A 57,671-nucleotide genomic window follows, 5' to 3' on the forward strand; every position below is an offset into this window, starting at 1 on the left:
TGATCCGGCATCAAATGCCCTTCCAATATTCGGCTTTCTTTCTGGCTCGCTAACCTTCGAAACACCTCGCCCAAATGCTTGCGCAACGCCCTATACAGCGTTCGGCGACGGCACTTGGGAATAAACACAACGTGATATTTGCACTCCCATTTCGAGTGGCTTAAGCTTTCGTTCTCGTCCATCAGGTTCTCCTCTTGCGTTTGCTTGGCGGCTCACGCTCTCGAGTTTCCTGATGGACTCCTCTAAATGTCAAACTCCTGCTGTCTCCCCGGCTAAGCCGGGGGATTTCTCATTTTTGGTTAATGGGCGGTCGAACCATGCCTCACCAAGCCGTCGTTAGCACCGCCGGTTATGGGTATAGACTGCGGCGCCAACGATTTATCGAAGAAATAGCATCCGCGGGTGGGACGCTTAACGATAATTCGCTATTGCATTTGCTACTGCGTTACACGCAGGCGCTGATGACCCAGATAAACCAGGCGGCGGCCTGTAACCGGCATCATTCAATACACCAGCAACTCTGCCGTTGGCTGCTTCTGACTTTTGATAGACAGGCATCGAACGAGATGTTGGCGACCCACGAACATATCGCCAACATGCTCGGTGTTCGTCGAGAAAGCATCACCGATGCCGCCGGGAAATTACAACAAAAAGGCTTGATAAATTACAGTAGAGGCCGTCTCGTGGTATTAAGTCGAGCCGGCCTGGAGGAACAAGTCTGCGAATGCTACGACGTGATAAACGCCGAATTCACCAGATTAATACCCGCTTTCGTGAATAAACCCGCTTCGCGCGGATTGCCGCCGATTGCTTCCGCCAAAGCGACGAAACGCCCGGTGCACGACCTCGTTTTTGAATAAGCTCGAACGTCGGCCGACCAGACGAGGGCTGTGCGGCAGCGTACCGACTTCCAAACCGCTTTGTTATTAAATTTAGCGGCACTATCAACTGATCGGCAATGGCGTTAGCCACGCCGGCATCCATCGACTGGGAGTTTCGTTATGTCTGATATTCAATCCATCAATCGTTTGTTACAGAATGAATTGTCCGCGCTGGAAACCTATCAACAAGCCCTGGATAGATTCCGCAAGGACACCGCGCTGGGGGAATTCGATTTTTTAATGTTGACTTTTCAAGAGCATAAAGCTGCAGCTTGCAGTCTGCGGGGGAAAATCAAACAACTCGGCGGCACGCCAACCCAAGACTCGGGGCCTTGGGGAACTTGGGCAAAAATAATCATGGCTTGCGCTACTTTGTTGGGCAAGCAAGCCGCGCTAAAGGTTTTGCGCGAAGGCGAATTAACCGGCACGGAAGACTACGAAAAAGCCTTGCAGGATCATGGTCTACACCCCGATATTCGCGTCCTGATAGCAAACAGTCTATTGCCCGCTCAACAACGGCATATGCGCGCCTTGGACAGTCTATTGGAAGCGGCGATGGCTTAATTCTAACGTTACAAGAGCATGAATGCCTGGCCTGGATTTGGTCATCATGCTCTTACGGGGTCACTAGGTCGGTATCGAGTGTTTATTCGTCCGCAATCGGCATGCGTATCCGCCCTGAAACTCCCAAGGCGGCTTGCTCCGGCACCTGCTTTAGTTTCTTCCGCTCAGGCCCACGCAACGCCTTGGCCCAGCGCATTAAAAATGATAATGCGCGCCCAGGCCGAAATACTCCACCTTGTCTTTATAAAACTGGCCGCTAGGTGAATAGCCGTTGAAGTATTCGACCAATATTTGCAGCTTCCGCCCCAAGACCTTGGAATTATCGAATTCAACACCGGCTCTGGCGGAAATATCGGCACTCCAGTTGTTTTGATCGTAGTTCTTGATATCGGCGGCGATGATCGGGCGCATCGACGCAAAATCCAGTCGCCACGGACTTCTAAACTCGATACCGTATTGCGCGGACCATTTTTTTAGCTCGGAAGGCTCTCTATGGAACAAGCCTCCGCCGCCACCGTAGATCCGCACGCCGTAGGGCAGCTCATAGGACAGTTTTAAGTCCACGCCTTCGTAACTCAGGTTAACCCGTTCGAAGGTAGTGTTGACCTTGCGCAGCAAAAATTCATCACCCAGATGCGAACTCTGGTGGTACAACCGGCCGAACGCGGAAAACTGCCCGGCGCGCGCGCTGGAGTAAATCGACGCGATAAAATCGGTATTCACCAAATCGGACGACGAGGCATCCAGATTGAAGTCGCTGAACACGCCTGCCTGCAAGCCGGCTTCCCATTGCGCCGTGGAATTACCGATGTTGGCGCGATAAAACGGAATGGTTTCGCCGAAACTGACCGAGGCGATATCCCGGCCGTCGAAATTATTGGTTTGGTAATTGCGGTAAGCCGCGGAGAAATGCGCCCAGCGCGGGTCGGCTAATAAGCCTTTAAATAAATGTCCGGTCGGTAGCAGTCCTGTCGGCAACACCAAGCTCTCGGCTGTCGTCGACGTCGTTGAACCCGCGGCCAGCGCGGCTGCCTCTTTGGAATCTACTTCGCTGGTTTCGGCGATTTTGACGGCGCTGACGCCCGGAATCTCCGCGAGTGCCTTTGCGGCCTGGGCGCGATCCGCGCCCGACATTCCGGCGGCCGGCAAGGTGATGACCCCGTCTTTTACCGGCAGGGCCGGCGGTTCGAGCTGTAGTTTGTACTTCAACTCAGCGGCGGCATATCCGGCGATATAAGCGTCGTCGGCGTTCGTGGCGTTGGCGAATGGCGCGGTCAGCAGCCAACAGCCCGTGAATGTAACCAATCTACGCGTCGCCATCATGGCTTACCGAGTTCGCCGGCAGTCACCGCCAGTTGGCTTTGCACCGATTTGACGTGTTCCTGGCTATTGGCCAAGCCGATCGCTCTACCGACCATCTTCTCGTTATCCAAAACGCCGCTCAAGGTCACGCCGCCGTTGACGGTCGTCACTTCGATGCGCGCGTCTTTCAGTAATTCGTCGCTCATCAGCGCGGCCTTGATCTTCGCGGTGATGGCCGAGTCGTCCAGATAGACGCCGCCGGCTTTAGCGCTGTCCACTACCGACTCCTTGGCGGAGTCGATGCGTTTTTCAGAATTGCTGATGGCTTGATCGATTTGCTTGCTGGCTTTATCCAGCGCATCCTCGGACGATTGCGCGGATTTCTCGATGTAGGCGCCGGCTTTGTCCGCGCCTTGTTCCATCTTTTGACCGACGTTTTCCACCGCCTTATCGATTTTTTGCCCGGTCTTTTCCGCCTGCCCTTCCGGCTGGCATGCGCTGAGTCCGGCAACGGCGGGCAAACAAACCGTGGTCAATAAACGATTGAACCAGGGCCGATTGGAGTCTTTGAATAGAATGTTCATATGAGTTCCTGAAAAGAAGCCGAGTGACGGGCGACCTGGAAAGCCTATTGAGCTCTTGGGCGCGTGATGGACACTTCGCATCCGGTCGACACATCGAGGGATGGAAACAGCTTCGGATTCTAGGCAGGCAAGAGGGCGAGGTCTGTTCGTTGACGAACATAGAGGCTAAACAACGCTAGTTGTACCAGCTCATGACCTGGCGAAGACCTGACTGGCTTAACGGGAAACACCCCGGTGAAAGCCGAATCCTGGCGAGCTTGGAAAGGCGAAATCGGAACGGATTCGACCGCCCCGGCCGGTTTGAAATCGGTCGGAATCACAGGTAGGCGGTGCTAGGGATCGTCGGAATGACCATTCCAGCGCCCCAAGCCCGCAGAGAAAACCACACAACGTAACGATCCAGCGAGCGCTCAGCGATCTCTCCCCCTCTTTAAAAATGAGGGGGAAAATTGGATTTAGGCCGCTTGTGAAGCCAAATCTGATTAGTTACAACCAAACGACGCAAACGCCGGCCGCACCAGCCGGGTTTGCGGGTTCGAACCCTAAAAACTACGCTTGGCGCATTGCAGCTTTTTCAGGACGGCCGCCAAGCGGTCGATCTCTTCATAGGTGTTGTAAAACGCCAGGGACGGCCGCACCGTGGCTTCCAAGCCAAAGCGACGCAGGATGGGCTGCGCGCAATGATGGCCGGAGCGGACCGCGATGCCGGCTTCGTTCAGTGCCTTACCGACATCCTGGGTGGAGTGCCCCGCCATCACGAAGGACAGCACGCTGGTTTTGTCGGGCGCGGTGCCGATCAAACGCACACCGGGAATCCCGCGCAAAATGTGCATGCCGTATTCCAATAACTCGTGCTCGTAGCGGGCGACGTTTTCGATGCCGATCCGACTCAGATACTCCAATGCCGCACCCAAGCCCACCGCATCGGCGATATTCCCGGTGCCGGCTTCGAATTTGGCAGGCGCCGCTTGATACACGGTTTTCTCGAACGTAACGTCTTCGATCATGTTGCCGCCGCCTTGCCAGGGCTGGGTGACCGCCAGCAGCTCCGGCTTGCCGTACAACACGCCGATCCCGGTCGGGCCGAAAATCTTGTGCCCGGAAAACACCAACCAATCGCAATCCAGGCTTTGCACATCCACCCGCAGATGCGAGACCGATTGGGCGCCGTCCAACAACACCTTGGCGCCGGCCTGGTGAGCCAGCGCTATCATCTCCGCCGCCGGCGTCACGGTGCCCAAGGCATTGGAAACCTGGGTGAACGATACCAGCTTGGTTTTGGCATTCAGCAGTTTTTGGTACTCGGCCAGAATCACCTGACCGTCGTCGTCGACCGGAATCACCCGCAAGAGCGCCCCGGTTTCCCGGCACAACTGCTGCCAAGGCACGATGTTGGCGTGGTGTTCCAGCCAACTGATGACAATCTCATCGCCTTCGCCGATAAATTGCCGACCCCAACTTTGCGCGACCAAATTGATCGCCTCGGTCGAACCGCGCACGAACACGATATCGTCAGCCGACGACGCGTTAATGAACCCCGCCACGGTAGCGCGCGCGCCTTCGTAGGCGTCGGTGGCGCGCGCCGCCAGTTCGTGGGCGGCCCGGTGAATATTGGAGTTTTCATGGCGATAAAACTCGGATATCCGATCGATGACGCACTGCGGTTTTTGGGTGGTCGCGGCGTTGTCCAACCAGGCCAACGGATAGCCGTTGACCCGCTCCTCCAGAATCGGAAAGTCGCGACGTACCGCGTTCACGTCGAACGGCGGATGAGCCGTACCCAGGCCGGGAATTTGCGCGGCACGAGCTAGGCCGGACAGTTCATTGAGAAAATAAAACGCCGCGCTACCGGCACCGGCACCTGGCCCGGATGCCGGCCGGCCGGCGGTGTCCACCAAGCGTTGCAACCCCGACAAGCCCGGCAAGCCGGCGCCGGGTCCGGTCAGACCCGCGATGGCGCTGTCGTCGATACCCGGCCGATTCGCGAAACCGTTAGGCACCGCGTGATACGGCACCGAGCTCGCCGCCGAGGCCGGTACGTTGTCGATGGCTTGACCATCGCTGGTCGGCATATCGCTGTAGTACAGGTTGGCCAAGCGACTCAATTCGGCGGTATCGGGTAAGCCGGCCGGCACCGGACCGCCGTTCAACGCTTGTCGCGCGAGCCCGGCCAGATCCGGATTAGGCGTAGTCATAGTAATTGTCCACTTCGACGTTTTCGAGTACGCCGATCGCGTCGTCGGTCAGTATCGCCAGCGAGCAATACAACGAGACCAAATAGGAAGCGATCGCCTTGTGGTTGATGCCCATGAAACGCACCGACAGTCCCATGCTAAGTTCGTCGGTCAGGTTTGGTTGATACAAACCGACCACGCCTTGCCGGCTTTCACCGGTGCGTAGCAGTAGTATGTTGGTTTTGCCGTTGACGATTTTCAGCTTGTCGGTCGGGATCAAAGGCAATCCGCGCCAAGTGATGAATTGCGAACCGAACAAGGACAAGGTCGGCGGCGGCGTGCCGCGGCGGGTGGCTTCGCGGCCGAAGGCTGCAATCGCCCGCGGGTGGGCTAGGAAGAAGCCCGGCTCTTTCCAGACTCGGGCGATCAGTTCGTCCAAGTCGTCCGGCGTTGGCGAACCTTTGCGGGTCTTGACTTTTTGCGATTCGATGACGTTGTTCAGCAAACCGTATTCGGTATTGTTGATCAGCTCGCTTTCCTGACGCTCTTTGACGGTTTCGATGGTCAGCCGCAATTGCTCATGAATTTGGTTGTGCGGGCTGCTGTATAAGTCGGCGACGCGGGTATGTACGTCCAAGACGGTGTTGACCGCATTCAGGCGGTATTCGCGGCCCCATTCTTCGTAATCGACGAAGGTTTGCGGCAGCACTTTCTCGTCCAGGCTGGAGCAATCGACGGCGATGCTAGTTTCGCTTTTGACTTTGTTGACCCGGTAAATACCCGCTTCGACCGGGATCCAAGGCAGCAGATGAACCAGCCAACGCGGCGTGATCGTGCCCATCATCGGCACGGTTTTGGTCGCATTGGATAAAGTGCGCGCGGCGACGTCGCCTAACGCGGTATGGGCTTGATGAATGTCCGACATAAGTGTCCCTTGCAGTTCTGGTTGATGACTTGGAATGCGTCTATCGCTCGGGCCGTATTTCCATCGGGCATAAAAAAAGCCAATGGCTCTGACGAGCGCATTGGCTTCCGGCGATCCGGTCAGCGATTGACTTAGATTCAAGATACCGATAGCAGACTAAACCTGTCAATACCGGCATGTCGGCGGCGGAATTTGCTTATGTCTATTCGCGATATGAATATCTAAAAATATCGTATACCTCGATTCCAACGGCAACTCGGCAACAAAAGATCCAATCTAAGCCATTGTTACTAATCACTTATTTTTTAGCCGCGCCTACTCCGCGTTCTACGACATCGGGCTGTATGATATTTTTCGAAGAAAGTTTGGTTGGCGTATCGGCCGTTCTGACAACTCCCCGACCTAGACCGGGACAAGGTCAAAATATTTCACTGAAATTTCAAGGCGTTGAACGTATTCATTCAAATCCCTGCGCCGGACTCGTACATTTCGCTGCGTACTTGCGCCTGACTGACCTGACTACCGGGCGGAACGCTGTGCGTTAGCCAGACGTTGCCGCCTATCGTCGAACCCCGGCCTATCGTGATTCGACCCAAAATGGTCGCGCCGGCGTAAATCACCACATCGTCCTCGACGATAGGATGGCGGGCGTTACCCTTGACCAACAGGCCGTTTTCGTCCTTGGCAAAGCGCTTGGCCCCCAACGTGACGGCCTGGTACAAGCGCACGCGCCGACCGATGATCGCGGTTTCGCCAATCACGACGCCGGTACCGTGATCGATAAAAAAACTGTCGGCGATTCGCGCGCCGGGATGAATATCGATGCCGGTGGCCGAATGCGCGATTTCGCTGACGATACGCGCCACCAGCGGCAAGCCCAAGCCGTATAACAGGTGGGCCACCCGATGATGTATCACGGCGGTGATGCCGGGATAACAGGCCAGCACTTCGTCGGGACAACGGGCCGCCGGATCGCCTTCGTAAGCGGCCCGGATGTCGCTGTCGATCAGCAATCTGACTCCGGGCAGTTTGGCCGCAAACTCACGGGTCAGCTCGCTTGCCCGCCGCCAGACGTCGATGGTTTCGCCGTTTTGCTCGGCGACGAATTGCAGTTCCAACGCAATCTGCCGGCTTAAATCCCGTAGCAGGCTATCCAGGGTCTGACCGACGAAATAATCGATGCCTTCGTCGGTCAGGTCCGGGCGGCCGAGACGATTGGGGAACAAGACCGCCCCCAATTGTTCGACGATCTGCGCCAACACCTTACGGGCCGGCAATTTCGGCGGATGTTCGCGGCGATGGCGTTCCTCGAGCGAATGCAAGCGTATCGCCCGCAGTTCCGCGACCAGATCATCTATTCCCCAAAAGGGAGAGGCAATCGCCAACGCCGCTTCGTTCATAGCGCCGAGCCTTGGGCGTCGAACAAGCCTTCGAACAGTGCCGAACTCAGGTAGCGTTCACCGGAATCCGGCAATACCACCACAATGGTCTTGCCGACGTTTTCCGGCTGTTTGGCGACTCTAACCGCCGCCGCCACCGCCGCCCCGCAGGAAATACCGGCCAGGATGCCCTCTTCCCTGGCCAAGCGGCGCGCATAGTCGATAGCGTCGTCGTTGCTGACCAGTTCGATCTGATCCACCAACGATAAGTCCAGAACGTCCGGCACGAAACCGGCGCCTATACCCTGGATTTTGTGCGGTGCCGGTTGCAATTCCTGTCCGGCGCGGAATTGGGTCAGAATCGGACTGGCCTCAGGCTCGACCGCCACGGTATGGATGGGCTTGCCTTGCTTTAACTTGATGTAGCGCGATACGCCGGTGATCGTGCCGCCGGTGCCGACCCCGGACACGAAAATATCGATCGCGCCGTCGCTGTCGTTCCAGATTTCCGGGCCGGTGGTCAGTTCGTGAATTTCCGGATTGGCGGGGTTTTTAAACTGTTGCAACAGCACATAACGCTCAGGTTCGGACGCGGCGATTTCCTCCGCCTTGGCGATCGCGCCTTTCATGCCTTTGGCGCCTTCGGTCAAAATCAGTTTGGCGCCGTAGGCCACCAGCAATTTGCGGCGTTCCAAACTCATGGTTTCCGGCATCGTCAATGTCAACGGAATGCCGCGCGCCGCCGCGACGAAGGCCAGCGCGATACCGGTATTACCGCTGGTCGGTTCGATGATTTCCTTACCGGGTCCCAAAACGCCGCGGCGCTGAGCGTCGTTAATCATCGCCGCGCCGATCCGGCATTTTACCGAATACGCCGGGTTGCGCCCTTCCACCTTAGCCAGCAAAGTTACCGGCGCGCCGTCGGCGATGCGGTTCAAACGCACCAGGGGCGTGTTGCCGATGGACTGCGAGTTGTCGGGATACCAATGTGCCATGTTTAAATCCTTGAAATTTAGATACAAAAAAGCCAGCGGCCCCGTGCGGGACGCACTGGCTTCCGGCGGTCCGGTCAGCGTAACGTGACTTGCCGGTTAACTTAAGGCGGCGGGCGACAGATTGTCAAGAAAAATTGCTAATAAAAACCGTCGCTTATCTAATATTTCGATGATATGTTCTAATTTTGGCATGAACAAGGGCCGCGATTCTGCTAATTGCGAGTGTAGCGATGCTTGACGCCGGCCGGAAAATATTCGGGATCGGCGAAACGGTGCAAGGTCACCATCGGCGTTTGCCGTTCGGCCGGCGCGTAGTGAGCGAATTCGCTGTTGAGCCGCAATAGCTGGACTTTGATCGATTCGGCGACCCGCCCCGCATCAACGTGTTCGGGATCGACATCCGGCAAGACTTCCACCGCGACCTGCAACTCGCTGTCGCCGGCGACGTTTTCCCTGACTTGCAACACAAATTTGCCGGTCAACCAGCCGGTCAACTCCGGTTGTTCCAATCCTACCGTGACATTCTCCGGATAAATATTGGCGCCGTAATAGGACACCGTGAAATCCGCCCGGCCGAACACGAACACGAACGGCAGCTCGCGCGGTTTAAAATCGCTAGGCAAGCCCAGATCGGTCACCGTCTCGATACCGGCGGCACGCAAGCGCTCCCAGATTTGCCGATACGGGATGACGCCGCCTTTGTCGGCGATGTGGTAGCGCACCAGCGGCACGCTGTTCTCGCCCGATACCACCAAGGTATCGGCTTCGACTTCGAAGAAGCGGCTCGCCGGGTCGTATTGCACCAGCGTCGGCAAGCGTGACTCGCCGAACCATGCGCGGGCCTCGTCGGGATGACGGGCCAACCAACGCCGAATCGCGATGCTCAGCGGTGTTTCGTTGCCCAACACCCCGCCGTCGGCGGTACCGTACAGCGACGCCGAATCGAATGCCGCTCGCTCGGCACCGATGCGTTCGCCGACCAAGGCCCGCCATTCCTCGCTAAACACCTCGCCGGCAAACACCAATTTTGGGTTGAAGTCCGACCAAACGATGCCCTCGGCATTACCGGCATCGATAACATCCTTGATGAAGGGCGGATAACCCAATAACACGGTTTGCTCGAATTGCGGCGCCAGCTCGCGCACCACCCGAAAGATTTCGGCCTTGTTGTTACCCGGCGTCGCGACCATTAGTCGGTAGCCCTTGCGCGCCAAATGCCAGCAGCATGAGGTCGTGAATAAACCGCCAACCCAGTTGCCCAGCGCAAAACACACCACGGCCAGGGTCGTACGGCGATCGGCGGCGAAGCTGTCCTTGAAGACCTGCTCGAAACGCAGGGCCACATCCAATTCGTCAGCGGCGGAGCGCGGCCAGAACGTCGGCTGGCCGGTCGAACCGGAAGATACCGCGACCCGGTCGGCTCCGGCCAAACTGCCGCCGAAGCAACGTTGAGCCAGCGGGTAGGCCCGCATGTAATCTTGTTTGCTCATCAACGGTAAGCGGGAGTATTCGGCATAGTCGACCACTTGCTCGGGGCTGACGCCGCGCTCGGCCAGAAACTGGCGGTAGGCCGGCACTTCGGCGGCGCAACGCCGAAACAGCGCCAGCAATTTCTCCTCGGGCTTGACGTCTTGCCCGCCCAACAAATCATCCAGCGGCGTAGTCAGGAAACGTTGAAAAACGGCATTTAAGTCGGTCATCGTCGGATTGCTCAATTCGTGGGTGATCATGTCGGGTATCGGTTTACGACAGCACTGGTCACTTCCCGTGCTGCTCGTCGTAAGAGGAAGGAGTGACGCCGGCTCGCTCCAGCAGTTCCCGGACGTGTTTGACATCCTGCTTGGCGAAGACACCGCCGTGGTGCGGATGATGCAAAAAACCTTCGAATTGGTTTAACACCACTCGAAACTTGGCGCCGTGACCGGACTCTATCGTGGCGCCCAAGTGATGCAGCAACGATTCGACTTCCCGCCAATGGATGTTGGCGCTGATGGGATCATGAAAGATAGCTCGTAATACATTGGCGTGATGACTCATCGCGGGATTCTCCCTACAAGTGAGCCGACAGCATACGCCGTAAATGCTCCAGGCTACAACACGGCCGCTAACGAGCCAGACCGCAATTGTTTCCTATATAAAAACAAATCATGCACTATCAGCATTATTGTAAATATTTTCACAATTGTTATCATAGAACCGTCTTCACGAATCAACCGATGCTGTCTTAGGAGTCCGACATGAACAAACCCCTTTTATTTTATAGAGACGTATTAACCGGCCTGTTTTTTACCGCTGGCGTATTCGGTTTCGTTTCCGGCGAGTTCATTTTCTCCACACTGCTGTTCGGCGCGGCGTCGCTGTCCAGCAACCTGGACTTGCATCGGAACCTGCGTGCTTAGTTCCTCGTTGTACCTCCCTCGTTGTTAAGCTAGCAACCCCTCCGAAGCTAGCAATACTACATAGCCTCCGTCACTTGTGGACGGGGGCTTTTTTTTTGCGCGGACAAAATACCGATCCTTGATTCGGCGGAAAAGCCGTGTAGCGAGAATACCCCGAGGCTATCGGCGCCCACGGACCATGCCAGACACGAGGTCAGTAAAATTAGAGGAGAAATCGTCGTCCATCGATCGATGAACGATAAACAAAGCCGATGAGATTAAGTGGCTCCGAACGCACTACGAACGCAGAAGTGCAACGGGAACTCGGAAGGGGCGCCACTAAAACGTCCGCAACCGTGTTCACCGGCGACTCCCGGCCGACCAGAGGGACTGGGCCAAGCACGGTAAGCGCGAGGTATCAGACCAAATTCAGATAAACCGGTTCTGAATAGGCGATTAAAAACAGATTAAATCATCGCCAGGCACGGAGCTTAGAAACGCTTCGTCATGCGTGTGTTAATCCCTTGCCTACGTCGCTGCACTACAATATCCCTATTTTACCGTTTGCCCATTTGCGATGAGACTGCTGCTGATAGAAGACGACACCGACCTGGCCCGCTCGATCCAGGTCGAACTTGAAATTGCCGGATTCGCGGTCGACTTGGCCTACGACGGCGAACAAGGCGAATTCCTGGGCGCCACGGAGAATTACGACATCGCGGTCTTGGATTTGGGGCTGCCCAAGCTGTCGGGTCTGGCAGTCCTTAAGAAATGGCGGGACGCCGGTAACGCCATGCCGGTCATCGTGCTGACCGCGCGCGACGCCTGGCACGAAAAAGTCGACGGTTTTAAAGCCGGCGCGGACGATTACCTGGGCAAGCCCTTTCACATCGAAGAATTGCAGGCGCGCATCCGGGCGTTGTTAAAACGCTGCCATGGAATCACCAACACCGGTCTGACCTGCGCCGGCGTTACTTTGGATGAAGAATTGCAAACCGTTACGATGGAAGGTCAGCCATCCGCTCAGTTAACCTCGCTGGAGTTTCGTCTGTTACGCTATTTCATGCTGCACTCCGGCCAAATTTTGACGAAAACCGATTTGATGGAGCATGTCTATGAAATGGACGGCGATCCGGACAGCAATGTCATCGAAGTCTACGTCAACCGTTTACGCCGCAAACTCGGCAAGGATTTGATCGCTACTCGGCGCGGCCAAGGTTACGTATTTGGGCAAACCGCGTGATTTCATTGCGCTTACGCTTGAATCGCGGGCTAGCGGCTATCTTATGCGTGATATTTGCATTGCATTGGCTGGCGGCCGACTGGGTGATACGCTCGGTTGCCGAAAAACAGATGTTGACCCGCCTGACTCACGACAGCGACTCGATACTGGACACCCTCGACTTCGACGCCGACGGCCAGCCCAGCTTCGATACCAGCCACGCCGGCTCGGTTTACGGCCAAGCCTATTCGGGCCACTATTTCGTGCTACACATCGACGGCAAGCCGATTTATTCGCGCTCACTCGCCGGCACGACGCTACCTTTCGAGGCCATGGCCGTCGATACTACCAGACAATTCCATTTCAAGTCCGGTCCCCACGACCAACTGTTATTAGTCTTAAGCCGCGGATTCGCCAAAGCCGGCCACACCATCAGCATCAGTACCGCCGAGGACTTGACCGACATCGGTCGAGACATCACCGCGATCCGAATCGGCTATCTGGCATTGAGTCTGACGGTGCTGGTCGCGGCGATCGCGCTGCAAACCGCCGACGTTAAACGATCGTTACGACCGCTACGCGCGGTTACCGGCGAACTGGCGGCCATCGCCCACGGTCAGCAGCGTCAGATCGAAGCCGAGGTTCCGTTCGAAATCCGACCGCTGGTCAAGGAAGTCAACCGGCTATTGATGTTGGTTGAACGCCGCCTTCACCAATCGCGGACCGCGATCGGCAATCTGGCGCACGCCTTGAAAACGCCGTTGGCGATGCTGTTTCGGCTGGCCGAAAATCCGGCGCTACGCGACTTGCCGGAATTGAAACGACAGTTGGAACAACAGAACCAAACGATATTGAAACGGATAGACCGTGAATTGAAACGAGCGCGGATTTCCGGAAACGCCCAACCCGGCGCGACCTTCAATCCCCATGTGGAATTAACGGCGCTGTGCGAGCTGATGCAGGTCATTTACGCGGAAAAGGCCTTGTCTTTCGAGATACGAGCGCCCGATCAGTTATTGCATCTGGACCGCGAGGACATGCTGGAAATGATAGGCAACCTGCTCGATAACGCCTGCAAGTGGGCCAAATCGCGAATTGTCATCGAAGTCGCGGAACGGGAAGGTTTGACGTTACGAATCGCGGACGACGGCCCCGGTTGCGACAAGCAGCAACTGCGGCAAATGGTGCAGCGAGGGTTGCGTCTGGACGAAGCCACACCCGGCCACGGGCTGGGACTAGCCATCGTCCACGACATTGCCGGCTACTACGGCGGCAGCCTAGCCTTGAGCCGATCCGCCGAACTGGGTGGTTTGGCGGCCACGGTTAGGCTGCCACCCACTTGAATCCTTAACCGCTGCGGTTTGGGCGGCACGTGTTCGCGGCTACCAGTAATCAGACCTCAGCCAACCTCGGCGACCGCCAGATTGCTCAGATATCCGTGCTTGCGCGCCAGATACTCGTCGACGAAGGCTTGCATCGGCTCGGCTTCGTAATCCCGCAAGCCGCTGACGGCCAGCTTCTTGAAGCCGGAACCGACCACCGCGTCACCGCAGCAAATCTGAAAGTACAGATAAGCCGTCGCGCGTTTGCCGTTGACCTCCATCTTGGGTTCCAACATTTCCAGACGCGGCTCGCTGAATTGCATGCAATCCAGATGTAGCGTCATGCTTTCGTAGATCACCAACGGCCGGTCGATGTTGAACATCACATTTTCCTTGGCTAGCAGCGGCACCAGCACGTACGGAAAATTCTGCCCGGAAAACGCCACGTAATCGCGGATCAGGGCCTCGATCAGGCTGGGATCGCGGATCACATCGCCGGAGCGCTCGATTTGTAGATAGGTCTTATCTTGTTGACTGTCGGTCACATCGAAGCGCTCGGCATCGGTCTCCGGGAAATTCAACAGGACGTTGTGACCCACCATGCCGGAAAAGATAAAGTGCATGTTCTGGCTGAGCCCGTATTTTTCCAATACAAGCGAAAACAATAAATCGCCGGGTACGCAAAAGCGCTTGGCATCGGCATCGTGCAAAGGATTAAAGTCGTGCGCCACTTCCTTGGCAAACATGCTGGCCTGATCGGCGCTGATGGCGATACCACCGTCGCGAACTTCATAAAACTCTTTCAAAAACATGGCGATTTTTTATTTTTAATATTGCGGATCAAAATCTTGCGAGTCCGGACGCCGCGGCGTCCGGATACAGCTCCCCATCGCGGAGAGCTTAGCAGCGCCGCGATCGTAGCCATTCGCAAAGAACAGCGGCCGATAACGCTCTGTGTCTATTAGTATCGCGGAACGCCGGAATCGCATGCCAGCGACCAAGCGTCTATACCGCCCTGCAAGTTATATAGGCGACTATAGCCATGGTGTTGTAAAAAGAAACAGGCTTGCTGGCTACGCATGCCGTGATGGCAAATCACGACAATATCGCGCTCGGTATCCAGCTCGTCCAGTCGTTGCGAAATCTGTTGCAACGGAATCAACTGACTGCCTTCGATACGGGCATAGGCGAACTCGTGGGGTTCGCGAACATCCAGCAGTAGCGGCGCCGGCTCGGCTTCCAGGCGTTGTTTAAGTTGTTGTGGGGTGTATTGGGTTATCGGCATAAAAAGGTTTCCAATCGGGTCAGCGCGGCGGCCATTCTATCGACAGAAGCGGTATATGCAAAACGAATGTGCCGATCGGCGCGATAAACGCCAAAATCCCTGCCAGGCGTCACGGCCACGGCCTGGGTTTCCAACAACTCTTTGGCGAATTCGAAACTATCGTCCGCCAAATCGCTGCTGTCCGCGTAGACGTAAAAAGCGCCTTGCGGTTTGCGGGCAATGCGAAACCCCAGTTTCGGCAAATTTTCGCACAGAAAGTCGCGTCGGCGCTGAAACTCCTGCCGCCGCGCTTCGAGTTCCGCCAAGTTTTCCGGGGTAAAGCTCGCCAGCGCGGCATACTGCGATTGGGTGGAGGTGGCTATAAAAATGTTTTGCGCCAAGCGCTCCGCCGCATCGACAAATTCTTCGGGCACCACCAACCAGCCGACCCGCCAACCGGTCATGCCGAAAAATTTGGAGAAACTGTTGATAACGAAGACTTTGTCGCTAAAGGCCAATGCGCTGGACACCGCATCGTCGTAGACAAGGCCGTGATAGATTTCGTCCGAATAAAAGCAACCGCCCAACTCGGCAACCTTGGCGATGGCTTGACGTAGCGCTTCCCGGCCTATCACGGTACCGGTCGGATTCGACGGCGACGCAATCAGCGCGCCTTTGCATTCCGCGCCCCAGTGTTCGGCGATCAGGTCGGCACTGAGCTGGTAATCGTCGTCCGCGCCAACTGGAATTAATTCGCTACGTCCGCCGAATAGCCGAACAAAATTATCGTTACAGGGATAGCAAGGATCGGCCATCAGAATCCGCTCGCCAGGATTGATGCTGATACCGAAAGCCAACAAAAACGCACCGGAAGCACCTGGTGTCACGAAAATTCGCCGGGCATCGACGTTGATACCGGCCGCATGATAATAATCGGCGATAGCCTCGCGCAGCGCCGGTAATCCGGCTGCTGGGGTGTATTTAACTTCGCCGGTCCGCAGAAACCGGTTCCCGGCAGCGATCACCGCCGGCGGCGTCGGAAAATCGGGCTCGCCGATTTCCATGTGAATCACGTCGCGCCCCCGAGCTTCCAATTGCTTGGCGCGCTGCAAAAGTTCCATCACGTAAAACGCGCTGATCCCGTGCATCCGTTCCGCAATATGCTGCTTCATTCCCACCGACCCAGAAACCAAAAGAGCCGCATCATAACAAACTTCTTGCTTGCCCCTGGCTATTCTGATAAAAAGCCCCGATTTTTTCAGTCCGCCAGGAGTCATTGGATGAACAATTCTCAACCTGCTACGTCAGAATATTCTTTTAAACCTTACGAGGAAAAAGATGGCGAAGAGTACATGAACGAAGCGCAGCTCAAGCACTTTGCTGCGATTTTGAACAAATGGAAATCCGACCTGATGAAGGAAGTTGACCGCACGGTCACGCATATGCAGGACGAAGCCGCCAATTTCCCCGATCCCAACGATAGAGCGACCCAGGAATCCGAATTCAGCCTGGAATTGCGCACCCGCGACCGAGAGCGCAAATTAATCAAGAAGATTGATGAAGCCTTGAAGGAAATCGAATCCGGCAATTACGGTTATTGCGAAACCTGCGGCATTGAGATCGGCATCCGCCGTCTGGAAGCCCGCCCGACCGCGACCCTGTGCATCGATTGCAAAACCCTGGACGAAATCCGCGAGAAACAACTGGGTTGATTGCGCAACCCGATTCGGTACGCTACATCGGCCGGTTCGCGCCCTCGCCCACCGGCCCACTTCATCTCGGCTCGCTCTACACCGCGCTGGCCAGCTTTCTGGATGCCCGCAGCCACGGCGGTCGCTGGTTGCTGCGAATCGACGATCTCGATACACCGCGTAACGTAGCCGGTGCCGCCGAACGTATCATCGACACATTATTCGGGTTCGGGCTGCAATGGGATGACGAAATCGCCTTCCAAAGCCAACATCTGGACGAATACGCCGCCGCGATCGAACGGCTCCGCGAGCGAGGCCTGATTTATCGCTGCATTTGCAGTCGCGCCAAATTGGCCGACTCGCCGGATCGCTATCCAGGCTATTGTCGAAATCAGAATCCCGATCCCAGCCAAGCTCATGCGTTGAGGCTCGCCTGCCCGAACCAAGACGTCCGCTTTATCGATCGCTTGCAAGGGCCGATGCGGCAAAATCTGGCCGAACAGGTCGGCGATTTCGTCGTCCTACGTAAGGACCGGATTTTCGCCTATCAATTGGCGGTGATCGTCGATGATTGTCGGCAAGGGGTCAACCATGTCGTGCGGGGTTACGATTTATTGGACTCCACGCCCAGGCAGTGTTATTTGTACCAGCTATTCGGGCAAGCTCCGCCAACGTACGCGCACATCCCCGTCATCGTCGACGGTAACGGCCAAAAACTCAGCAAGCAAAGCCGTGCCGCCGCCGTCAGCACCCACTCGGGCGCTCGCACCTTATATCGGTTGCTATGCTTGCTGAACCAAGCGCCACCCCCGTCGTTGCGTAATGCTTCGATCGCGGATTTAGTCGACTGGGGAATCCGCCATTGGCAACCGGCGCAACTCAGCGGCGTCGCCCGAATTAGCCAACCTGTCGCCCACGATTATTAAAAAAGGAGATGAAGATGTCCGACCAGAAACTGTATCCGGTGATCCCGGCCATCGCCGCCGGCGCCCATATCGACACCGACCGCTACCATGAAATGTATCGTCGGTCGATAGACGATCCGGAAGCTTTCTGGTCCGAGCAGGCGGAACAATTTTTGGACTGGGAGCGCCGTTGGGATAGCGTACTGGCTCACGATTACCCGCGCGGCGAAATTCAGTGGTTCATCGGCGGCAAGCTGAATGTCACCGTCAATTGCCTGGATCGGCATCTGGCCACTCGCGGCGACCAAATCGCCATCATCTGGGAAGGTGACGATCCAAGCCACCACAGCACCCTGACTTACCGGGAACTACACCGCCAAGTTTGCAAATTTGCGAACGTGATGAAATCGCACGGCGTCGGTAAAGGCGACCGGGTTTGTATTTATCTGCCGATGATCGCCGAGGCCGCCGTCGTGATTTTAGCCTGCGCCCGGATCGGCGCGATTCATTCCATTGTGTTCGGCGGCTTCTCCGCCGACGCCCTGCGCGACCGCATACTCGACGCCGACTGCCGGTTTTTGATCTGCGCCGACGAGAGCTACCGGGGCGGCAAAATCGTCCATTCCAAACTGAACGTGGACAAGGCCGCCAAGCAATGCCCGAACCTGCGAACCGTCGTCGTCATCAAGCATACCGGTCACGATATTCCGTGGAGCGACGGCCGCGACGTCTGCTACCACGAAGCGATGCAGAGTGCCGACGAGACCTGCGAGCCGGAGTTAATGGACGCCGAGGATCCGTTGTTTATTCTCTATACGTCCGGATCGACCGGCCTGCCCAAGGGCGTTTTGCACACGACCGGCGGTTATTTACTGTATGCCGCGATGACCCACAAGTATGTGTTCGACTATCGGGAAGGCGACGTTTATTGGTGTACGGCCGACATAGGCTGGATCACCGGGCATTCCTACGTACTGTACGGCCCACTTTGCAACGGCGCGACCACGTTGATGTTCGAGGGGGTCCCAACCTACCCCGAACCCGATCGCTTCTGGCAAGTCATCGATAAGCACCGGGTCAACATTTTTTATACCGCGCCGACCGCGATACGCGCACTGATGGCGCAAGGCGATGCCTACGTTCAGCGTACTGGCCGCGACTCCTTGCGCGTACTGGGCAGCGTCGGCGAACCCATCAACCCCGAAGCCTGGGAATGGTATTACCGCGTAGTCGGCGATCAACGCTGCCCCGTCGTCGACACTTGGTGGCAAACCGAGACGGGCGGCATTCTGATTACGCCTCTGCCAGGCGCGACCGCATTGAAACCCGGTTCGGCAACCCTCCCGTTCTTTGGTATTCAACCGGCCATCTTGGATCCCGAAGGCCATCCGCTGGACGGCGAAGCGGAAGGCATACTGGTATTGACCTTTCCATGGCCGGGTCAAGCCCGTAGCGTCTACGGCGACCATCAACGCTTCGTCGATACCTATTTCAGCAAATTTCCCGGTTACTATTTCGCCGGCGACGGCGCCCGCCGCGACGCCGACGGCTATTACTGGATTACCGGCCGTATCGACGACGTATTAAACGTTTCCGGTCACCGCCTGGGCACTGCCGAAATCGAAAGCGCGCTGGTCCTACACGACCAGGTCGCCGAAGCGGCGGTCGTCGGTTTTCCGCACCCAATCAAGGGTCAAGGAATTTACGCTTACGTGACTTTGAATGTCGGCGTCGAAGGCAACGAGACCCTGAAAGCGGAACTGAAGAATTTGGTCCGCGAAGAAGTCAGCGCGATTGCGCTGCCCGATGCGATTCAATGGTCGCCGGGACTGCCCAAAACGCGCTCCGGTAAGATCATGCGACGTATCTTGCGCAAGATTGCCGCCAACGAGTTCAGCGATTTGGGCGACACCTCCACGCTAGCCGATCCGGCTGTCGTTGAGCAGCTGGTCGCCAACCGACAGCATCCGAGTTGAAGCCACAGCTCGCGCTAGCCTATTTCGGGGTCGTCCTGATCTGGACCACGACACCACTGGCGATAAAATGGAGCAGCATTGGTGTCAGCTACGTGTTTGGCGCGACCGGCCGGATGTCCATTGGTTTGGCCTGCCTGCTGGTTCTGTTATTACTGCGTCGGAAAGGCTTGCCTTGTCACCGGCTAGCGCTACGCACCTATTTAGCCGTTTCGATGCAGATTTATGCCAGTATGTTGATCACCTATTGGTCGGCGCGTTTCGTACCGTCAGGCTGGATCTCGGTCATTTTCGGCCTCGGCCCATTCATGACGGCGTTCATGGCTGCCGCTTACCTAAAGGAGCGCAGCCTAGGTTGGCGAAAACTAGCGGCTTACAGCCTAGGCGCTTTTGGTTTGGCCGTGATGTTCAGCTCGGCCAGGGAATTGCATCCAATGGCCATTCAAGGCACGCTCGGCATATTGCTGGCAACCTTTATTCACGCGGCTAGCGCGGTCTGGGTTAAGCAAATCGACGCCAAACTACCGTCGGTGCAGCAGATCACCGGCGGATTGCTGATTTCGGTGCCTTTATACTGGTTGACCTGGCTAATATTGGACGACGGCGCCCTACCGACACAAATTCAGCCACAAACTCTATATGCGATCGTCTATCTCGGTGTCGTGGCAACAACACTGGGATTTGCCTTGTATTACTACGTGCTTGGACAACTGCCGGCCACCGACGTGGCCATGATGAACCTGATGACACCGGTATTGTCGTTATTACTGGGTTATCTGGCCAACCGCGAACCGATCACGATGAAAACCGTCGTCGGCACCAGCCTGATCATGGCGGCATTAGCACTGCATCAAAGGGCTGACCGTGCCAGTCTACCCGTTCGAATTGCAAAATCCAAAAACCGACGCGCGAAAAAAAACCGGGGCCGCTAACGCGGCCCCGGTTTCCAATCCTACCTAAAAATTAGCTAATTAGGCATTCACGACCGATTTACGGCGGCCAGTGTACAACAAGCCCAACAATGCGCTGGTCAGCATCCAAATGGAAGCCGGCAGCGGAACTTGAGAGACTGGATTGTCGTCAACGACGGTTGACGGAGCGATGTCGGTAACCAATGCGATGTCGGTCAGCAGTTTGCTACCGAACGCCAGCAAGTAGGAATTGTCAACCAATTCCAAGCCTTTCTTAACATTGGTCCAAGTACCACCGCTGGTTTTCATACCAAATTGAAAATGACTTGAGCCTTTCAATGTGCCGGTAACGCTAGGATCGCTGAGCAAGCTCACGGTCCAATCGGAACCGCTAGCAGCCGCAAAGCTAACAGTAGCGCCGCCAGTGAATGTCAAAACAGGCATTGCACTGCTTGATGTGGCGGAATCTTCGAAAATGCCGAATTCTGCACCCGAAAAACCCAACACAGAAGCAAGGGTAATAAAATTGATGTCACCGTCGGTAGGTTCCCACACAACGCTTGCAGAAGCAGCGTTGGCAACCATCAACAGGCACACCGCCAAACATTTTTTGAAAGATAAAATCATCTTCATTGATTTTCCCCATAGTTAACGTTAACAAAAGGCCATCCTAATAGCCAACCTTTCCTAGAACCGATATTGATCCACAATGCCGATCATAAGAGAGACATGCGCAAGTGACTTCGTGCCAAATGCTCATGTCAATTTTATTACTGCAATATGCATACCATGTATTCAACATGTTAAAAATCAAAAACTTAAAAACATTAGGATTCGATTATGTAAAAAAAACCAACAGAATTTCGCACGTTAGTGTTCAACAGGCCGTTTATTCACCAATCCGGTGCGAACGGCAATCCGCATCAGTAACGGTAACGGCATCGTCTTGAAGCCTATCGACAACACCTTGCCGGATCAGAGCGTACCAAACCGGCCGAATGCGGTTGCGCTGACGTACGGCCGCCACAATCCCCTGTTTGACAAGCTGGTCGCGGTAAAGAATCGCCCGCGATTTTTCGGTGAATACGCCCAGAGACAATGCGCCTTTCAAATCGCCGGATGGAATCGGCCAAAAATCCGTCAAGCCTTTAGCTCTAAGCATCATTTTGTTGATGCGTAATTGCTCGGCGTCCCTAGCAGGCGGAAAGTACACTTGAAAATCGCCGGGAACGGTGAATTCGTCACTGTAGGAATCGACCGCTGTCAAGGATTTCGCAGCCAGCCAACGCCTCATCTCCAGGCGATCGACAAAGGGTCCGATTCGCAGACAGCCGGAACGGTCGCGGTTTTCTCGAGCCTTGCTGTCCGCCGTTTGGGGATCACGCTGCGTGATTTGCAAATCGTGCGGTTGGCTGAAAAACGCTGAAACCTCTTGGGTGGCGGAAGCGAGCGAGCTCTGCGAATAGCGGTCGACGATTGCCGAAATCGCCGCTCCCCGCCGGGCATTCTCGCGTTCGGAAACCAGTAGTATCGGCGGCGCGGTCGAATCGCCGGACGTTGGCGCATTGAAAGCACCGGAGTGCAGCTCCCAAAAAAACCACACAGCATTTGCTAAGCACAATAGCAGAAAAAAAAACCTCATCTCCGGCCCGCCTCGCAACAGATCAGCAAACCCTTTAATACTAATTTGACATCGACGACGGCCTCCACCGTCAAAAGCCCCTGTAACAGCTCAGCATCGCCGCCGCACATTAATAATCGGTAATGCGGATGCCTGATCAAAGTCGCCTCTATCAACCCGATTGCAGCGGACAACACACCACTATCGATGGCCGCTTCGGTAGTCATTCCAAGCCCAAAGTCCGCTTGCCGTTCGACCAGCGGCAGTACCTCCGTACCAGACGCCAATACCCCCTTCATCAGGCTAACGCCAGGAGCTATTAGACCACCCTGATGCCGGCCATCTTCGGAAAGCAAGTCCAACGTGATTGCGGTCCCGCAGTCAACGACACACCATTGCCCCGGATAATCACGGCGAACCGCCAGCAAAGCCAGCCATCGATCAATTCCAAGCTTATCGGGAAAGCGGTAAGCATTAACGACTCCCGCTGAGCTCGCCGTCGATAACGGCTTCACAATCGCCACCCCCGGCCACAACGATTGCGCCACGCTCAGCACATCGTCGAGGACTGCCGGCGCACCGACAGCGGCGACGCCGATACAATCGGGTGTGGCATATATTTGCCATTGCCGCCGTAACCAAGCTGCGAATCCGGCTTGTCGATAATCGACCGCGTGGAGGTCGCCGACCTTACCGTCGACCGCCAATGCCCATTTCAAACGGCTGTTACCCAGGTCGACCAATAAAATCACGATTTGCTAAAACTCACCTCGCCGGACGCGAAGCGGCGTAGCTCACCGTTCGCATCCGTTAGCAACAGAAAACCTTGGTCGTCGATGCCGGCCACAGTTCCGCGATGCGCAAGGCTCCCTATTGAAATATCCACCGTTTTTCCCACCATGCAATCGACCTCACGCCAGTCTTCGATGTAATCGACCAGGGTACGCTGCTCGAACTCCGCCAACACCGGAAGCCAATGATTTAGTAACACACCGCTGACCCGATTGCGATCGGGACGAGCGGAGCCGCCCAAGACCGCCACCAAATCCGCCCAGTCCTGATCGATAGCCTCACCTTGCTTGGCCGACATATCGACATTCAATCCTAGTCCGGCCACCGCATGGCAGGGTCCGTCGCTTTCACCGGAAACTTCAATCAAAATACCGCCCAATTTCCGCTGTCGCCAATAGATGTCGTTAGGCCATTTCAATCCGACGTCGTGAGCGCCCAACTGACGCAACGCTTGGATTGTCGCTACGCCCAGCGCCAGACTCAGTCCGGCGATGGCGGCGGGACCGCCTTGAAAACGCCATAGTATCGACAAATAAATATTCCGCCCAAACGGCGAAACCCATTGCCGACCACGCCGCCCCTTGCCGGCTGTTTGGCGTTCGGCGAGGCAAACCAGGCCGCCAGGCACACCTTGTTCGGCAAGTTCGTGTAAGTAGGTATTGGTGGAAGCAATAAGGCCGTGGACCTCCAATCCAGTCAAGAGACCGGAAGCGCGATGGTGCAAATAAGCGAAAATTCGCTCACTGTCCAACAGATCCATAGGTGTAGCCAAACGGTAACCCTTACCCGACACGGCCAATATTTCAATACCCAGCTCGCTCAACCCTTGCAAATGCTTCCAGACCGCCGAGCGACTGACGCCGAGCGCTCCCGCCAATTCGGTACCTGAATGAAATCGCCCGTCGACCAAAAGGGCAATGAGTTGTCTATCGACCGGAGAAATCAATGAACCGTCCCGCAACTAAGGGCCCAGGCCGTTTCAAGTTTCGTTTTTATCGCGTAGTTGTTGCAGCTGTTTTTTAACCACATGCTTGATCAATAACTCCCTGTCGTCTTCTTTCATGTTGATGTATTCCACGCAAACCGCGTACGGCCGCTCGGGATTATCCGCAGAAATATCCTTGCAGTGCACGACTCTGGCGTAAGCGACAATGACCGCCATGCAGGACGTCAGCAACATTCTCAGTTCCAGAACTTCACCTTCCGACACCGGCGTTTCGTTGCTAAACGCCAAACCGGTGGCGCTCAGGCTGACTTCCCGGGTATCGTGTTCCGAAAATTGCTCGGACTGGCTGGTCAACACCTGGGCGATCAAATTGATTTTGGTATCCAGCAACTTCAAATATTCGAACAGATCCGGATCGCGCCGTTCCAATCTCGGCGCCAATAATCTGGCCTCTTGATTAAGCACTTCCAACGCGGACGCGAGCGAACAGTTGCTGAGCACATCGTCGGACACATGGCTCAATACCTTGACGTGATTTTTGTCGATGACTTTGTGCAACAAGTTAATCGTGTCGTTGACCCGAAAATATCGCCTTTTTTCTGTAATTTCGTCCGCCATGGCCGCTCTGTCCTCAAATTTTTAGATAGGATTCAATCGATATTCCAGCAATTCTAGCGTATCCACGATCGGAAACGTGAACCTTAGCCGCCCACGACCACATCGTAGCCGCTGAAAAGCGCGGGCAAATCGCGGCGCCCAAGCGGCTTCAGAGGTATTATCGGCACAAAGACCTCCACACCGCGTTCGATCAGGGACTCATGTTCGACAAACACGTCGGAGACCCCATAAAAAGCCAGCGCTTCGAACATTCCCGCCGTATCTTTTAGCCCTAGCCCACTCGCTCGCTGCCCCTCGACCACCTGCCAGACGCCATCATCGACGAACAACACACCAACGGTCTGATCGAATGCGGCGGTCGTTAAGATCAAGTCCAAGGCTTCCTGGACACCGTTACCGCAATGCGGGGCCTGGGACAACATAAACAAGTAACGTTTTTTCATGGCGATTAGAACGTCAAATAACGGTCCGCGACCAAAGTCGCTTCCAGCCATTGCCCCAAGCCGGCAATCCGAAAACCGGGCGCCACATCATCGTCGTTTTTACCCTGGCGCCGCGCCTCGTCCGCGCACAACAGGCCGCGCCGTTGCGCCGCCGATATGCAAACCACCAAATCGATGCCATTCAGTTCCGCCAATCGACTCCAGTCCGCGACCGGTGCTCGCTCATCATCGGGCGGACTGGCGTAGCGGAACGCATGGTAGACACCATCGCGATAAAAAAATACCCGAACGACCTCGTGACCTTGGGCCAATGCCGCTTCCACAAACCGAAATGCGTGCAAACCGGCATTGGTCAAATAAGGACTACCATTAACCTGTACTGCAAATTTCATCACGCTGTAAAATGTACCGGGCAAATTCAACCATACGCCGCATTTTAATACGGCTCTAACGACTTTGCCGCGAATCCTTGCGCGATTGAACCCTTGACCGCCGTTTGCTGTCCCAGCCTTCATGAAATTGACTGCCCTAATTCTCGGCTTAAGCCTGACTTTGTTCACCGCCTCTGGCGGAGCCATTGAAATCGAAAAAATGCAACTACCGGACATGGGTGATTCCGCGGGCGCGCTGATCTCGCCGGTCCAGGAACGGGAATTCGGCGAGGCATTTTTCCGCAATCTGCACACTCAGGCCGAAATCAGTCAAGACCTGGAAATCGAGCAGTACATTCAAAACATTGGCAGGCAATTGGCGGCGCACAGCGACAATCCGGCAACGCCGTTCCATTTTTTCGTGGTCATGGAACCGGATATCAACGCCTTTGCCGGCCCCGGCGGCTACATCGGCGTCAATTCCGGCTTGATACTTTTGACCGAATCCGAAAGCGAATTGGCGTCGGTCATGGCTCACGAGATCGGCCACGTCACTCAACGCCATTTATACCGCTCGATCGAAAAAGCCAGCAAAATGTCGATACCGACCGTCGCCGCGACGTTAGCGGCCATTCTGGTCGCCACTCAATCGCCGAACATGGGCCAGGCGGCCCTGATGGCGGTCCAGGCCGGTAATATTCAGTTTCAGATCGATTTTACCCGCGAACACGAAAAAGAAGCCGATCGGGTCGGCATGCAGACGTTGGCCGATTCCAATTTCGATCCGCGCGCGATGCCGGTATTCTTCGAAAAACTAATGCAATCGACCCGCTATTACGGCAAGGGCGTACCTGAGTTTTTACGTACCCACCCGGTCTCCGAAAGCCGGATCGCCGACACCCGCGGCAGGGCTGAAACCTATGCCTATCGGCAAATTCCCGACTCGCTCGGCTACCTATTGACGAAAGCCAAGCTGATGGTCACCACCGCGAGCGATAAAAAATCGGCGCTAAAGCACTTCGCGACCTTGGAACTGCAGGGCACGACGGAACAGCGGGCGGTAGCACGCTATGGCATCGGCTTGATCCACCAGGACGCTCAAGAATTCGCCCAGGCCTCAGAAATCTTTCAGCAATTGACCGACCAATATCCGAATCAACCGCAATACCCGTTCGCGCTGGCTAGAACCGCAATGGACAGCCACGACTATCAAAAAGCCAGCAACCTATTAAGCAAAACCAGCGAGCGCTTTCCCAGCAACGACGCGATCAAGATCGAACTCACCCGGGCGTTGATCAAAAACAGCCAGCCCGAGAGAGCGCGACAAGTCTTGCAATCAATGTCGGATTATCAAAAACAGCAACCCTTCTATTACGAGCTACTGGCGCAAATCCATGCCGATTTAAAACAACCGGCCGAATCCCACCGCTACATGGCCGAATATTATTTCGCTAGCGGCGATACTGAAGCCGCGATGACCCAAATCAAACTCGCCAGACAAGAAACCGATCTCAGCTTTCAACTACAAGCCATCCTCAACGAACGCCTCAATTTCTTCATCAGCGAGGAGGAGTCTCGCAAAGCAGAACACTAAACAGCAATGTTAACAGGCACTTATCTATCGCAAACCCTTGTAATTCTCAAATAATTTCGAGGCAAAACAACCATCCCGAAATCGCGTATTTTTTGTTGGACAGTCGGAACTTTTTTCACTACACTTCGCCCACCTTTTACGGAGTGCATGCGACCCAAGGCGGTCGTAGCTTTAGGGGGAGGGAAGCGGCCTGTATAAAGGCTGAACAACAATAATAATTAGTGTAACTGCTTAACTAAACTGTCTTCGAGACAGGCGTCCACAACCATAACAACAATAATTACAACAACAGGACGGGCCCGCGTTAGCGGGCTTTTTATTGCCTATCGATTTCCCCGTCTACGCAACTCTGTTCGGCAATTGGCTAAGCCGGCCTTTTATCTTATAATCGAAGCCCCGCTTGGGCCGAGGCCCTAAGATCGAGCCGTCCTCAGTGCTCAAGCATCCTCACAAAACTCACCAAGGTTAAAACATGGCACGCGTTACCGTTGAAGATTGTTTAGAAAATGTCGAAAACCGTTTCAAACTGGTATTACTGGCCAGTAAACGGGCCAGACAATTGGAAAAAGGCGCGGACGAGTTCGTCCCGCGCGGTAAAGACAAGGATACCGTCGTGGCCCTGCGCGAGATCGCAGCCGGTTTTGTATCCGAAAGCAATGTCGACAGTCTGCATCGCGCCGGCTACGTTTCGGAAACCCATATCGAAATCTAAAGTCCATGCCCGAGACAGCCGCCAAACCCGCCCCGGCCCTACCCGCGATAGAGCATCCCGAAGAGAAACTGCTTCACCAGCTCTGCGAGGGCCTACGCGGCTATCTCGATGCCGACCAAGTCAACGACGTCGTCCGCGCCTACCATTACGGTGCGACGGCACATTCCGGACAATTTCGCCGTAGCGGCGAAGCCTATATTTGTCATCCGGTTTCGGTGGCGATCACGCTGGCGAGCATGCACATGGATGTCCACGGCATCATGGCGGCGATCCTGCACGATGTCATCGAAGACACGCCGATCAGCAAGGAACAACTCGGTCTGCAATTCGGCGTCGAAGTCGCCGAACTGGTGGACGGCGTCACCAAATTGTCCAAAATCGATAGCCGCTCGCGTGCCGAAGCTCAAGCCGAAAACGTCCGCAAAATGTTTCTGGCGATGGCTCAGGATTTGCGCGTCATTGTCGTCAAGCTTGCCGACCGGCTGCATAACATGCAGACCATGGGCAATATGCCCTCCGACAAGAAACGCCGGATCGCCAAGGAAACCCTGGAAATCTACGCCCCGATCGCCAACCGACTCGGGATGAACGAGATCCGCCATCAGCTTGAATCGCTGGGGTTCAAGGCGCTCCACCCTTACCGTTATTCGGTGATTTCCAATGCCGTCAAAAAATCGCGCGGCAATCGTAAGGAAATCATCGATACTATCCAAAACGCGATCCAAAATCGCTTAAACGAAAGCAGTCTCAGCGCCACCGTGGCGGGCCGCGAAAAAAATATCGCCAGCATTTACCAAAAAATGCTGAACAAGCGCATCTCCTTCACCGACGTGTTCGATGTCTACGCCTTCCGGATTTATTGCGCCCAAGTCGACGACTGCTATCGGGCGTTGGGCTGCGTGCACAACCTTTATAAACCGGTGCCCGGCCGCTTCAAGGACTATATCGCCCTACCCAAGGCCAACGGCTACCAATCGCTGCACACCATTTTGATAGGCCCCTACGGCGTGCCGATCGAGATTCAGATCCGCACCCACGACATGCATCGCATGTCCGAATCCGGGATCGCCGCGCATTGGCTGTACAAGTCGGATAAGGACAAAAGCGAGACGATACAGGCGCGCGCCAACGAATGGTTGCGCGATTTGCTGGAAATTCAAAAGTCCGCCGGCGATTCGCTGGAGTTCATCGACAACCTCAAGGTCGATCTGTTTCCGCAAGAAGTCTTCGTCTTCACGCCCAAGGGCAAGATCATCAAACTGCCGCGCGGCGCGACCATCGTCGATTTCGCCTATATGGTGCATACCGACGTCGGCAACGCCTGCATCTCGGCCCGGATCGACAAAAAGCTGGTACCGCTGCAAACCAAGCTGGAAAACGGCATGACCATCGAAGTCATCACCGCCGCCTGGGCCCGCCCCAATCCGTTGTGGCTGAACTACGTCACCACGGCCAAGGCCCGCAGTTGTATTCGCGCCTATCTGAAGAACTTCAAACAACAAGAAGCGATCAACCTCGGTCGCCGCCTGCTGGAAAAAGAACTGCAAAGCATCGGCATCCAGCTCGAACAGGTCGATAACAGCCGAATTCTGCAAGTGTTGCAAGTCTTGAAAAAGCACTCGTTGAACGACTTGCTGGAAGACATCGGTCTCGGCAACAAAATGCCCTTCCTGGTCGCGAAACACATCGCCCAAACCGACGTCAACGCCGCAGTCAAGCTGCACGACAACGTGCCCAAGGCCAGTACGCCACTGATCATCAAAGGCACCGAAGGCATTGTCGTCAGCCTGGCCAAATGTTGCCGGCCGATCCCCGGCGATCCGATCATCGGCTTCTTCAATCCCGGCAAGGGCATCGTCGTTCATCACCACGAGTGCCGCAACAGCAACGAAGTCAGAAAAAAGCAAACCAGTTGGTTGGACGTGGAATGGAGTCCGGAAGCCAGCGGCGAATTCCCGGCCGAGATCCGCATTGAGTTATTAAACCAACGCGGTTCGCTAGCGACGATCGCCTCGACGATATCAGGGATGGACTCGAACATCGAAAACATCACCGTCGTCAGCCAGGACGATCGAGTGTCGGTCGACCTGCTGATCCTGGCGGTGCGCGACCGGGTCCATCTGGCCAACATCATCCGCAAACTGAAAAAACTTTCCATCGTTTTGAAAATCACCCGCATCAAGGCCTAACATGAGCAAGGAAATCATCTCCACCCCGAATGCCCCGCAAGCGATCGGCACCTATTCGCAAGCCGTCAAAGTCGGCGATACCGTTTACCTGTCCGGCCAGATCGCGTTGGACCCGGCGACCATGCAAGTGGTCGAAGGCGATATCGCCGTCCAAATCCGCCGCGTGTTCGATAACTTGAAAGCCGTCGCCCAAGCCGCCGGCGGCGATTTCAGCGACATCGTCAAACTCAACATCTTTCTGACCGACCTCGGCAACTTCGCCACCGTCAACGAAATCATGGCCGAATATTTCAGCCAACCCTACCCCGCCCGCGCCGCTGTCGGCGTGGCTTCTCTACCCAGAGGCGTCGGTGTTGAAATTGATGGCGTGATGGTCTTGGCTAACTGATCATTCATCGCCGCGCTACCACATCCGGCGCGCGAACTCGGTGCCGACTTGCAGGCGCGGACCTTCCCCTCGGTCAGTACGTTTTCCGCTTAGGCCAATCCAAAACCGGACTTCATCAAAGGGATCCAGGCGAGGACTCCAGAAACAATTCGGTGCAAGAGATCTCGGTTTTACCGGTCTCTTTCAAGGAGTCGGATCACTACCGTCGATGCCTCCAGCAAAGGCCTGCCGATCCGTACCCTAAGTTTGAAACACCGACAGCACTTGCAAAAAACTCGGTTCGGGCGAAGCCTGCAAATGCAGACGCTCGCCGGTAATCGGGTGCGGAAAATCCAACGCGGTGGCCGCGAGCATTAATCGCCCTTGACCGAAACGCTCGGCGAAATAACGGTTGTGGCGGCCTCGGCCGTGATTGGCGTCGCCGATGATAGGGTGACTGATATGTTTCATATGCCGGCGCAATTGATGCTTTCGACCGGTTTCCGGGCACAACTCGACCAGACTGTAGCGACTCGTCGAATGGCCTTCAATCTCAACCGGGATTTCCGTCGTCGCCAGGCGCCGGTAACGGGTGCGGGCTTCACGCTCGGGCTGCGACTCGCCTTTCCGCCGCCGGTCTTCCGGCTCGTCGCGTAAAGGGTGATCGATCAAGCCGTGTTCCGGCAACCAGCCGCGTACCATCGCCAGATAGGTTTTGGAAACCTGACCCGCCATCAGCGTTTTGCCTAAGACACTCGCGGTACTCGGGTCGCGAGCGAACACTAATAGACCGGAAGTGGGACGATCCAGCCGATGCACCGGGTAGACGTGCTCGCCGCCGTTCATCGCTCGTGCATATTGCAGAGCGAACTCGGTTTCGTGCTTATCGATGGGACTGCGATGCACCAGTAAGCCAGCCGGCTTGTGTACGGCCAACAGCCACGGGTCCCGGTAAAGCTCGGTTAGCGGATTACACTCTAACGACATCGACGATTCGCTGGCCGATGTTGATATAGCCTAATTCAAGCGCGGCGAACTAAGAAGAACCTTGCGCGCCGACACTCAACCCGGCTGGCCGTCCAGGCGCGGCGCGGTCAATATTGGCGCATAGTAAAACGCAAACAGCGAAAACGCCGCCAGCCAACAATAGGCGGATGCCATCACCAGGCCGCCGTACCAGGTCGGCATCAGTGCAGGGACCAGCACCCGGAACAAGGCCGCCAGATTGACGGCGATAAAGGCGATCGCAATCACGTTGGAGGCTTTCAAGGCGCGTCCGGTATGGCCGAGCGCGACCCTCGCCATCATGCCCAAGGTCAAAATCCCGATCCCGCCAACCGTGAATGCATGCAAGGCCAAGGCCGGCGCCACCCATGCAAACGCCGACAGCGCCACCAGAACGAAACCTACAATCACCCAAGCGTAGCCGATGTAGAGCACCCACAGCAGCGGTACATACCAGATACGCGGGTTGTACCAACCGGCGATGCGCAACAGGCTCAAAACCGCTGCCGCAAACGCCATCGCCGCCAGAAACAGACCGGAAACGCCGATCAACAATAATAAAAATACCGCCGCGCCGGCCAAAATCGCCGCGATGTCCAAGGCGGGGCTACGAATGCAGATGACCCCCGACAAACCCCGTTCGGTAAAAAACGGAAACACCCGGCCGGCGATCACTAAAATCATTACGACCACCAGTCCCGCCATCAAATTCAGCCCCCGCGCGGCTCCGGCGACAGACCAGCCCAGCACTTCGCCGTGTATCCAGGCATTCGCCAGTGCCATCAGCAGTAGCAACGCGACGAACACCCCGTGTTGATATTGCCGGGCTTGTAAGATCGGTCGAGCGACAAAGTAAGTCAACGCCGGCAGAAAACTCCAATCGACCGCCGCGATTAACACGTCCGGCAGCCATTCGGAATAAAACGGCAGCACCCTGCCGTACAACCACAGAAAACTCAAGGATGCCAATTGATCCGGGCTGACCGTCGGCCGCGAGGTCCAGTTGGCGACGGCGGTCAACAAAAATCCGGCGATCACTGCCGAGGTGTAACCCAGCAACATTTCGTGAGCATGCCAGAGCGTGCCTGGAAAATAGTGGTCGACATGCAGATTGCCGTTGGACATCGCGTTCCAAAGCCCAATCAAAGCCAGCGCCGATAAACCCGCCAACGCGAAAAACGCCCGAAAGCCCATCGCGAACAGCGGATAATCAAAAACCGGTTTGTTATTCATGCAAGCGCTCCTCCAGCCAATCGATTTCGTGATCCGAGAATCCGGCGATTATACGCACTTCTCGGTTAAACGGGCCCTTGGGCTTGCCTTGGTAATGCGTCAATAACAAGGTTTGGTAGTGCTGTTCCGGATTTAGTCCGCGTTCGGCCGACAAGCGCTTGAACCAATAGGAACCCCGCTCGACGTGGCCAATTTCGTCCTGGTAAATCCGCGCCAGGACGGCAACCCCCGGCACATCGCCCAATGCCTGAAGCTTGGCGATCATGCCCGGCGTCACATCCAGGCCGCGCGCCTCCATGCAACGCGGCACCACGGCCAGGCGGGCCAGCACATCGCCGACGGTGTCCTCCGCATGCGTCCACAAGCCCCGGTGCGCGGGCAAATCGCCGTAATCCACCGAATAGCGGCGCATGTGCTCGCGAATCATCGCGAAATGTTCGGCCTCCTCGGCGGCGACGGCCAGCCAATCCCGATAAAAATCGGCCGGCAGGCCGCGAAATCGATAGACCATGTCCCAAGCCAGATAAATCGCGACGAATTCAATATGCGCCAACGCATGAAAGAATGCCGCCTTGCCAGCATCGGAATCCAAGCGCCGCCGCGGCATGTCGCGCGGCATCGCCAGGATAGGCCGAGCCGGAAATACGGTATCGGCCATCGCTCGAACTCGACCGGTATCGTCAAAGGCCAGCGCCCCGGCGTCGCAAAGCTGCTTTGCGCGCCGTGTGTGGTTTAACTTGGCGGCGATATCGCCGTCGAACAAACAACGTTCGGCAATCTCGAATAAATTTTCCAATGTCTCTCCGGTACCGCCGGTTTTCGAAGACCGGAAATCGGCCCTAAAAGCGGTCAAACCGGAGATTTTAACGGATAGCGCCGCGCTCGGCGCCCGCTAAGGACAGACGATCGCGGTTAGAGGTGGAAATAGGCAATGGTTTTCTCGAGCGCGCCGGAAATACCCTCCAACTCCCGAGCGGCATCCGAAGTTTTGTGGACGGCCGTCGAGTTGTCTACCGTCATTTGGGCGATGCGCTCGACGTTACGGGCAATTTCGGAACAAGCGATGTTTTGCTCATGAATCGCGGCGGTGATTTGTTGAATGTGTAGCGCAACGTTCGCCGAGCTATTTTCGATCTCGTCGATCGACAAACCCGCCTGCCTGGCCAAGTCCGCGCCGGCATCCACCTGCGCCACTCCCGCCGACATCGTCGTCACCGCGCTTTGGGTGCCGCTTTGGATTTTCGCGATGGTTTGGGCGATTTCCAACGTCGAACGCGAGGTGCGTTCGGCCAGCTTGCGCACTTCGTCTGCGACCACCGCGAACCCCCGCCCCTGCTCGCCGGCCCGAGCCGCTTCGATCGCGGCATTCAAGGCCAGCAAATTGGTTTGATCGGCAATGCCGCGAATCACGTTGACGATGGCAGTCACTTCATTGGACTGCTGTTCCAGGCTGGCGATAGCCGCGGCCGAATCGGCGACCGCGGCGGCGATGTTGGCCATTCCGGAGGCCGCCCGCAAAATCACCTCGCGGCCCGCGCTGGAAATTTGCTCGGTTTGGCGGCTGATTTCGCGGGCGGAACTGGCGCTGTTGGCGACTTCGCTGATACTGGCCGTCATCTGTTGCACGGCGGCGGCGGTCGTGTTGGCGGCTTCGCTCTGAACGTAAGAAGCCTTCGATACTTCATCGGCGGTCTCCGCCAATCGATGCGCCGCCAGCGCGGCCCGATGCGAACCTTGCTCGATCGCACCGACAATATCGCGCAATTTATCGCGCATGCTGGCCATCGACGCGACCACGCTAGCGGCATCTCCCGGCTTGACCGGAATCTTGACCTTTAAATTGCCGGCGGCGATTTGACTGGCGATGTCGCTGACCTCGAACGCTTCGCCGCCCAGCTTGCCGAGCACCCCGCGTACAATGAACACTGCGGTGGTCAGCGAGAACAACACCACCACCAAACCCAAGCCCAGGTTAGTCCATTTCAACCCGGCAAATTGCGCCAACATGTCCGCGATTTGCCTATCCATCTTGTCGGTCTGGGCGTCGCCGAGTTTGCCGATCAATCGAACGTATTCGCTAATGTTGCCGCGCAGCGTGTTGACCAGATACCGCTTGGCCTCGTCCGCCATTCCGGACTTCACCAACTCGACGTACTGTTTGCGATTGTCGGTATAGGTTTTACGAGCGGCGAGGGTCTCGGCCAGCAATTGCTTGTCCGCCGGATCGGCGACGGCAGCGTTCAAAAACTCGAAGCTGGCGGTAATACTCGCGCTATTGGCGGTCATCTCGTGGGTAATCGCTTCGATCTCGCCGGGATCGCTGGTTTCACCCAGTAACAGGGTATTGGCCCAGTTGCGCAACACGTTCATGCGAATGTTGTTGGCATGCGCCGTGGTCGGATACACCGTCTCCGAGATAAACTTGGCACCGTCGCCCACTTCGCTGCTCTTGAAATGCGTCACGCCGACCATCGCGACGTTCAAAATCACGACTCCGCTGAGACTCCAGGCCAATAACGTGGCAATTTTCAAATTCGCCAACATATCTGCTTCTCCCTTATCAAGACGATGAGTGTCAGGGAAGTATAGACAACAAGCGAAAGCGTGGTTTTGTGAAGCGCGTTGACTGAATAGAGGGCCATCAAGCCGGCCGGGAAATACCGCCGACCGGCACTGTTACGGGAACACGAGACTGGTAACTCGCCGTACCAAGTACCCCGGCCGACCGGCGGGATTCGGATACTGGCGCCAAGCCCGTGTTATCGCTCGGCGCCTATCTGGAAGATGGACTTAGTGACTGCAACCGGCGCCGTGAACATGGCCGTGAGACATTTCGTCGGCGGTGGCCGGACGCACATCGACCACTTCGACGTCAAAGGTCAAGGCCTCGCCCGCCAGCGGGTGATTGCCGTCTATCGTCACGTCGTCGCCGTTGATTTCGGTCACGGTGATGACGCCAGAACCGTAATTGACGTCGGCGTGAAATTGCATGCCCACTTCGACCTCCATGTCGCCGAACATGGTTTTCGACACGACTTGCTTCATTTCTTCTTGAATTTCGCCGTAAGCCTGATCGGGCGCTATCGTGACGTTGAATTTATCGCCGGTTTGCTTGCCGGCCAGCGCCGCTTCCAAGCCGGCGATGATGTTGCCGGCGCCGTGCAAATAAACCAACGGTGCTTCGCCGCGCGAACTGTCCAGCTGCTCGCCGTCCCGGTTGGTTAAGGTATAATGAAAGGAGACTGCGGTATTATTGGTAATCTGCATAAAGCGCCTTGATAGAGAAAAATTTGAAGGCGCCATAATATAACCTTTTCCCCGAAAATACATGTCGCGCTGGAGACCTCCTCGCCCTAAATCGTCGCCGTATATCACCGCCGCCGGCTATCAAACCTTGGAACTGGAACTCAAACAGCTTTGGGAACGGCGCAAGCATGTGACCGCCGCGCTGGCCGCCGCCGCCGCCGAAGGGGATCGCTCGGAGAACGCGGAGTACATCTACCGCAAGAAGGAACTGCGTGAAATCGATAGACGCATTCATTATTTACAAAAGCGCCTGCCCGGCCTGACCGTGGTCGCCGAAAAACCCGCCCGCCAAGACCAAGTGTTTTTCGGCGCCTGGGTCACCTTGGAAACAATGGAGGGGGAAGAAATGACTTATCGCATCGTCGGCGCCGACGAAATCGACACGTCCGGCGGCTTGATCAGCCTGGATTCGCCACTGGCCCGCGCGCTGCTGAAAAAGCTGCTGGACGACGAGGTCGTGGTGCGTCATGCCGAGCAAGAAACTCGCTATTACATCACCGCAATCCGTTACTAAGGCCCATGAGCACCCATTCCTACTGGTTACGCATCAAGCTGCTATTCGCAGTGGCGGTATTGACCGTGTTGGAAATTGGTCCGATTCCGTTGTTCGGCTTGCTACTGATTTGGGTCATCGTATTTCGACCGCGTTGGTTCAAGGCCTTGCTTGACAGGATTTACGAGACCTGAGCCATGCCGGAAACTAATCTCCCTCTATTCGTCTACGGTAGCTTGCGTAGCGATTGCGGTCCCGCCCACCAGGATATTTTGAGCGGCGCGGCGGCCTTGGGGCCGGCGAGCTTGACTGGAGCGCTTTACGATGTCGGCCGCTACCCGGCTGCTGTCATTGGCGACGCCATGTATCTGATCCACGGCGAACTTTACGATTTGCGCGGCGATACCGATCTGCTAGCCCGCCTGGATGCCTACGAGGAATGTTCCGCCGAATTTACCGAGCCGCGCGAGTACCGCCGCGAAATCGTCGAAGTCACCCAAAATCAGCGTATCCGCCCGGCCTGGGCCTATTTGTACAACCGGCCAACCCACGGACTGCCCCGCATCGAATCCGGCGATTACCGCCAGTATCTGACCCTGTTAAATCCATGATTACCGTGATCCAACGCGTCCGTCACGCCGAAGTGGTCGTGGACGGCATCGAAATCGGCCGGATCGGCCCAGGCATCCTGGCCTTGGTCGGCGTCGAAAAGCCCGACACCCGGAACAGCGCCGACCGGCTGCTGGAACGCATTTTAAGCTACCGGATCTTCGCCGACGCCCAGGGCAAGATGAACCTGAGCCTGCGCGACATCGACGGCGGCCTGCTGTTGGTGCCGCAATTCACGCTGGCCGCCGACACCGATAGCGGCAACCGGCCCAGCTTTACCGCCGCCGCGCCGCCGGCACTGGGCCGCGACTTGTTCGCCTATCTGCAAGGTCGCGCGCGCGACCTCCATCCCGGCGCGCAATTCGGCCGCTTCGGCGCCGACATGCAAGTCTCGCTAACCAACGACGGCCCGGTGACCTTTACATTACGTAGCGCGAATAAGTTCTATCGATGACGACCATACCCGTGATCTGCTCACGAATAGTGGGCACATTGAAAAGCGAGTATTCTCAACCAAAGAGACGTACTTTCACGAGCACGAGCACGAGCACGAAATCGACTGACAACAAAGCCAGCTATACCGCCGAACACAGCCAAGAAAGCCTGAAACGGCTGCCCAAGTGGGGCGACCAAACCATTGGGTTTACACGAATCCCAACCGTCTGGTATGTTCGGATTCTTTGGCCTGCATTTCAGCCATCCTTGATCAGGGTTGCCACCACCAGCCATCGTCACCGGTAGCGGCTCGAATAGCGTAACCGAAGAAAAATTCGCCAGGGTCAACACCCAGATCAACAACGTGAAGCGCTAAATTAACGGGACTTACCACTCAATCAATCCAAAACATTTGCCTAGCTATCTGGCCGAATTTTGCGACCGCTTTAAGCACCGATTCGCTCTGCAAACGATGATGCCTCGGTTTCTCGTCGCGGCGGCCAATACCCCGCCCATGCCAGGGCGGTTGATCAAATTGGCTGAGGCTTATGGGTAATCAGGAAACACTATAATGGCAAAACTTAGAAAGCAATTAATTTATAATTAAAATCCAGCCATAGGTTAATTGAAATCAAATGATAAAAATAGGTCACCATAAATTAAAGCCTATGCTCGCGCATTATTCATAAAAAATCATACAATATGAAACACAATAAATTGCCAAGCTTGATAATAAGCAGTGAAAGCCTGAAGGACTTGATAAGAAGCCATTTATCTGAAAGTAGTATAATTATTTCAGACAGATATAATTACCCAACATCAAAGAAAATTGGAAAAACTACTTTAGTTGAATCAAGCAGTTACTCTATAGTTAAAAAAATAACAGAAAATTATAAATATACTAGAATATTAGCTGTTGGTGGATGCACGGTACTGGATGTTGCAAGAGCATGTGCAATTGGAAAAGAATTAATTGTTTTTCCAACAATATTATCTACAACTTGTATAAGCAATAATAGGAGCAGAATACATTTTGACACCGGAAGTGAGTTAATAAAAACAAATTCGCCACTTAAAACTATAATAAGTATGCCTACTTTATTGCATTCATCAGAAGATGAATTAACAAGATGGACGCAATCAGGTTTTGGAGATTTATTCGCAAATATAAGTGCAGCAATGGATATTCAATATAAGTTAAATATTCTATCAATTGAACAAGTAAAAGAAAACATCCCAGAAGTGCTCGACGCATTAAAATGGGTTCTTCTACACTATACTACTTATGATGAGCAATGCTTAAATAAATTAGCAATTTATCTCCACAACTCGTCATTGAACGTGATTTTGCGAGACAATACTGATTTAAGTGCTGGTGGCGAACATCATTTGTATAATAAGTTGTATGATTACCAAAAAAATAATGAATTAATTTCTGCTACTCACGGTCAAATTGTAGGCATCGGAACACTAATAACCGCTTATGTTTTTTGTAAAATGATTGAAAATTATGAGCTGTATAATAATTTGAAACAAGCCTTCAAAAAATTATTAATACCACATCATTACGATGGATTGAATAATATAGGCATTCCAAAACAAGTTCTGATTAATGCTTTATCAGATATATCAGATAAAAGTTCAATATTGGGCGATTTTTTCTCCCAAAACGATTTCTCCATATTAGACGAAATATTTAAAAAACTATCTTGAACAAGAAAAGAATAATAATAGATTGTGACACCGGAGTAGACGATGCTATGGCAATTATATTTGCTTTAAAATCGAGGATGCTCGTTGTTGATTCAATAACTACTGTTCATGGAAATGTATCCCTAGATCAAACCACTGTAAATACACTTAAAATTTTAGAGTTTATGAGTAGGATAGATATACCAGTAATTATGGGTTCCGATAAACCCAAAACTCTAGAACTGATAAATTCTAAATATGTTTTTGGAGATGATGGGCTTGGGAATGTGTCATCAACTCTACCTTGCAGCTTTAATCCAATTGGCAATGATGCTGCAACTCACATTATTAATAAAATAAAAAGAGGGGGCATTGATGCTATTGTTGCTATTGGACCGCTAACCAATATAGCTAATGCCTATAAATTAAACAAAAACACCATGAACTCCCTTAATGAAATAATTATAATGGGAGGCGCTATAGATGTAAAAGGCAATATTACAGAATACTCAGAATTTAACTTCTATTGTGACCCGTATTCTGCAGATTATGTATTGAAAAACTCTACAAATTCAACTCTCGTGCCATTGAATGTAACCAACAAAGTACAATTTTATAAAGATGACTGTAATAAAATAATTAGCTTAAAAGAAAAAAAACTATTCCAAGATATTACAAAGATTTGGTATGCTTTTTCAAAAGAAATTGGTCAAGATGGCATTGGGCTGCACGATCCGTTAACTGTAGGGTATGCAATAAATAGTGAATTCTTAACATCTAAACCAATTAATTTAAAAATTTGTTTAAATGGTGATAGAGCAGGACACTGTGAAACGTTTTCAGAAAAAATAAATAACGCCAGCACAATTTTATACTGTAATAATCTGACTGATCTAGATTTCAAATCATATTTTATAAATACACTTAATGAAAACTAAGAGATACTATAATGTTTCTTTGTGATAATTAACTAATTTATTAAACCATGTATCCCCATTTGAAGCGGCCTTTTCATTGATATTGATCAATCTAAAGGCCAAATAGACATATTCCGCACTTCTGAATTTTTGCTTAATAGAAGACTGTTGTTTTACAGAAGAACCAGAAGACAGGTCTTCAACATCAATAATACTATCTGTGAACAATGGTAGAACAGAGCACGTTACATAGAAATCAGCAAAATCGAACAATAAATGCGAATACTTAGACCATTTTTTATCACTTCTGTCAGCAGAAACTCCTTTAGTGGGTTTGAATTTAATATCAAAATCATATTTCTTTAACCAAGATACTGTTTTATTATTGTTTTTGTCATTCGTTAAAAAAATATATTTCTTACTAATATTTTTTAGCTTGTCGCTTTCAATGAATGAAATATAGTCATTTGAGTAAATTTTTTCATAATCATCTATGCACTCAGGCTCTATTATAGAAAGAGAATTCGCCGATTCTGATAATTCTTTATATAGCTGAATAGCATCATTTATTTTATATAAACCACCTTCTCCATTGTAATTAAAAAAATCTTTCAAACCAATTGTACCATTCCTAATTATATTAAAGGCAAAAGAAATTGCTTCTTTTCTAGTATTGGTTTCATTTACTTTTTTTTGTAAGTCCAGAATAGTATCTAAATACCTATGAGATTCAGTGCCGTTAAATGGAATTCTCATTATTGTAGTATCTGTTTCTAGTCGCTTAGTTAGCTCCGAAGTTAAAGTACTCATAAATTTGTTTATTTTGTCTTCTACTTCAGCTTTAAACTCTTCTAGATACTCGTATACGAAAACAAACCAACCAAAAACCGCACCAAATGCAAATGTAATAATTTCATATAGAAACTCATCTTTAATTACAGACGCATGTCCAGGATCTGAATTTATTATAAGTATTGCAACAATTTTAGGTAATCCGTAAACTGCGACTGCTAACGTAAGGCCTCTTATAAATTTCTTCAATGTTGAATGGCCTTTTATTAAAAAAAGGGACATTACAAGTACAAGAAATAATAATATTAATGAACCAATTAAACCGTTGTTTAACATAGTGAAATATTATTCAATTAATTTGTTAAAGAATACCCTTCAGGAGCCCATGTTTGAGTCAAGTCTATTTTTTCTAATTCGGTTTTATCGATTCCAGGCACCGGTACGACAATTGTATTTGGAACAGTGTACCCTTCTAGAACATAAACTAATGCATTCATCGCCGTTCTACCTTGTAAAACAGGACTTTCATCAACATTTAAACTTATTTTTCCGTTCAAAATATATGGAACAGATTCTTTAGAGAAAGATGCTGTTGTCAAAATAACGTCCTTAGAAGGCTTTGATCTATTCAGTACTTCAGTAACACCAATTGCCATACCATCGGCAGCTGTATAAATTGCGTCTACATCATTAAACTTTATAAGCAAATCTTCAATGGCTTTCTGAGATGACACTCTCTCAGGTTCACCTGTACGCTCAGCAACAATCACTATATTCTTGGCATAATCAGCTAAATACTTTTTATAAGCCTTAGCTCTGTTTATCGCCCATTCTGCACCAGAAGGGCCAGTCAGCATAATAACTTTACCGGAACCATTTAACGCTTTGGCAACGAACTCAGCTTGTTTTTGACCAATTTCGTAGTCATCGGCTATTACTGCGCCTGAAATACCCTTTGCAGAACTTCCTGTTACATGTACAAATATTTTAATTCCATTTAATATAGCTTTTTCTATAGCTGGTGTGTTACCTGTTAAACTTGTTGGTGCAATTAGAATTGCATCTACCTTTTGAGAAATAAGATTTTCAATTTGTGAATTTTGTTTATCAACATTTGTGTATCCATCAGCAGAATACCAAATAACATCAACACCCATTTTTTTTGCTTGATCTAATACTCCATAAGACTCATTTACCCAAAATGGTGCTGCTAGCATTGGAAAAAGAACGCCTACCTTATATTTCTTATTTGGCTTTGGCATTACATTAATTACATCTTCTTTTTGTATTAATTTGCTTATCTCATTAACACTTAACTCCCTAGGTTTCTCTTGGATATTTACAAAATAAGACGCTAAGCTTGAAATTATAATTATTGCAATGACAACTAAATATTTATATGCTTTCTTCATAAGTCCTCGATTTTAATTTATCTATAATTACAGCAAATATAATTATTATGCCGACCATTATCTGCTGATAATAGGATGATACATTTATAATATTCAAAGAGTTAGAAATAAATGCAAGTAGCAGGGAGCCTAAAATTACACCTAAGACTTTGCCTTTTCCACCAAATAAACTTACACCACCAATTACACATGCTGCAACTGATTGAAGTGCAGTGTTAACTCCTTCTACTGGATGACCGCTATTAATTCTTGAGGCTAATATCATAGCACCTAATGAAGTGATTAAGCCACAAATTGTGTAAGCAATTACTTTGTGCTTAGTTATATTGATACCAGATAAGTATGAAGCTCTTTCATTACTGCCAATTGCAAATAAATATCGGCCGTAAATTATATTAGATAAGTAAAAATTTAAGCATATAGATACTACTGCTAAAACATACACAATATCTGGAACTCTTAATGTTTCATTCCATCCGATATATGAAAATCCCTCAGGTACTTGATAAATAGGTTGCCCCTGACTTAAGACTAAAGCAACCCCCTGAAAAAGAGTACCCACTCCCAATGTGACTACAAATGGAGATACTTTAAAGTTCGATATTATCATGCCATTGAAAAAACCTATAAGTCCGCCAATTAATAACCCTATTCCAATTGCAACTGGAATATTAAGCTGACTACTCAACAACGCAACAGAAACAGAAACAACTGTAATGATGCCTCCTTGAGATAAGTCAAGCCCTTTTGTAATTAAGACAACACTTTGAGCAATTGAAAATATTGCGATTAAAGAGGCTTGTTTAAGAATATTTGAAATGTTATTAAACTCAAATATTAATGGCTCATATATCGAAAAAAAGCAACAAATTAAAGTTATCACAATTAGAGATAAGTTTTCTTTTATATACATAAGCTTAAGGAACCTCAGATTAATTGAGTTTTTCAAGACAAGTTGATGTGCAAGCCACTGATTTAATTGTTATTGAAATTTGAGGTTGCGAATTAATCAGAAGCTCCTTAACCAAACAACTCTTCCTCTATGTTTAAATTTTGAACACTCATTAAATAACTGCCTTCAAATATTTCATATTCCCCATTATTTTTAATTGCTAATATTCGATCACAAAAACCAAGCATATCAAAGTAATCTTTTGAAAAAATAATAAATGAAGATTTTCTTATACGAACATTTGTTTTTATTATTTCCTTTATCATTATTTTTGCATTTGGATCTATACCAGTAAAAGGCTCATCAAAAATATTGACCGGACATTTTAATGACAATGTTCGGCCAATTGCAGTTTTTAATTTATTGCCGCCACTAAGTTCATCAACAATTTTGAAAGGATCCTCCGGAGAAATGCCTAGTTCCTTTATTAACTTATAAACTGCATTATTATTTTTTAATAATAGAACTCTCTTATCTGTTATTGATAAATTAAAATCGATTGATTGCAAGGGAAAAACCCAATCTGTTTCTCTGTTCTTTCCTAAATAAGCATACTCTTTACCTATCTCAAATACTTTAGAGTTATCTGCCTTTTTCTTATTAATTGAGGATAATATTTTTTCAGATAAATGTTCATAATTGCTTCCATCTAATCCAGTTATGCCTAAAATTTCGTTTTCAAACAATTTTAATTCTAATCGCTCGGCTTTATTGTCCAAATCAATAATAACTTCAAATACAACATTGTCAGAAATTGTTAATTTTTCATTATATCGTGTTGTTTTGCATGCAATTATATCAAACTGATTATCGATATTAGAATAATTAGGCTGTAATGCTCCACTTTTTATTTCATATACTTTGTCTGCAATATTGATTAATTCACTAGTTCTATGTGTAACAAAAATAACCACCCCTCCATTTAAACAAAAACCCTTTAAAAAAGACAATATCTTTCTTGAAAGATTAAAATCTAAAACTGATGTTGCCTCATCAATAAGAATCAATTTTGGCTCGGAAAGAAAAACCCTTGTAAACTCCAATATTTGTTGTTCCGACTCAGATAATTCCCCGACTCTTTTGTTCAGCGGAATTTCTAGACCTAGATTCAATAGCTTTTCCTGTAGCTGATTTATAACCTCATGTCTTTCTAAACCAGAATTATTATTTGTTTTTATTAGCGAATACCAAATAAAAAAATTTTCCCATACAAATAACTCAGGAAACACTATAGGAAATTGATGTATATAAACGATACCATTTTCAATCCTTTCTTTAATTGAAAGAGATGTAACTTCGTTATTATTCAGAAAAATTTTTCCTGTGTGTGGATTAATTTCGCCTGCTATTGATTTTAAAAGACTTGTTTTGCCAGAACCATTTGAACCTACTAGCCCAATAAACTCTCCTTTTTTTATTTTTAATGTCAAAGGCTCAATTACAATACTTGAACCGTACGCAATGGATATATCGATTAATTTTAATACATGTTCACTCATTACCGTAACATATTCAAAGTTAATAAAATTAATTTAATTATAGAGCGCATTTAAAATTATATATCCCCTACCAAAATCACAATCAAATGATCACCCTAACTGGAAATAATTATGGGCCTCGTCCCTATCCCTCAAACCATAGACGACCCTATTTATATTCTTTGTGGAGCGCAGATGTGATGGTGCCGTTCATGATTTACATGTTAACAGATATACTGATCCATCAATTTATATCAGCTTGAGCAATCGCTGTCATCTCTGTCAAGTTTTATCGCGTTTTCAAGATAACCGACCCAAGGTTTTAACTTACATTCATACGGATTGAAGTTTCAACGATCTGCAACAGCGATAGTAAACGCCGTCATGTTCCCGCGCCGCACCGTGTAGCCGCAACCGGGAATTTCGCCGCCATAAATAAAACTGTGTTAAATAACATACTTTAATTTGCCAACTCTGCCTCCCCTGCCTACAATGTCGCCACTTTTAACACCACACCAAAGGGAAAAAATAATGAAAATAAGCCATGTCGTATTGCTGGTTAATTTGGCCGCGGCCACGTTATTGACCGGTTGCGAAGCCAGCAAACCGGCCACCGAAGCCAACGCTCAACCCGTTGTCGCAGCGCCCGCCGCGGCCACCGAGGCGGCGGCGCCCGCGCCGGTCGCAACACCGACGCCCGCCGTCGAACCCAAACATTGCGACAAACACCACGCCGCAACCGACGAACACGACTGCATCGCTCATTGCGCCAAAAGCAAGGGCAAGAAAAACAAAGCCTGCATCAAACATTGCAAAAGCCATGTAGCGCCTCATCACGATTGCGCCAAACATTGCGCCAAACATTGCGCCGATCATCCCGCTGAAAAAGACAAAGCCTGCGCCGAACACTGCGCCCAAGACGCAAACGCCCCGGCCCACCAATGTCATACCGAACATTGCGACCACCACGCTTCGGCCGCCGCGAAAACCTGCGATACCGGGCACTGCGCGCATCACAAGGGCGCCGCCGCTCATCAATGCGGCACCGAGCATTGCGCGGCCCACGGCGGTAACATGGCGGATTGCTGCGGCGACGCTCACAAGTGCGACATGTAACGCCAGCCGACAAACCACCCGCACCCACAAAAAAGCCGGCGAAAGCCGGCTTTTTTGTGGGGCGTTGATCCGGCCTTACCAAGGCATGACCTTGCCATCGCCAAAACGCAGAAAGCTACCGGATTGGGCCGGCGTGTATCCGTCGATAACGTTGATCATGCCGGAAACGCTTTCGTCGGCATCGATCAATGCGTTTGGTCCGCCCATATCGGTTCTGACCCATCCCGGATGTAGAATCAACACACCGATACCTTGCGGCGCCAAGTCGATCGACAAGCTTTTCATCGCCGCGTTGACGCCGGCCTTGCTGGACCGGTACAAAATACTGCCGCCGCTGGTGTTGTCCGTCATGCTGCCCATCAGACTGCTGACCGTGACGATCAGTTTGCGCTGTCCCGCTTGCAGATTGGGCAACAGCGCCTCGGCCAATTTGACCGGCGCCAGCGTGTTGATCGTCAATGTATCGAGCCAGGTGGAATAATCCAGATTGCCGAATCCATGGCCGCTTCGGTCGCCGTAGACGCCGGCATTGTTCAACAATACATCGATCGGCGTGCCACGTAGTTCGGCGGCCAACGCGTCGATTTGCCCAAAGTCCGCGATTTCCGCCGCCAGCACTTTCACTCGATCCGAATCGGCTGCCAGCGTCAATAGTGCCTCGGCATCGTCAGGGCATCGGCAAACCGCGAGCACCCGCCAACCGGCCGCCGAATACTGTTTACAAAACTCCAATCCCAAGCCGCGATTGGCGCCGGTAATCAACACGGTTTGCATAAAATCTCCCAAATTTAAAAGCGATAGAGTCAGCCCAATTGCGCCTGCGCCAGCCTAACCCAATAACTGGCGCCAAGCGCAAGTATGTCGTCGTTGAAATCGTAACTGGCGTTGTGCAGCGTGCAAGGTCCCGCGCCGTGACCGGCGCTGCGATGATTGCCGTCGCCGTTACCCAGAAAGCAATAACAACCGGGCAAGACTTGCAACATGAAGGCGAAATCTTCGGCGCCCATCGTCGGCACCTGCGGCAATACCCGCCGCTCGCCGACCATATCAATCATGACTTGCCTGACTTGCTCGACCGCCTCCGGTTCGTTGACCGTGGCCGGATATAGCCGCTGAAATTCGAAGTCGCCGGTCATTCCGTGGGCCAAACAAGTATGCTCGACCAATTGCGCCATCCGCGCCTCGATCAAGTCCAGCAAGTCGGCGGAAAAAGTCCTGACCGTACCGGCCAGTTCGCAACGGTCGGCAATGATGTTGGTAGCCTCGCCGGCGTTTAACATCGTCACCGAGATCACTCCGCTGTCGAGCGGGTTGGCGTTGCGGGTCAGTATGGTCTGGAAGGCGGTAATCAACTGAGCAGCGACCGGAACCGGGTCCAGCCCCAAATGCGGCATCGCCGCGTGGCAGCCCTTGCCGTGCACCACGACTTTAAAGCGGCTCATCGACGCCATTACCGGACCCGCGCCGACCGCGAACTCGCCGACCGCCAAACCCGGCCAATTGTGCATGCCGAACACCGCCCGCATTGGAAAGCGTTCGAACAAACCGTCCTTGATCATCGCATCGGCACCGCCGCCGCCTTCTTCGGCGGGCTGAAAAATCAGATAGACGGTGCCGTCGAAATCGCGGTGCCGCGCCAGATATTCCGCGGCGGCCAGCAACATCGCGGTATGGCCGTCGTGGCCGCAGGCGTGCATCTTGCCTGGATATTGCGAGGCGTGGGCAAAGCCATTGAGCTCTTGCATCGGCAGAGCATCCATGTCGGCCCGCAGGCCGATCGCACTATCGCCGCTGCCCGATTGGATTACGCCGACCACGCCGGTCTTACCCAAGCCCCTATACACCGGAATGCCCCATTCACTCAACTTGGCCGCCACCAGCTCGGCGGTACGCCTCTCCTCGAAACACAATTCCGGGTGGGCGTGAATGTCGCGGCGCCAACTCTGAATCCGGTCCAACGCAGCGACGATCTCGGGAATCGCCCCTTCCGGAACGGTGCTGGCTAACGGCGGAAGATTTTCGCTCATATTTTACGACTCTATTGAACAGCACTATTATTGCGGTCGAATTGGTTCGACCGATCAGTTCGACGAACCCCATGCTTCTCCGCCACGGATTACCGATCATGCCCGACTCGCACCGCTACCACGTGGTTATCGCCGTCCCGACCATGCCGCACTACCGGCTCAGGTTATTCGAACTGTTGGCGGAAAACCTGGCGCGGGAAGGCGTCAAGCTCGAAGTAGTTTACGGCAATCCCAACCCGGAGCAAGCCGCGAAACGCGACTTGGTGGAATTGGCGGCGCCGGTCGGCGTAAAGATCAAGAATTATTGGCTGAACGAAACCGTGCTGCACCAGGCAATCTTCGGCAAAACGTTAACAGCCGATCTGGTCATCGTATTGAACGCCAACGGCCATCCGTTGAATTTTTTGTTGTGCATCGCCACGAAACTTGGCGGACCGAAATTGGGATTCTGGGTCTACAACCGCCGTTCGCAGATTCACGAGCGTACGGTCAAGGAACGAATCCGGCGTTGTCTGACGCGCTTCGGCACTTGGTGGTTTGCTTATACCGACATGGCCCGCGATTATCTGCTGGCCGACGGGATTCCCAATGCACGGATCACGACCTTAAACAACAGCGTCGATCTGACCCGGTTTCGAGCCGATCTGACGGCGGTCACCGCCGAACAATTACAAGCGTTTCGGCAGTTGCACGGCATTCCGGCCGACGCCCCGGTCGGCCTATACTGCGGCGGCCTGCACCGCGACAAGCGCTTGGATTTTTTCTGTCGGGCCATCGCCTTGATCCAAGCCGCGCGCCCGGACTTTCACATGTTGATTGTCGGCGACGGCAGTCAACGCGCGCCGGTGCTTCGAGCGGCGGCGGCCGATGCGCGCGTGCACTACCTCGGCCCGGCGTTCGGCCACGACAAGGCCTTGTGTTTCCGGCTGGCCCGGTTGTTTCTATGTCCGGGTTTGGTCGGACTGGCGATTTTGGATGCCTTCGCCGCGGGTCTACCGTTGATTACCACCGATATTCCCAGTCACAGTCCGGAAATCGTTTATCTGGAAACCAACCACAACGGCTTAATCACGCCGCATGATGTAAAACAATATGCCGACGCGGTCGTCAATTTGCTTGAATCCGAGTTCCGGCTCGATCGCATGCGCCAGGCCGCGCTGGCTAGCGCCGAGGCCTACGGCATCGAAAAAATGGCCGAACGTTTTTCCGGCGGCATTCTGGCTTGCCTGAACACATCCCACTAACCTTCTGATCTTTTCGGTGATGCCAGAGTCCCATCCTAAAACTCTAATCCTGTCTCCGCATATCGACGACGAAGTGCTCGGCTGCTTTTCGTTTTTAGGGCCGGACTGTTTCGTACTGCATTTCGGCGCCGAGGATAGGCCCTATGTATCCAGAGAGGAACGCATCGCCGAGCTATGGCGCGCCGCCGACGTGTTAGGTTTTGCCTGGGAAGTGCTGGATTTCCCGGTCAACCACTACCGGATGCAGGATTTGATAGCACCTGCGGAAGACGCCATCAACCGGCTAAAACCGACCACGGTCTTGATGCCGGAACCTTCCTACAATCAGGATCATCGCGCGGTCTACGACGCCGGCCTGGTCGCGACCCGGCCGCACGATACCAATTGGTTTGCGCGCCAAGTATTGATATTCGAGCAGCCCGACAGCGTGCTGTGGTTTCACGGCGCGCCGCACGAACCCAACTATTTCCGGGAAATACAAATCGAGCACAAATTAGCGGCCTACGCGCTGTATGCCTCGCAGATTCGCGGCCACCGTTCGCCGGAAATCTTACAAGCCCAAGCCCGCTTACGCGGCGCCAACATCGGCAAACCGTACGCCGAAGCGTTTCGGGTCAAACGCATGGTCGATTGACCCTGATCCAGGCATTTTGTAGGCTGAAGGCTTTACAGAAAGCTCAATCACGAGCTTCTGCCGTTGTCAGGTCGAGCAACTGCGCTGCGTCGGTAAATGCCGTTCGGCCGGATGTAGGCGGTCCACTTGCGAATAGCATGTCAGAGTAATTACGCTAATGGGGTGGAAAGGGAACCGGACAATCGCTGCCGAAAAACTATTTCCACGCGGCTATTGTTGATAATTCGGCATAATGATATTGTCTGCTAGACATTAGCCGTCGGTCGCCAGTGCCATCATCGAGACCATGGCTTTAAGTCCTAAAAACCCATGCATATCAACGCAGTCTCGGGAGGGAAATCCAGTGGCGAAGCGAATTTTAGTGACAGGCGGCCTCGGCTTCATCGGTTATCATCTTTGTAAGTGTCTATTGGCGTTGGAGGCTGACGCCGAGATACTCGTCGTCGACAATCTCAGTTCCACGAAGCTGGATTATTCCGATCTGATCGGGCGCCTGGAAATCGTGGTTCACGATTTCCAGGCGCTACCCGACGACCTCGGTGAATTCGACGAAATCTACCATTTAGCCAGCCCGGTTGGCTCGCTGGGCATACTGGAAAAAAGCGGCAAAATCGCCACCGAAATTCTCGATTTGGCCGCCAAGGTCGGCCGAATCGCCAAGCAAGGACGTTCCCGGCTACTGTACGTTTCATCCTCGGAAGTATACGGTAGAGACGGCCAACACCGGGAGTCAGCCGAGCAAATGGTTCCCTGCAAGCGCGGCGCCCGGATGGAATACGCGCTAGCCAAGCTCACCGCCGAGCATCTACTGTTGAATCTGGCCGCCGACGGCGATTTCGAGCTGAAAATCGTCCGCCCCTTCAACGCGATGGGCGAATGGCAAAGCTCGACGATCGGCTTTGTGATCCCCAAGTTTTTCGAAGCCGCGCTGGCCGGCCGCGACATCCAGGTGTTCGGCGACGGCCGGCAAATTCGATCGTTTTGCCATGTCGACGATTTGGTCAACGGCATTGTCCACGTGCAAGCACTGGGACGGAACAACCAAATCTATAACGTCGGCCAACCCGGCAACATCGTCTCGATCGAACAACTGGCGCACACCGTTCGACACTTGTGCGGATCGAAGGCCAACATAGTGCATGTCGATCCGGTCAGCCTCTACGGCAAACATTACATCGAAGCGTTCGACAAAGTCCCCGACATTCGCAAAGTAATCGATGACACCGGTTGGCGGCCGACGATCGATCTGGCCGGCGGACTCACCCGGATACTCGACCACTATCGCGCGATCAGCGGCGAATTCGGCACCGCCGCCGCACCGGGCTTGATCGATGCCTGAAGCCGCTTATCGCTTTGGCGATCTAGCCTTCAAAACCGGCGGGCTGGCCGAACTAGACCAAACCTTGCGCCGCTGGCGGCAAGATCCCGGCCGAACCGGCAAACTGCTCGGTTTCGTCAACCCCCATGTCTACAATCAATATCAGCGCGAAGCGGCGGTTAGAGACTTTCTGGACAGCTGCGACTGGGTCTGCGTAGACGGTATCGGCATCGTCGTGGCCTCGCGGCTGCTTTACGGCGCGGCCCCGCCGCGCGTCGTTGCAACCCGTCTGTTCGACCGTGCCTTGGCCTGGAAGGATAGCAAAACACGCATGACCGCGGTCCTGATCGGCGGCACGCCCGAACAAACACCGCGAGCGGCGGCCGCAATCAACGACGCTGGCGGCGCCTGGCGTATCGTCGGCATGATCGACGGTTTTCGAAACGCCGAAGACTACCCCGCCTTGCTTCAGCCATATTCAACGGTAGACGCCGTCTTGGTCGGCGCCGGATCGCCAAAATCGGAGCGGATTTTGTTAGCCGCGCGATTAGCCTGTCCGAAAGCGCTTTGCTGGCACATCGGCGGCGGCACCTTGAGCGTCCATGCCGGCGACAAGGCTCGGGCGCCGGGCTGGCTGTCGGCCATCGGCTGCGAATGGCTGCACCGCTACGTGCTGGAACCCCACTACCGCCCGCGCGTGCATCCCGGCGGCGCCGAGTTCGTGCGGCATGCGCTTAAACATCGATTTTCAGCCACCCGCGAGTGTCAGTCATGAAAGTATTGATAGCCAATCCGGCGTTTCGACGCCCGCTTGCCAACGGTTTGGAGCGTTACATGCTCGGGTCCGGCATGCGTTTTCCATTGACGTTGCTCAAGCGCGCCGACGAACGGCCGCGCTACGTCACCTTTCCGTTTTTCTTGGCCTACAGCGCGGCGCTATTGGAACGCGACGGCTTCCAGGTCGAGGTTATCGACGGCGTACCGTTAAATCTGACCGAAGACGCGTTTGTCGCGGACGCCGCCGCCAGCCACCCAGCGCTGATCCTGCTGGAACCCAATACCGCGGTCATCGACGATGTGCTGAACTTTTGTCAGCGACTGAAAGCCGCCACCGCCGCCAAGATCGTACTGGCCGGCGCCCACGTCAGCGTGTTCGCCGAGGACTTGCTCAAGCTACACCCGCACATCGATTTCGTATTGGTCGGCGAATACGAACAGACTTTTTTAAACTTGGCGCGGGCCTTGCGCGACGGTCAAGCGCTGGCCGAAGTGAGCGGCTTGGCTCATCGTCCGGACGGAGAAACCCCGCACACCAATCCGCCCACGCCGCTGATCGATCCGCTCGACCAACTGCCGCCGCCGGCCCGCCATCTGTTTCCGCGCAACTCGGCGCCATCGATTTCGGCGTATTACGACGGCATGTTTCAACACACGCCAACCGCCTACATGCACACCAGCCGGGGCTGTCCTTACCGCTGCGACTTTTGCGCGTGGATACAAATTTTGTACCGCAATCAAGCCCAGCGCTATTTCAGCGCGGCCCGCATCGTCGATGAAATGCAATGGCTGATCGACCGTTTCGGCGTCCGGGAAATCTATTTCGACGACGACAATTTCACGTCCAACAAGCGTCACGTGCGCGAGCTGTGCGCCGAAATCCGCCGCCGCAATCTCGACATTGCCTGGTCGGCGATGGGCGACGCGATCGCGCTGAACGACGAAATGCTGGAAGAGATGGCCGCCGCCGGCTGCATCGGCTTGAAATTCGGCCTCGACAGCGCCGACCCGGAAATTCTACGCGCCATCAAGAAACCGCTAAAGGTGCAACCCCTGACCGGCCTTATCGACAAGGCCGCCCGGCTGGGCATCAAAACCCACATGACCGTGGTGTTCGGCCTCAGCGGCGAAACCCTGGCTTCGATGCAACAAACCTTCGAATTCGCCTGCCAACTGGATATCGATTCGGTACAGTTCAGCATGGCGACCCCCTGCCCCGGCACCGACTTTCACAACCGTCTGATCCAGGAAGACCGACTCCGGCCGGCAAAATGGGAAGAATACGACGGCAGCAACATGAGCGTGATCCGCTACCCGGAGTTTTCCGGCGAATACCTGGAACGCTTCACCACCACCGCGCATACCCGTTGGTTGCGGCGTAAATTCGGCAAGCCGGCTTGGCTGTGGCGGCAGTGTCGCTATTTGTCGCGCTTGGCGCGCGGCCAGGGTGTACGCGGTGTCTACAAGCGTTTCCGCCGCGCCGTTCAGCTATTGGGCGGCGATTCATTGGAACTGCCCGAGTCGGCGGTGGCCCGGCAGATGCGATGGTAAGCGCATCGGCGTCCACCATTGAAAACTTAGCGAAACCTCGACCATGAAAGTATTGCTGGGCTTACCCAACCAATTGATCCGCTTGGACGGCATGAAAGCTAGACCGGCGGTCAGCCCGCCGCTAGGGGTGTTGTCGATCGCCGCGTATTTGCGGGAAAGCGACTGGCAAGGCACGATCGAAATCTACGACGCCAGACTGGGCGCGACGTTTCGGCGCGAAGCCGATTATTGGCTGTTCGGCGACAGCGACGAGCGCATCGAAGCCCGCATCCGCGCGGCGGCACCGGATGTGATCGGCATCTCAAACTTGTTCAGCAGTCAAATCGACCGCGCCTACCGCTTCGCCGAGTTGGCCAAGCGCGCCGCGCCCAATGCCACCGTTGTGATCGGCGGCCCGCATGTGTCGGTGTTTCCGCTGGAAGCCATTGCCCATCCGGCCATCGATTACGCGGTGATCGGCGAAGGCGAGGAGCGTTTTACCCAACTATTGCTGGCGCTTCAACGCGGCGACACCGCGCCGAAGATTCAAGGCGTGATCGCGACGCCAGCCGACCTGGAACTGCTACGGTCCAATCCGCGCGCGCCGGTCGGCTTTACCGATCCGCTGGATAGCTTGCCGCTGCCGGCCTACGACTTGGTCGATATGCCGCGTTATTTCGCATTGGCCCGCAAAGGCCTGTCGCCCAGGTTTCGCGAATGGGGCAAGCGGCCGATCAGCATGCTCACCAGCCGCGGCTGTCCGCACAAATGCGTGTTTTGTTCGATACAAACCACGATGGGCTACAAGTTTCGCGCCCATTCCCCGGAATACACCCGCCGTCATATCCGGCACTTGGTGGACAAATACGGCGTGGACTTCATTCATTTCGAGGACGACAACCTGGTCCACGACACCGGCCGCTACGACGAAATCATAGACTTCATGTCCACTTTCCAACCGCGCATCAAATGGGACACGCCCAACGGCGTGCGCGGCGACGCTTGGACCCTGGACAGGGCCCGCCGGGCCAAGGCCTCCGGTTGCCAATTTCTGACGGTGGCCATCGAATCCGGCGTGCAGCGGGTATTGGACGACATCGTCCGTAAACGGCTGGATTTGGCGCGGGTCGACGACATGATGCGCTATTGCCGGCAAGTGGGTTTACGCTTGCACGCCTTTTACATCATCGGTTTTCCGGGCGAAACCCTGGCCGACATCCGCGCCACGGTCGATTACGCGTTGGACCGTTACCGCCGTTACGGCGTCGTGCCGATGCTGCAACCGTTGATTCCGATTCCGGGCACCGACGTCTACGACCAAATTGCCAACGAGGGTTGGCACGAAGGCACGATCGCGACCGAGTACAACCAAGTCAAAACCGCCGATTTCGATCCGGCGACGCTGCAAGCTATCTACCGGGACTATTTGCGCAAACGCCTGCTGATATTCGCGTTGCGCTCGCTGACGGTACCCAAGGAATTGCTCTACAACCTCAAACTGATCCTCAAATACCCCGGCGGTGCCTATTACGCATTGCGCAACGCGCTACGCGCCAACGGCTGACCCACCGCGTCACGCATCGAACATCGGCCGGCGCCGGTAAACTCGGGTAAAATCAGGCTATGACCCCATTGAACACCGAGAATTCGACTTGCTTGTGCGGCTCCGGTTCGAGCTATGCCGACTGCTGCCAACCCTTCCATGACGGCCGGCAAATACCGAAAACCGCCGCCGCGCTGATGCGCTCCCGCTTTACCGCCTATGCCGGCCAAAACGCCGCCTATTTGCTAGACACCTGGGCGACCGAAACCCGACCGCCAGACATCGACTTCTCCAAGGAAAGCGCTAATTGGCAAAGTCTGACGATAGTGGACACCAAGAAAGGCGGCGAGCTCGACGCCAAGGGCATCGTCGAATTCAAGGCGTTTTACCGCCAGGACGACAACGACCATTTCATGCACGAAATCAGCCGCTTCGTTAAAATCGCCGGCCGCTGGCATTACCTGGACGGCAAAATCAAGGCGGCCGGCCGAGTCGGCATCACGACCGACACCGGCCGCAACGCGCCCTGCGCTTGCGGCAGCGGCAAAAAATTCAAGCGTTGCTGCGGCCGCTAAATCCTCCGTCCGCACGCAGGGTTCAGCCGAGGGATTTTGTCTATCAGCCCAGCCCAATCGACCACGGGTATTTCGTTCGGCCGAGTTCGGCCAAGCTCAGGCTGGCGCGCCCTTCGACAGACGAACGGCTTTTTTTAAAGGCCGGGTCGAGCGGCAAACCCAGCAGATGGTATAGAGGGCATATCGACAATGGACTGCCCGAGTAATCTAACGCCCCTTATCCGGCCGTTTCAGTAGCCCGTACAAATCGCCGCCGGTCGATAGCACTAGGCTGGCATCGCCGTCGATGACCTTGCGGTAGGTTTCCATCGTTTTCGAGAACTTGTAAAACTCGGCCGCTTCCGGGCGTTGGCCGTAAGCTTTCGCATAGATTTCGGTGGCCTTGGCGTCCGCCTCGCCTTGAATTTGCTGCACCAGCTTATAGGCGGCGGACTGAATTTCGTTGATGTCGCGTTCCTTGTTACCCTTGATCCGCGCCGCCTCGCCCTCGCCTTCCGAACGGAAACGCTGAGCAATTTGTAAACGCTCGCTGATCATGCGTTGATGAATCCGTTCCAGCACTTGCTGGTTGTAGTTGATGCGCTTGAAGCGCACATCCAGCAACTCGATGCCGAATTCGGCCAGTTTCGGCGCGGCGGCCTCGAACACATCCTTCTCTATCGCCGCCCGGCCGACCCGAATCGGCCGCAGCACGCCCAACGTGCCCTCGCCGGTCAACGGCCCGGTGAAGGACTCGTCCTGCAAGGGCTTGCGGTCCTTGTCCGAACGCACCACTTCGATCAACTCGTGACGGGCGATCGCGGTGCGGGTTTCGCCGCCAAGAATGTCCTCCAGCCGTGACTGGGCGCTACGTTCGTCGCGCAAGCGCAGGTAGTAGCGCAACGGATCGGCGATACGCCAGCGCGCGAAGGTATGCACCTGCACATAGGTCTTGTCCTTGGTGGACATTTCCACCATCGGCCCGTCCCAACCCAGATAGCGTTTGTCGAAACTGTTGACTTGTTGCACGAAAGGCAATTTGAAATGCAGGCCGGGCTTGACGATGGGCTCGCCGACCGGACTGCCGAATTGGGTCAGGATGACTTGCTCGGTCTGATCGACCCGAAATGTCGACACAAAACCCAGCACCACCAACAGTATCGCCAGCACGCGCGGCATCATGGCGCCACCTCGCTCGCCGCGGCGGCCGGCGCCGCCTTGGCCTCGGCGAACGGCAGCATCGGCAGAATTTGTTGGACGCTGTCATCGACGATGATCTGCTGGCGCGCTTGCGGCAGTATGTCGCCCAAGGTTTCCAGGTAAATCCGGATGCGCGTCACCTCCGGCGCCTTCAGATACTGTTCCAACACCTGGTTAAACGCGGCAACGTCGCCTTCCGCCTCGTTGATTCGCTTGAAGCGGTAACCTTCGGCGGCGCGAATCGCTTGGTCGGCCTCGCCGCGCGCCCTCGGCACGGCCTTGTTGTACTCGCCGTTGGCCAGATTGATCGCGTTTTCCCGGTCCTGTTGAGCGCGATTGACTTCGTTGAAGGACGGTTGCACCGGCACCGGCGGGTTGACGTTTTTCAATTGCACCTGATTGATCGACACGCCGAGTTGATAGCGGTCGGCCAATTCCCGAGTGCGGTTTAACACGGTTTCCTCGATTTCCTGGCGGCCTATCGTAATGATTTCATCGACGGTACGGTCGCCCACCACCTCGCGCATCACCGCTTCGGACAAATCGCGCAAGGTTTGGCCGGGATCGCGGACGTCGAACAAATATTTCACCGGATCGGTAATCCGATATTGGACAATCCACTCGACCAACGCCGAATTCAGATCGCCGGTCACCATCGATTTTTCCAGCGCCGGCTGATCGCCAGCCTGATCGGGGTTGGAATAACCAGGTGTCGCGAAGCCGAACTCCAGCTTTTGTTGACGCTGGGTCGGCACCGGAATCACTTGATCGACGCCGAACGGCAGTTTGGCGTGCAAACCGGACGGGACTTTATCGATATACTGCCCAAAGCGCAGCACGATGCCTTCGGATTCGGCCGGTATCGTATAGAACGACATCATTGCCCCGATCAGCAGCACGGCCGCTACTGCCAACACCAACGGCGGCACCGGCCATTCGCTGGGAAAACGCTCGAATATCACCTTGGCATCGTTCACGGCGGACCTCCAATAATCATTTCGGAATCGCCGAAAGAATTCGACTAATCCCGTGGGTTTATGCAATCAATCTCGGCACATAACGCAACTAACTCACCGCAAGGCGCGAGTCCTAGCGGCATCAGCCATCAAGACGGATTAGGCTGGGCCGGCTGACGTTCTTGACGTTCATCAAACCCTGCAACAAGGCTTGCCCGCCAGGCGGCAAGCCTTCCCCAAGATCAAAGGTGTTTCCGACCGGCGTCGTGGTTTGCAAAACGCAGACCTGCCATCCGGCATCCTCCAGCCGCTGTAAATCTCGGGT

At 53.7% G+C, this 57,671-nt stretch carries 60 protein-coding genes and 1 pseudogene (1 of these 61 running past the window's edge); 28 read left to right on the forward strand and 33 right to left on the reverse strand.

Annotated elements, in window-relative coordinates:
• On the reverse strand, positions 1-182 hold a 182-nt coding region (locus tag BJL95_RS24270; protein ID WP_175463755.1), incomplete at its 3' end, for a transposase.
• 279 nt (positions 183-461) lie between these two features.
• Between BJL95_RS24270 and BJL95_RS20790 the strand changes: the two genes are divergently transcribed.
• The gene (locus BJL95_RS20790) at positions 462-860 is read left to right on the forward strand and encodes a Crp/Fnr family transcriptional regulator (protein WP_368086617.1); all 399 of its coding nucleotides are present in this window, start codon (positions 462-464) and stop codon (positions 858-860) included.
• Positions 861-1,001: 141 nt separating this feature from the next.
• On the forward strand, positions 1,002-1,445 hold the full coding sequence (locus BJL95_RS20795) for a DUF2383 domain-containing protein (RefSeq protein ID WP_071160577.1): 444 nt from the start codon (positions 1,002-1,004) through the stop codon (positions 1,443-1,445).
• 195 nt (positions 1,446-1,640) lie between these two features.
• Here the strand turns inward: BJL95_RS20795 and BJL95_RS20800 are convergent, their stop codons facing one another.
• The 8 genes from BJL95_RS20800 to BJL95_RS20835 all read right to left on the reverse strand — a co-directional run bounded on the left by BJL95_RS20800 (position 1,641) and on the right by BJL95_RS20835 (position 10,841).
• Positions 1,641-2,750 (reverse strand): DUF1207 domain-containing protein, encoded by a 1,110-nt coding sequence (locus BJL95_RS20800; protein WP_254786862.1) that lies wholly within the window; start codon positions 2,748-2,750, stop codon positions 1,641-1,643.
• Between the two features lie 14 nt (positions 2,751-2,764).
• Positions 2,765-3,331 carry a BON domain-containing protein gene (locus BJL95_RS20805; RefSeq protein ID WP_083386189.1) on the reverse strand — a complete coding sequence of 189 codons (567 nt, stop codon included), beginning with the start codon at positions 3,329-3,331 and terminating at the stop codon, positions 2,765-2,767.
• 542 nt (positions 3,332-3,873) lie between these two features.
• Positions 3,874-5,526: a family 2A encapsulin nanocompartment cargo protein cysteine desulfurase gene (locus BJL95_RS20810; RefSeq protein WP_071160579.1), complete on the reverse strand. Its 1,653-nt coding sequence runs from the start codon at positions 5,524-5,526 to the stop codon at positions 3,874-3,876.
• Entirely contained in the window at positions 5,513-6,430 is a 918-nt protein-coding gene (locus BJL95_RS20815) for a family 2A encapsulin nanocompartment shell protein (protein ID WP_064031771.1), read from the reverse strand. The genes BJL95_RS20810 and BJL95_RS20815 overlap by 14 nt, the downstream gene beginning before the upstream one ends.
• Positions 6,431-6,891: 461 nt before the next feature.
• Positions 6,892-7,830, reverse strand: a complete 939-nt coding sequence (gene epsC / locus BJL95_RS20820; RefSeq protein ID WP_064031772.1) for a serine O-acetyltransferase EpsC — start codon at positions 7,828-7,830, stop codon at positions 6,892-6,894.
• Positions 7,827-8,804: a cysteine synthase A gene (gene cysK, locus BJL95_RS20825; RefSeq protein WP_071160580.1), complete on the reverse strand. Its 978-nt coding sequence runs from the start codon at positions 8,802-8,804 to the stop codon at positions 7,827-7,829. The genes epsC and cysK overlap by 4 nt, the downstream gene beginning before the upstream one ends.
• Before the next feature lie 212 nt (positions 8,805-9,016).
• Positions 9,017-10,534, reverse strand: a complete 1,518-nt coding sequence (locus BJL95_RS20830) for a phenylacetate--CoA ligase family protein (RefSeq protein ID WP_254786863.1) — start codon at positions 10,532-10,534, stop codon at positions 9,017-9,019.
• Positions 10,535-10,562: 28 nt separating this feature from the next.
• On the reverse strand, positions 10,563-10,841 hold the full coding sequence (locus tag BJL95_RS20835; RefSeq protein ID WP_064031774.1) for a hypothetical protein: 279 nt from the start codon (positions 10,839-10,841) through the stop codon (positions 10,563-10,565).
• Positions 10,842-11,041: 200 nt separating this feature from the next.
• On the opposite strand from BJL95_RS20835, the gene BJL95_RS25325 reads away from it, so the two are divergent.
• The 3 genes from BJL95_RS25325 to BJL95_RS20845 all read left to right on the forward strand — a co-directional run bounded on the left by BJL95_RS25325 (position 11,042) and on the right by BJL95_RS20845 (position 13,747).
• Positions 11,042-11,203, forward strand: coding sequence for a hypothetical protein (locus tag BJL95_RS25325; protein WP_168030662.1), 162 nt, complete (start codon positions 11,042-11,044; stop codon positions 11,201-11,203).
• A gap of 556 nt (positions 11,204-11,759) precedes the next feature.
• Positions 11,760-12,425 carry a response regulator transcription factor gene (locus tag BJL95_RS20840; protein ID WP_064031775.1) on the forward strand — a complete coding sequence of 222 codons (666 nt, stop codon included), beginning with the start codon at positions 11,760-11,762 and terminating at the stop codon, positions 12,423-12,425.
• Positions 12,422-13,747 carry a sensor histidine kinase gene (locus tag BJL95_RS20845; protein ID WP_071160581.1) on the forward strand — a complete coding sequence of 442 codons (1,326 nt, stop codon included), beginning with the start codon at positions 12,422-12,424 and terminating at the stop codon, positions 13,745-13,747. Before BJL95_RS20840 ends, BJL95_RS20845 begins: the two co-directional genes overlap by 4 nt.
• A gap of 56 nt (positions 13,748-13,803) precedes the next feature.
• Here the strand turns inward: BJL95_RS20845 and BJL95_RS20850 are convergent, their stop codons facing one another.
• The 3 genes from BJL95_RS20850 to BJL95_RS20860 form a co-directional block, all read right to left on the reverse strand.
• Positions 13,804-14,538: a DUF3581 domain-containing protein gene (locus tag BJL95_RS20850; RefSeq protein WP_071160582.1), complete on the reverse strand. Its 735-nt coding sequence runs from the start codon at positions 14,536-14,538 to the stop codon at positions 13,804-13,806.
• Between the two features lie 149 nt (positions 14,539-14,687).
• A complete protein-coding gene (locus BJL95_RS20855) occupies positions 14,688-15,011 on the reverse strand; it encodes a rhodanese-like domain-containing protein (RefSeq protein ID WP_071160583.1) in 324 nt (107 codons plus the stop codon).
• A complete protein-coding gene (locus BJL95_RS20860; protein WP_071160584.1) occupies positions 15,002-16,162 on the reverse strand; it encodes a pyridoxal phosphate-dependent aminotransferase in 1,161 nt (386 codons plus the stop codon). Before BJL95_RS20860 ends, BJL95_RS20855 begins: the two co-directional genes overlap by 10 nt.
• Positions 16,163-16,270: 108 nt before the next feature.
• Between BJL95_RS20860 and dksA the strand changes: the two genes are divergently transcribed.
• Genes dksA through BJL95_RS20880 form a run of 4 tightly spaced genes read left to right on the forward strand, consistent with a single transcriptional unit; the run spans position 16,271 to position 20,491 of the window.
• Positions 16,271-16,702, forward strand: a complete 432-nt coding sequence (gene dksA, locus BJL95_RS20865) for an RNA polymerase-binding protein DksA (protein WP_064031780.1) — start codon at positions 16,271-16,273, stop codon at positions 16,700-16,702.
• Positions 16,699-17,607 carry a tRNA glutamyl-Q(34) synthetase GluQRS gene (gluQRS, locus tag BJL95_RS20870; protein ID WP_254786864.1) on the forward strand — a complete coding sequence of 303 codons (909 nt, stop codon included), beginning with the start codon at positions 16,699-16,701 and terminating at the stop codon, positions 17,605-17,607. Before dksA ends, gluQRS begins: the two co-directional genes overlap by 4 nt.
• A gap of 14 nt (positions 17,608-17,621) precedes the next feature.
• The gene (gene acs, locus BJL95_RS20875; RefSeq protein WP_071160704.1) at positions 17,622-19,562 is read left to right on the forward strand and encodes an acetate--CoA ligase; all 1,941 of its coding nucleotides are present in this window, start codon (positions 17,622-17,624) and stop codon (positions 19,560-19,562) included.
• Positions 19,559-20,491, forward strand: a complete 933-nt coding sequence (locus BJL95_RS20880; protein ID WP_071160585.1) for a DMT family transporter — start codon at positions 19,559-19,561, stop codon at positions 20,489-20,491. The genes acs and BJL95_RS20880 overlap by 4 nt, the downstream gene beginning before the upstream one ends.
• Positions 20,492-20,530: 39 nt before the next feature.
• Here BJL95_RS20880 and BJL95_RS20885 read toward each other — a convergent pair whose 3' ends face one another.
• The 7 genes from BJL95_RS20885 to tusD form a co-directional block, all read right to left on the reverse strand.
• Positions 20,531-21,103 (reverse strand): hypothetical protein, encoded by a 573-nt coding sequence (locus BJL95_RS20885; protein ID WP_064031782.1) that lies wholly within the window; start codon positions 21,101-21,103, stop codon positions 20,531-20,533.
• Positions 21,104-21,359: 256 nt separating this feature from the next.
• Positions 21,360-22,073 (reverse strand): hypothetical protein, encoded by a 714-nt coding sequence (locus BJL95_RS20890; protein ID WP_139306366.1) that lies wholly within the window; start codon positions 22,071-22,073, stop codon positions 21,360-21,362.
• 35 nt (positions 22,074-22,108) lie between these two features.
• Positions 22,109-22,843: a type III pantothenate kinase gene (locus BJL95_RS20895; RefSeq protein ID WP_071160587.1), complete on the reverse strand. Its 735-nt coding sequence runs from the start codon at positions 22,841-22,843 to the stop codon at positions 22,109-22,111.
• Positions 22,840-23,844 (reverse strand): bifunctional biotin--[acetyl-CoA-carboxylase] ligase/biotin operon repressor BirA, encoded by a 1,005-nt coding sequence (gene birA, locus BJL95_RS20900; RefSeq protein WP_368086618.1) that lies wholly within the window; start codon positions 23,842-23,844, stop codon positions 22,840-22,842. Before birA ends, BJL95_RS20895 begins: the two co-directional genes overlap by 4 nt.
• 18 nt (positions 23,845-23,862) lie before the next feature.
• Positions 23,863-24,447, reverse strand: coding sequence for a PilZ domain-containing protein (locus BJL95_RS20905; protein ID WP_064031785.1), 585 nt, complete (start codon positions 24,445-24,447; stop codon positions 23,863-23,865).
• Between the two features lie 83 nt (positions 24,448-24,530).
• Positions 24,531-24,890 (reverse strand): sulfurtransferase complex subunit TusC, encoded by a 360-nt coding sequence (tusC, locus tag BJL95_RS20910; RefSeq protein WP_071160588.1) that lies wholly within the window; start codon positions 24,888-24,890, stop codon positions 24,531-24,533.
• A gap of 5 nt (positions 24,891-24,895) precedes the next feature.
• Positions 24,896-25,282 carry a sulfurtransferase complex subunit TusD gene (gene tusD, locus BJL95_RS20915; RefSeq protein WP_071160706.1) on the reverse strand — a complete coding sequence of 129 codons (387 nt, stop codon included), beginning with the start codon at positions 25,280-25,282 and terminating at the stop codon, positions 24,896-24,898.
• 121 nt (positions 25,283-25,403) lie between these two features.
• Between tusD and BJL95_RS20920 the strand changes: the two genes are divergently transcribed.
• The 4 genes from BJL95_RS20920 (at position 25,404) to BJL95_RS20935 (ending at position 30,144) form a co-directional block, all read left to right on the forward strand.
• On the forward strand, positions 25,404-26,855 hold the full coding sequence (locus tag BJL95_RS20920) for a M48 family metalloprotease (RefSeq protein WP_071160589.1): 1,452 nt from the start codon (positions 25,404-25,406) through the stop codon (positions 26,853-26,855).
• Positions 26,856-27,327: 472 nt separating this feature from the next.
• Positions 27,328-27,567 carry a DNA-directed RNA polymerase subunit omega gene (gene rpoZ, locus BJL95_RS20925; RefSeq protein ID WP_064031788.1) on the forward strand — a complete coding sequence of 80 codons (240 nt, stop codon included), beginning with the start codon at positions 27,328-27,330 and terminating at the stop codon, positions 27,565-27,567.
• A gap of 5 nt (positions 27,568-27,572) precedes the next feature.
• A complete protein-coding gene (locus tag BJL95_RS20930) occupies positions 27,573-29,756 on the forward strand; it encodes a bifunctional (p)ppGpp synthetase/guanosine-3',5'-bis(diphosphate) 3'-pyrophosphohydrolase (RefSeq protein ID WP_071160590.1) in 2,184 nt (727 codons plus the stop codon).
• 1 nt (position 29,757) lies between these two features.
• Positions 29,758-30,144 carry a RidA family protein gene (locus BJL95_RS20935; protein WP_071160591.1) on the forward strand — a complete coding sequence of 129 codons (387 nt, stop codon included), beginning with the start codon at positions 29,758-29,760 and terminating at the stop codon, positions 30,142-30,144.
• A 240-nt stretch (positions 30,145-30,384) separates the two neighbouring features.
• Here the strand turns inward: BJL95_RS20935 and BJL95_RS20940 are convergent, their stop codons facing one another.
• The 5 genes from BJL95_RS20940 to BJL95_RS20960 all read right to left on the reverse strand — a co-directional run bounded on the left by BJL95_RS20940 (position 30,385) and on the right by BJL95_RS20960 (position 35,628).
• Positions 30,385-31,110, reverse strand: a complete 726-nt coding sequence (locus BJL95_RS20940) for a pseudouridine synthase (protein ID WP_064031791.1) — start codon at positions 31,108-31,110, stop codon at positions 30,385-30,387.
• Positions 31,111-31,185: 75 nt separating this feature from the next.
• Positions 31,186-32,361: an NnrS family protein gene (locus tag BJL95_RS20945; RefSeq protein ID WP_071160592.1), complete on the reverse strand. Its 1,176-nt coding sequence runs from the start codon at positions 32,359-32,361 to the stop codon at positions 31,186-31,188.
• Positions 32,354-33,157: a ferritin-like domain-containing protein gene (locus BJL95_RS20950; RefSeq protein WP_071160593.1), complete on the reverse strand. Its 804-nt coding sequence runs from the start codon at positions 33,155-33,157 to the stop codon at positions 32,354-32,356. The genes BJL95_RS20945 and BJL95_RS20950 overlap by 8 nt, the downstream gene beginning before the upstream one ends.
• 116 nt (positions 33,158-33,273) lie before the next feature.
• On the reverse strand, positions 33,274-34,905 hold the full coding sequence (locus tag BJL95_RS20955; RefSeq protein WP_064031793.1) for a methyl-accepting chemotaxis protein: 1,632 nt from the start codon (positions 34,903-34,905) through the stop codon (positions 33,274-33,276).
• Between the two features lie 246 nt (positions 34,906-35,151).
• Entirely contained in the window at positions 35,152-35,628 is a 477-nt protein-coding gene (locus tag BJL95_RS20960; RefSeq protein WP_064031794.1) for a peptidylprolyl isomerase, read from the reverse strand.
• Positions 35,629-35,689: 61 nt separating this feature from the next.
• Between BJL95_RS20960 and greB the strand changes: the two genes are divergently transcribed.
• From greB to BJL95_RS20985, 7 genes and pseudogenes are all read left to right on the forward strand, one after another.
• Complete coding sequence (gene greB, locus BJL95_RS20965) at positions 35,690-36,181, forward strand: transcription elongation factor GreB (protein ID WP_064031795.1); 492 nt, start codon at positions 35,690-35,692, stop codon at positions 36,179-36,181.
• Positions 36,182-36,186: 5 nt separating this feature from the next.
• A complete protein-coding gene (locus BJL95_RS25330; RefSeq protein WP_175463766.1) occupies positions 36,187-36,354 on the forward strand; it encodes a hypothetical protein in 168 nt (55 codons plus the stop codon).
• Between the two features lie 3 nt (positions 36,355-36,357).
• Complete coding sequence (locus BJL95_RS20970) at positions 36,358-36,771, forward strand: gamma-glutamylcyclotransferase (protein WP_071160594.1); 414 nt, start codon at positions 36,358-36,360, stop codon at positions 36,769-36,771.
• Positions 36,768-37,223 carry a D-aminoacyl-tRNA deacylase gene (gene dtd / locus BJL95_RS20975; RefSeq protein ID WP_071160595.1) on the forward strand — a complete coding sequence of 152 codons (456 nt, stop codon included), beginning with the start codon at positions 36,768-36,770 and terminating at the stop codon, positions 37,221-37,223. Before BJL95_RS20970 ends, dtd begins: the two co-directional genes overlap by 4 nt.
• Before the next feature lie 208 nt (positions 37,224-37,431).
• Positions 37,432-37,760, forward strand: a pseudogene (locus tag BJL95_RS24275) (transposase); the annotation flags it as partial.
• Between the two features lie 146 nt (positions 37,761-37,906).
• Positions 37,907-38,917 (forward strand): iron-containing alcohol dehydrogenase, encoded by a 1,011-nt coding sequence (locus BJL95_RS24280; protein WP_083386191.1) that lies wholly within the window; start codon positions 37,907-37,909, stop codon positions 38,915-38,917.
• Positions 38,914-39,834, forward strand: coding sequence for a nucleoside hydrolase (locus tag BJL95_RS20985; RefSeq protein WP_071160597.1), 921 nt, complete (start codon positions 38,914-38,916; stop codon positions 39,832-39,834). Before BJL95_RS24280 ends, BJL95_RS20985 begins: the two co-directional genes overlap by 4 nt.
• A gap of 6 nt (positions 39,835-39,840) precedes the next feature.
• On the opposite strand, the gene BJL95_RS20990 is transcribed toward BJL95_RS20985, so the two are convergent.
• The 4 genes from BJL95_RS20990 to BJL95_RS21000 form a co-directional block, all read right to left on the reverse strand.
• Positions 39,841-40,854, reverse strand: coding sequence for a hypothetical protein (locus tag BJL95_RS20990; RefSeq protein ID WP_139306367.1), 1,014 nt, complete (start codon positions 40,852-40,854; stop codon positions 39,841-39,843).
• Between the two features lie 104 nt (positions 40,855-40,958).
• On the reverse strand, positions 40,959-42,017 hold the full coding sequence (locus BJL95_RS20995) for a sugar ABC transporter substrate-binding protein (RefSeq protein WP_071160599.1): 1,059 nt from the start codon (positions 42,015-42,017) through the stop codon (positions 40,959-40,961).
• Entirely contained in the window at positions 42,001-42,930 is a 930-nt protein-coding gene (locus BJL95_RS24285) for an ABC transporter permease (protein WP_083386192.1), read from the reverse strand. Before BJL95_RS24285 ends, BJL95_RS20995 begins: the two co-directional genes overlap by 17 nt.
• 107 nt (positions 42,931-43,037) lie before the next feature.
• On the reverse strand, positions 43,038-44,468 hold the full coding sequence (locus BJL95_RS21000) for an ATP-binding cassette domain-containing protein (protein WP_071160600.1): 1,431 nt from the start codon (positions 44,466-44,468) through the stop codon (positions 43,038-43,040).
• A gap of 510 nt (positions 44,469-44,978) precedes the next feature.
• Here BJL95_RS21000 and BJL95_RS21005 point away from each other — a divergent pair.
• Positions 44,979-45,563, forward strand: a complete 585-nt coding sequence (locus tag BJL95_RS21005) for a hypothetical protein (protein ID WP_071160601.1) — start codon at positions 44,979-44,981, stop codon at positions 45,561-45,563.
• 75 nt (positions 45,564-45,638) lie between these two features.
• On the opposite strand, the gene BJL95_RS21010 is transcribed toward BJL95_RS21005, so the two are convergent.
• A complete protein-coding gene (locus tag BJL95_RS21010; RefSeq protein WP_071160602.1) occupies positions 45,639-46,337 on the reverse strand; it encodes an SDR family oxidoreductase in 699 nt (232 codons plus the stop codon).
• A gap of 29 nt (positions 46,338-46,366) precedes the next feature.
• Positions 46,367-47,590: a M20 aminoacylase family protein gene (locus BJL95_RS21015; RefSeq protein WP_083386193.1), complete on the reverse strand. Its 1,224-nt coding sequence runs from the start codon at positions 47,588-47,590 to the stop codon at positions 46,367-46,369.
• Positions 47,591-47,688: 98 nt separating this feature from the next.
• Here BJL95_RS21015 and BJL95_RS21020 point away from each other — a divergent pair, with 98 nt between their 5' ends.
• The 7 genes from BJL95_RS21020 (at position 47,689) to BJL95_RS21050 (ending at position 55,211) form a co-directional block, all read left to right on the forward strand.
• Positions 47,689-48,834, forward strand: coding sequence for a glycosyltransferase family 4 protein (locus BJL95_RS21020; protein ID WP_175463767.1), 1,146 nt, complete (start codon positions 47,689-47,691; stop codon positions 48,832-48,834).
• 19 nt (positions 48,835-48,853) lie between these two features.
• The gene (locus BJL95_RS21025; RefSeq protein ID WP_071160604.1) at positions 48,854-49,468 is read left to right on the forward strand and encodes a PIG-L deacetylase family protein; all 615 of its coding nucleotides are present in this window, start codon (positions 48,854-48,856) and stop codon (positions 49,466-49,468) included.
• 343 nt (positions 49,469-49,811) lie between these two features.
• A complete protein-coding gene (locus BJL95_RS21030; protein WP_175463768.1) occupies positions 49,812-50,807 on the forward strand; it encodes an NAD(P)-dependent oxidoreductase in 996 nt (331 codons plus the stop codon).
• The gene (locus BJL95_RS21035; protein WP_071160606.1) at positions 50,800-51,561 is read left to right on the forward strand and encodes a WecB/TagA/CpsF family glycosyltransferase; all 762 of its coding nucleotides are present in this window, start codon (positions 50,800-50,802) and stop codon (positions 51,559-51,561) included. Before BJL95_RS21030 ends, BJL95_RS21035 begins: the two co-directional genes overlap by 8 nt.
• Positions 51,558-53,114, forward strand: coding sequence for a radical SAM protein (locus BJL95_RS21040; protein WP_071160607.1), 1,557 nt, complete (start codon positions 51,558-51,560; stop codon positions 53,112-53,114). Before BJL95_RS21035 ends, BJL95_RS21040 begins: the two co-directional genes overlap by 4 nt.
• Positions 53,115-53,157: 43 nt before the next feature.
• On the forward strand, positions 53,158-54,657 hold the full coding sequence (locus tag BJL95_RS21045; RefSeq protein ID WP_071160608.1) for a radical SAM protein: 1,500 nt from the start codon (positions 53,158-53,160) through the stop codon (positions 54,655-54,657).
• Positions 54,658-54,716: 59 nt separating this feature from the next.
• The gene (locus tag BJL95_RS21050) at positions 54,717-55,211 is read left to right on the forward strand and encodes a YchJ family protein (RefSeq protein WP_071160609.1); all 495 of its coding nucleotides are present in this window, start codon (positions 54,717-54,719) and stop codon (positions 55,209-55,211) included.
• Positions 55,212-55,418: 207 nt separating this feature from the next.
• On the opposite strand, the gene hflC is transcribed toward BJL95_RS21050, so the two are convergent.
• From hflC to BJL95_RS21065, 3 genes are all read right to left on the reverse strand, one after another.
• Positions 55,419-56,372: a protease modulator HflC gene (hflC, locus tag BJL95_RS21055; RefSeq protein ID WP_071160610.1), complete on the reverse strand. Its 954-nt coding sequence runs from the start codon at positions 56,370-56,372 to the stop codon at positions 55,419-55,421.
• Positions 56,369-57,367, reverse strand: coding sequence for an FtsH protease activity modulator HflK (gene hflK / locus BJL95_RS21060; RefSeq protein ID WP_254786866.1), 999 nt, complete (start codon positions 57,365-57,367; stop codon positions 56,369-56,371). The genes hflC and hflK overlap by 4 nt, the downstream gene beginning before the upstream one ends.
• A gap of 121 nt (positions 57,368-57,488) precedes the next feature.
• On the reverse strand, positions 57,489-57,671 hold the final stretch of the coding sequence (locus tag BJL95_RS21065; RefSeq protein WP_071160611.1) for a hypothetical protein. Its footprint extends 441 nt past the window's final position; the window shows 183 of its 624 coding nt (coding positions 442-624); its start codon lies off the right edge, out of view; its stop codon occupies positions 57,489-57,491.

The organism is Methylomonas sp. LWB (assembly GCF_001856095.1).
Lineage (GTDB): Bacteria > Pseudomonadota > Gammaproteobacteria > Methylococcales > Methylomonadaceae > Methylomonas > Methylomonas koyamae_A.

Bases quoted from the DNA above. Each gene is read 5' to 3' on its own strand.
- BJL95_RS20790 (WP_368086617.1), top strand. From the start codon at position 462: ATGACCCAGATAAACCAGGCGGCGGCCTGTAACCGGCATCATTCAATA.
- BJL95_RS20795 (WP_071160577.1), top strand. From the start codon at position 1,002: ATGTCTGATATTCAATCCATCAATCGTTTGTTACAGAATGAATTGTCC.
- BJL95_RS20805 (WP_083386189.1), bottom strand. From the start codon at position 3,331: ATGAACATTCTATTCAAAGACTCCAATCGGCCCTGGTTCAATCGTTTA.
- BJL95_RS20810 (WP_071160579.1), bottom strand. From the start codon at position 5,526: ATGACTACGCCTAATCCGGATCTGGCCGGGCTCGCGCGACAAGCGTTG.
- BJL95_RS20815 (WP_064031771.1), bottom strand. From the start codon at position 6,430: ATGTCGGACATTCATCAAGCCCATACCGCGTTAGGCGACGTCGCCGCG.
- epsC (WP_064031772.1), bottom strand. From the start codon at position 7,830: ATGAACGAAGCGGCGTTGGCGATTGCCTCTCCCTTTTGGGGAATAGAT.
- cysK (WP_071160580.1), bottom strand. From the start codon at position 8,804: ATGGCACATTGGTATCCCGACAACTCGCAGTCCATCGGCAACACGCCC.
- BJL95_RS20830 (WP_254786863.1), bottom strand. From the start codon at position 10,534: ATGATCACCCACGAATTGAGCAATCCGACGATGACCGACTTAAATGCC.
- BJL95_RS20835 (WP_064031774.1), bottom strand. From the start codon at position 10,841: ATGAGTCATCACGCCAATGTATTACGAGCTATCTTTCATGATCCCATC.
- BJL95_RS25325 (WP_168030662.1), top strand. From the start codon at position 11,042: ATGAACAAACCCCTTTTATTTTATAGAGACGTATTAACCGGCCTGTTT.
- BJL95_RS20840 (WP_064031775.1), top strand. From the start codon at position 11,760: ATGAGACTGCTGCTGATAGAAGACGACACCGACCTGGCCCGCTCGATC.
- BJL95_RS20850 (WP_071160582.1), bottom strand. From the start codon at position 14,538: ATGTTTTTGAAAGAGTTTTATGAAGTTCGCGACGGTGGTATCGCCATC.
- BJL95_RS20855 (WP_071160583.1), bottom strand. From the start codon at position 15,011: ATGCCGATAACCCAATACACCCCACAACAACTTAAACAACGCCTGGAA.
- BJL95_RS20860 (WP_071160584.1), bottom strand. From the start codon at position 16,162: ATGAAGCAGCATATTGCGGAACGGATGCACGGGATCAGCGCGTTTTAC.
- dksA (WP_064031780.1), top strand. From the start codon at position 16,271: ATGAACAATTCTCAACCTGCTACGTCAGAATATTCTTTTAAACCTTAC.
- acs (WP_071160704.1), top strand. From the start codon at position 17,622: ATGTCCGACCAGAAACTGTATCCGGTGATCCCGGCCATCGCCGCCGGC.
- BJL95_RS20885 (WP_064031782.1), bottom strand. From the start codon at position 21,103: ATGAAGATGATTTTATCTTTCAAAAAATGTTTGGCGGTGTGCCTGTTG.
- BJL95_RS20905 (WP_064031785.1), bottom strand. From the start codon at position 24,447: ATGGCGGACGAAATTACAGAAAAAAGGCGATATTTTCGGGTCAACGAC.
- tusC (WP_071160588.1), bottom strand. From the start codon at position 24,890: ATGAAAAAACGTTACTTGTTTATGTTGTCCCAGGCCCCGCATTGCGGT.
- tusD (WP_071160706.1), bottom strand. From the start codon at position 25,282: ATGAAATTTGCAGTACAGGTTAATGGTAGTCCTTATTTGACCAATGCC.
- BJL95_RS20920 (WP_071160589.1), top strand. From the start codon at position 25,404: ATGAAATTGACTGCCCTAATTCTCGGCTTAAGCCTGACTTTGTTCACC.
- rpoZ (WP_064031788.1), top strand. From the start codon at position 27,328: ATGGCACGCGTTACCGTTGAAGATTGTTTAGAAAATGTCGAAAACCGT.
- BJL95_RS20930 (WP_071160590.1), top strand. From the start codon at position 27,573: ATGCCCGAGACAGCCGCCAAACCCGCCCCGGCCCTACCCGCGATAGAG.
- BJL95_RS20935 (WP_071160591.1), top strand. From the start codon at position 29,758: ATGAGCAAGGAAATCATCTCCACCCCGAATGCCCCGCAAGCGATCGGC.
- BJL95_RS20940 (WP_064031791.1), bottom strand. From the start codon at position 31,110: ATGTCGTTAGAGTGTAATCCGCTAACCGAGCTTTACCGGGACCCGTGG.
- BJL95_RS20945 (WP_071160592.1), bottom strand. From the start codon at position 32,361: ATGAATAACAAACCGGTTTTTGATTATCCGCTGTTCGCGATGGGCTTT.
- BJL95_RS20955 (WP_064031793.1), bottom strand. From the start codon at position 34,905: ATGTTGGCGAATTTGAAAATTGCCACGTTATTGGCCTGGAGTCTCAGC.
- BJL95_RS20960 (WP_064031794.1), bottom strand. From the start codon at position 35,628: ATGCAGATTACCAATAATACCGCAGTCTCCTTTCATTATACCTTAACC.
- greB (WP_064031795.1), top strand. From the start codon at position 35,690: ATGTCGCGCTGGAGACCTCCTCGCCCTAAATCGTCGCCGTATATCACC.
- BJL95_RS25330 (WP_175463766.1), top strand. From the start codon at position 36,187: ATGAGCACCCATTCCTACTGGTTACGCATCAAGCTGCTATTCGCAGTG.
- BJL95_RS20970 (WP_071160594.1), top strand. From the start codon at position 36,358: ATGCCGGAAACTAATCTCCCTCTATTCGTCTACGGTAGCTTGCGTAGC.
- dtd (WP_071160595.1), top strand. From the start codon at position 36,768: ATGATTACCGTGATCCAACGCGTCCGTCACGCCGAAGTGGTCGTGGAC.
- BJL95_RS24280 (WP_083386191.1), top strand. From the start codon at position 37,907: ATGAAACACAATAAATTGCCAAGCTTGATAATAAGCAGTGAAAGCCTG.
- BJL95_RS20995 (WP_071160599.1), bottom strand. From the start codon at position 42,017: ATGAAGAAAGCATATAAATATTTAGTTGTCATTGCAATAATTATAATT.
- BJL95_RS24285 (WP_083386192.1), bottom strand. From the start codon at position 42,930: ATGTATATAAAAGAAAACTTATCTCTAATTGTGATAACTTTAATTTGT.
- BJL95_RS21000 (WP_071160600.1), bottom strand. From the start codon at position 44,468: ATGAGTGAACATGTATTAAAATTAATCGATATATCCATTGCGTACGGT.
- BJL95_RS21005 (WP_071160601.1), top strand. From the start codon at position 44,979: ATGAAAATAAGCCATGTCGTATTGCTGGTTAATTTGGCCGCGGCCACG.
- BJL95_RS21010 (WP_071160602.1), bottom strand. From the start codon at position 46,337: ATGCAAACCGTGTTGATTACCGGCGCCAATCGCGGCTTGGGATTGGAG.
- BJL95_RS21015 (WP_083386193.1), bottom strand. From the start codon at position 47,590: ATGAGCGAAAATCTTCCGCCGTTAGCCAGCACCGTTCCGGAAGGGGCG.
- BJL95_RS21020 (WP_175463767.1), top strand. From the start codon at position 47,689: ATGCCCGACTCGCACCGCTACCACGTGGTTATCGCCGTCCCGACCATG.
- BJL95_RS21025 (WP_071160604.1), top strand. From the start codon at position 48,854: ATGCCAGAGTCCCATCCTAAAACTCTAATCCTGTCTCCGCATATCGAC.
- BJL95_RS21035 (WP_071160606.1), top strand. From the start codon at position 50,800: ATGCCTGAAGCCGCTTATCGCTTTGGCGATCTAGCCTTCAAAACCGGC.
- BJL95_RS21040 (WP_071160607.1), top strand. From the start codon at position 51,558: ATGAAAGTATTGATAGCCAATCCGGCGTTTCGACGCCCGCTTGCCAAC.
- BJL95_RS21045 (WP_071160608.1), top strand. From the start codon at position 53,158: ATGAAAGTATTGCTGGGCTTACCCAACCAATTGATCCGCTTGGACGGC.
- BJL95_RS21050 (WP_071160609.1), top strand. From the start codon at position 54,717: ATGACCCCATTGAACACCGAGAATTCGACTTGCTTGTGCGGCTCCGGT.
- hflC (WP_071160610.1), bottom strand. From the start codon at position 56,372: ATGATGCCGCGCGTGCTGGCGATACTGTTGGTGGTGCTGGGTTTTGTG.